The 57671-nt window shown below is 49.5% G+C and carries 55 protein-coding genes and 1 pseudogene (1 of these 56 only partly in view); 24 read left to right on the forward strand and 32 right to left on the reverse strand.

Annotated elements, in window-relative coordinates:
• The coding region (locus tag AB1656_26740) for a prepilin-type N-terminal cleavage/methylation domain-containing protein (protein ID MEW6238995.1) at nucleotides 1-104 on the reverse strand (104 nt) is incomplete at its 3' end.
• A 279-nt stretch (nucleotides 105-383) separates the two neighbouring features.
• A pseudogene (locus AB1656_26745) lies at nucleotides 384-641 on the reverse strand (BMC domain-containing protein).
• A gap of 369 nt (nucleotides 642-1010) precedes the next feature.
• Between AB1656_26745 and AB1656_26750 the strand changes: the two are divergent.
• The 4 genes from AB1656_26750 (at nucleotide 1011) to AB1656_26765 (ending at nucleotide 5062) form a co-directional block, all read left to right on the forward strand.
• Nucleotides 1011-2312, forward strand: a complete 1302-nt coding sequence (locus AB1656_26750; protein MEW6238996.1) for a Gfo/Idh/MocA family oxidoreductase — start codon at nucleotides 1011-1013, stop codon at nucleotides 2310-2312.
• Between the two features lie 200 nt (nucleotides 2313-2512).
• On the forward strand, nucleotides 2513-2704 hold the full coding sequence (locus AB1656_26755) for a type II toxin-antitoxin system HicB family antitoxin (GenBank protein ID MEW6238997.1): 192 nt from the start codon (nucleotides 2513-2515) through the stop codon (nucleotides 2702-2704).
• The gene (locus tag AB1656_26760) at nucleotides 2701-2898 is read left to right on the forward strand and encodes a type II toxin-antitoxin system HicA family toxin (GenBank protein ID MEW6238998.1); all 198 of its coding nucleotides are present in this window, start codon (nucleotides 2701-2703) and stop codon (nucleotides 2896-2898) included. The genes AB1656_26755 and AB1656_26760 overlap by 4 nt, the downstream gene beginning before the upstream one ends.
• 202 nt (nucleotides 2899-3100) lie before the next feature.
• Nucleotides 3101-5062 carry a UvrD-helicase domain-containing protein gene (locus tag AB1656_26765; protein ID MEW6238999.1) on the forward strand — a complete coding sequence of 654 codons (1962 nt, stop codon included), beginning with the start codon at nucleotides 3101-3103 and terminating at the stop codon, nucleotides 5060-5062.
• 123 nt (nucleotides 5063-5185) lie between these two features.
• Here AB1656_26765 and AB1656_26770 read toward each other — a convergent pair whose 3' ends face one another.
• From AB1656_26770 to AB1656_26790, 5 genes are all read right to left on the reverse strand, one after another.
• Nucleotides 5186-5479, reverse strand: a complete 294-nt coding sequence (locus AB1656_26770; GenBank protein ID MEW6239000.1) for a type II toxin-antitoxin system RelE/ParE family toxin — start codon at nucleotides 5477-5479, stop codon at nucleotides 5186-5188.
• Entirely contained in the window at nucleotides 5476-5703 is a 228-nt protein-coding gene (locus AB1656_26775; GenBank protein MEW6239001.1) for an addiction module protein, read from the reverse strand. Before AB1656_26775 ends, AB1656_26770 begins: the two co-directional genes overlap by 4 nt.
• A 267-nt stretch (nucleotides 5704-5970) precedes the next feature.
• Complete coding sequence (locus AB1656_26780; protein ID MEW6239002.1) at nucleotides 5971-6501, reverse strand: prepilin-type N-terminal cleavage/methylation domain-containing protein; 531 nt, start codon at nucleotides 6499-6501, stop codon at nucleotides 5971-5973.
• Between the two features lie 206 nt (nucleotides 6502-6707).
• On the reverse strand, nucleotides 6708-7814 hold the full coding sequence (locus AB1656_26785; protein MEW6239003.1) for an aminotransferase class I/II-fold pyridoxal phosphate-dependent enzyme: 1107 nt from the start codon (nucleotides 7812-7814) through the stop codon (nucleotides 6708-6710).
• A gap of 304 nt (nucleotides 7815-8118) precedes the next feature.
• Nucleotides 8119-9555, reverse strand: coding sequence for a Gfo/Idh/MocA family oxidoreductase (locus tag AB1656_26790; protein ID MEW6239004.1), 1437 nt, complete (start codon nucleotides 9553-9555; stop codon nucleotides 8119-8121).
• 280 nt (nucleotides 9556-9835) lie between these two features.
• On the opposite strand from AB1656_26790, the gene AB1656_26795 reads away from it, so the two are divergent.
• The 3 genes from AB1656_26795 to AB1656_26805 all read left to right on the forward strand — a co-directional run bounded on the left by AB1656_26795 (nucleotide 9836) and on the right by AB1656_26805 (nucleotide 10697).
• Nucleotides 9836-10102, forward strand: coding sequence for an AbrB/MazE/SpoVT family DNA-binding domain-containing protein (locus AB1656_26795; GenBank protein MEW6239005.1), 267 nt, complete (start codon nucleotides 9836-9838; stop codon nucleotides 10100-10102).
• The gene (locus tag AB1656_26800) at nucleotides 10096-10419 is read left to right on the forward strand and encodes a type II toxin-antitoxin system PemK/MazF family toxin (GenBank protein MEW6239006.1); all 324 of its coding nucleotides are present in this window, start codon (nucleotides 10096-10098) and stop codon (nucleotides 10417-10419) included. The genes AB1656_26795 and AB1656_26800 overlap by 7 nt, the downstream gene beginning before the upstream one ends.
• A gap of 98 nt (nucleotides 10420-10517) precedes the next feature.
• Nucleotides 10518-10697 (forward strand): hypothetical protein, encoded by a 180-nt coding sequence (locus tag AB1656_26805; GenBank protein MEW6239007.1) that lies wholly within the window; start codon nucleotides 10518-10520, stop codon nucleotides 10695-10697.
• 237 nt (nucleotides 10698-10934) lie between these two features.
• Here the strand turns inward: AB1656_26805 and AB1656_26810 are convergent, their stop codons facing one another.
• The 3 genes from AB1656_26810 to AB1656_26820 all read right to left on the reverse strand — a co-directional run bounded on the left by AB1656_26810 (nucleotide 10935) and on the right by AB1656_26820 (nucleotide 13609).
• Entirely contained in the window at nucleotides 10935-12224 is a 1290-nt protein-coding gene (locus AB1656_26810) for a hypothetical protein (GenBank protein MEW6239008.1), read from the reverse strand.
• Nucleotides 12225-12291: 67 nt separating this feature from the next.
• Nucleotides 12292-12684, reverse strand: a complete 393-nt coding sequence (locus tag AB1656_26815) for a hypothetical protein (protein ID MEW6239009.1) — start codon at nucleotides 12682-12684, stop codon at nucleotides 12292-12294.
• 511 nt (nucleotides 12685-13195) lie between these two features.
• On the reverse strand, nucleotides 13196-13609 hold the full coding sequence (locus AB1656_26820) for a secondary thiamine-phosphate synthase enzyme YjbQ (protein MEW6239010.1): 414 nt from the start codon (nucleotides 13607-13609) through the stop codon (nucleotides 13196-13198).
• Nucleotides 13610-14183: 574 nt separating this feature from the next.
• Here AB1656_26820 and fusA point away from each other — a divergent pair.
• Together fusA and AB1656_26830 are read left to right on the forward strand one after the other, a co-directional pair.
• On the forward strand, nucleotides 14184-16274 hold the full coding sequence (gene fusA / locus AB1656_26825; GenBank protein ID MEW6239011.1) for an elongation factor G: 2091 nt from the start codon (nucleotides 14184-14186) through the stop codon (nucleotides 16272-16274).
• Nucleotides 16275-16350: 76 nt separating this feature from the next.
• Complete coding sequence (locus tag AB1656_26830; GenBank protein MEW6239012.1) at nucleotides 16351-16557, forward strand: hypothetical protein; 207 nt, start codon at nucleotides 16351-16353, stop codon at nucleotides 16555-16557.
• A gap of 202 nt (nucleotides 16558-16759) precedes the next feature.
• Here AB1656_26830 and AB1656_26835 read toward each other — a convergent pair whose 3' ends face one another.
• The 3 genes from AB1656_26835 to AB1656_26845 all read right to left on the reverse strand — a co-directional run bounded on the left by AB1656_26835 (nucleotide 16760) and on the right by AB1656_26845 (nucleotide 24728).
• Entirely contained in the window at nucleotides 16760-20044 is a 3285-nt protein-coding gene (locus AB1656_26835) for a hypothetical protein (GenBank protein ID MEW6239013.1), read from the reverse strand.
• Nucleotides 20045-20317: 273 nt separating this feature from the next.
• Nucleotides 20318-23575 carry an Ig-like domain-containing protein gene (locus AB1656_26840; GenBank protein ID MEW6239014.1) on the reverse strand — a complete coding sequence of 1086 codons (3258 nt, stop codon included), beginning with the start codon at nucleotides 23573-23575 and terminating at the stop codon, nucleotides 20318-20320.
• Between the two features lie 283 nt (nucleotides 23576-23858).
• The gene (locus tag AB1656_26845) at nucleotides 23859-24728 is read right to left on the reverse strand and encodes a hypothetical protein (GenBank protein ID MEW6239015.1); all 870 of its coding nucleotides are present in this window, start codon (nucleotides 24726-24728) and stop codon (nucleotides 23859-23861) included.
• 46 nt (nucleotides 24729-24774) lie between these two features.
• Here AB1656_26845 and AB1656_26850 point away from each other — a divergent pair, with 46 nt between their 5' ends.
• Nucleotides 24775-25233, forward strand: a complete 459-nt coding sequence (locus AB1656_26850) for a hypothetical protein (GenBank protein ID MEW6239016.1) — start codon at nucleotides 24775-24777, stop codon at nucleotides 25231-25233.
• On the opposite strand, the gene AB1656_26855 is transcribed toward AB1656_26850, so the two are convergent.
• Nucleotides 25230-25595 (reverse strand): response regulator, encoded by a 366-nt coding sequence (locus AB1656_26855; GenBank protein ID MEW6239017.1) that lies wholly within the window; start codon nucleotides 25593-25595, stop codon nucleotides 25230-25232. The genes AB1656_26850 and AB1656_26855 overlap by 4 nt on opposite strands.
• 289 nt (nucleotides 25596-25884) lie before the next feature.
• Between AB1656_26855 and AB1656_26860 the strand changes: the two genes are divergently transcribed.
• The 7 genes from AB1656_26860 to AB1656_26890 all read left to right on the forward strand — a co-directional run bounded on the left by AB1656_26860 (nucleotide 25885) and on the right by AB1656_26890 (nucleotide 30910).
• Nucleotides 25885-27195: a Gfo/Idh/MocA family oxidoreductase gene (locus tag AB1656_26860; GenBank protein MEW6239018.1), complete on the forward strand. Its 1311-nt coding sequence runs from the start codon at nucleotides 25885-25887 to the stop codon at nucleotides 27193-27195.
• 65 nt (nucleotides 27196-27260) lie between these two features.
• Nucleotides 27261-27608, forward strand: a complete 348-nt coding sequence (locus AB1656_26865) for a DUF6883 domain-containing protein (GenBank protein ID MEW6239019.1) — start codon at nucleotides 27261-27263, stop codon at nucleotides 27606-27608.
• The gene (locus tag AB1656_26870) at nucleotides 27605-27826 is read left to right on the forward strand and encodes a DUF4926 domain-containing protein (GenBank protein ID MEW6239020.1); all 222 of its coding nucleotides are present in this window, start codon (nucleotides 27605-27607) and stop codon (nucleotides 27824-27826) included. The genes AB1656_26865 and AB1656_26870 overlap by 4 nt, the downstream gene beginning before the upstream one ends.
• A 272-nt stretch (nucleotides 27827-28098) precedes the next feature.
• A complete protein-coding gene (locus tag AB1656_26875; protein ID MEW6239021.1) occupies nucleotides 28099-28458 on the forward strand; it encodes a DUF2089 family protein in 360 nt (119 codons plus the stop codon).
• A gap of 237 nt (nucleotides 28459-28695) precedes the next feature.
• Entirely contained in the window at nucleotides 28696-29166 is a 471-nt protein-coding gene (locus tag AB1656_26880) for a hypothetical protein (protein ID MEW6239022.1), read from the forward strand.
• Nucleotides 29167-29169: 3 nt separating this feature from the next.
• Nucleotides 29170-29814 carry a hypothetical protein gene (locus tag AB1656_26885; protein MEW6239023.1) on the forward strand — a complete coding sequence of 215 codons (645 nt, stop codon included), beginning with the start codon at nucleotides 29170-29172 and terminating at the stop codon, nucleotides 29812-29814.
• 109 nt (nucleotides 29815-29923) lie between these two features.
• On the forward strand, nucleotides 29924-30910 hold the full coding sequence (locus tag AB1656_26890; protein MEW6239024.1) for a DUF4838 domain-containing protein: 987 nt from the start codon (nucleotides 29924-29926) through the stop codon (nucleotides 30908-30910).
• Nucleotides 30911-31037: 127 nt separating this feature from the next.
• Here AB1656_26890 and AB1656_26895 read toward each other — a convergent pair whose 3' ends face one another.
• Entirely contained in the window at nucleotides 31038-33011 is a 1974-nt protein-coding gene (locus AB1656_26895; protein MEW6239025.1) for a WD40 repeat domain-containing protein, read from the reverse strand.
• Between the two features lie 277 nt (nucleotides 33012-33288).
• On the opposite strand from AB1656_26895, the gene AB1656_26900 reads away from it, so the two are divergent.
• From AB1656_26900 to AB1656_26910, 3 genes are all read left to right on the forward strand, one after another.
• On the forward strand, nucleotides 33289-35589 hold the full coding sequence (locus AB1656_26900) for a S9 family peptidase (protein MEW6239026.1): 2301 nt from the start codon (nucleotides 33289-33291) through the stop codon (nucleotides 35587-35589).
• A gap of 124 nt (nucleotides 35590-35713) precedes the next feature.
• A complete protein-coding gene (locus AB1656_26905; GenBank protein ID MEW6239027.1) occupies nucleotides 35714-35941 on the forward strand; it encodes an addiction module protein in 228 nt (75 codons plus the stop codon).
• The gene (locus tag AB1656_26910; protein ID MEW6239028.1) at nucleotides 35938-36231 is read left to right on the forward strand and encodes a type II toxin-antitoxin system RelE/ParE family toxin; all 294 of its coding nucleotides are present in this window, start codon (nucleotides 35938-35940) and stop codon (nucleotides 36229-36231) included. Before AB1656_26905 ends, AB1656_26910 begins: the two co-directional genes overlap by 4 nt.
• 769 nt (nucleotides 36232-37000) lie before the next feature.
• On the opposite strand, the gene AB1656_26915 is transcribed toward AB1656_26910, so the two are convergent.
• The 14 genes from AB1656_26915 to AB1656_26980 all read right to left on the reverse strand — a co-directional run bounded on the left by AB1656_26915 (nucleotide 37001) and on the right by AB1656_26980 (nucleotide 50142).
• A complete protein-coding gene (locus AB1656_26915; GenBank protein ID MEW6239029.1) occupies nucleotides 37001-38275 on the reverse strand; it encodes a carbon-nitrogen hydrolase family protein in 1275 nt (424 codons plus the stop codon).
• 132 nt (nucleotides 38276-38407) lie between these two features.
• A complete protein-coding gene (locus AB1656_26920) occupies nucleotides 38408-38776 on the reverse strand; it encodes a hypothetical protein (protein ID MEW6239030.1) in 369 nt (122 codons plus the stop codon).
• A gap of 600 nt (nucleotides 38777-39376) precedes the next feature.
• On the reverse strand, nucleotides 39377-40126 hold the full coding sequence (locus tag AB1656_26925; GenBank protein MEW6239031.1) for a 4Fe-4S dicluster domain-containing protein: 750 nt from the start codon (nucleotides 40124-40126) through the stop codon (nucleotides 39377-39379).
• Nucleotides 40123-41265, reverse strand: a complete 1143-nt coding sequence (locus tag AB1656_26930) for a 4Fe-4S binding protein (GenBank protein MEW6239032.1) — start codon at nucleotides 41263-41265, stop codon at nucleotides 40123-40125. The genes AB1656_26925 and AB1656_26930 overlap by 4 nt, the downstream gene beginning before the upstream one ends.
• 83 nt (nucleotides 41266-41348) lie before the next feature.
• Complete coding sequence (locus tag AB1656_26935; GenBank protein ID MEW6239033.1) at nucleotides 41349-42254, reverse strand: DUF362 domain-containing protein; 906 nt, start codon at nucleotides 42252-42254, stop codon at nucleotides 41349-41351.
• Between the two features lie 262 nt (nucleotides 42255-42516).
• Entirely contained in the window at nucleotides 42517-42870 is a 354-nt protein-coding gene (locus AB1656_26940) for a DUF5615 family PIN-like protein (protein ID MEW6239034.1), read from the reverse strand.
• Nucleotides 42870-43208, reverse strand: a complete 339-nt coding sequence (locus AB1656_26945; GenBank protein ID MEW6239035.1) for a DUF433 domain-containing protein — start codon at nucleotides 43206-43208, stop codon at nucleotides 42870-42872. Before AB1656_26945 ends, AB1656_26940 begins: the two co-directional genes overlap by 1 nt.
• Before the next feature lie 58 nt (nucleotides 43209-43266).
• Nucleotides 43267-44424 carry a serine hydrolase domain-containing protein gene (locus AB1656_26950; protein MEW6239036.1) on the reverse strand — a complete coding sequence of 386 codons (1158 nt, stop codon included), beginning with the start codon at nucleotides 44422-44424 and terminating at the stop codon, nucleotides 43267-43269.
• Nucleotides 44425-44504: 80 nt separating this feature from the next.
• Nucleotides 44505-45062 carry a ribosome recycling factor gene (gene frr / locus AB1656_26955; protein ID MEW6239037.1) on the reverse strand — a complete coding sequence of 186 codons (558 nt, stop codon included), beginning with the start codon at nucleotides 45060-45062 and terminating at the stop codon, nucleotides 44505-44507.
• Entirely contained in the window at nucleotides 45062-45796 is a 735-nt protein-coding gene (gene pyrH, locus AB1656_26960; protein MEW6239038.1) for a UMP kinase, read from the reverse strand. The genes frr and pyrH overlap by 1 nt, the downstream gene beginning before the upstream one ends.
• Before the next feature lie 80 nt (nucleotides 45797-45876).
• Entirely contained in the window at nucleotides 45877-46482 is a 606-nt protein-coding gene (gene tsf / locus AB1656_26965) for a translation elongation factor Ts (GenBank protein ID MEW6239039.1), read from the reverse strand.
• Between the two features lie 29 nt (nucleotides 46483-46511).
• A complete protein-coding gene (rpsB, locus tag AB1656_26970) occupies nucleotides 46512-47357 on the reverse strand; it encodes a 30S ribosomal protein S2 (GenBank protein ID MEW6239040.1) in 846 nt (281 codons plus the stop codon).
• Nucleotides 47358-47766: 409 nt separating this feature from the next.
• The gene (gene tpiA / locus AB1656_26975) at nucleotides 47767-48531 is read right to left on the reverse strand and encodes a triose-phosphate isomerase (GenBank protein MEW6239041.1); all 765 of its coding nucleotides are present in this window, start codon (nucleotides 48529-48531) and stop codon (nucleotides 47767-47769) included.
• A gap of 174 nt (nucleotides 48532-48705) precedes the next feature.
• Entirely contained in the window at nucleotides 48706-50142 is a 1437-nt protein-coding gene (locus AB1656_26980) for a hypothetical protein (GenBank protein MEW6239042.1), read from the reverse strand.
• Between the two features lie 196 nt (nucleotides 50143-50338).
• On the opposite strand from AB1656_26980, the gene AB1656_26985 reads away from it, so the two are divergent.
• The 3 genes from AB1656_26985 (at nucleotide 50339) to AB1656_26995 (ending at nucleotide 52523) form a co-directional block, all read left to right on the forward strand.
• Nucleotides 50339-51019, forward strand: coding sequence for a DUF1080 domain-containing protein (locus AB1656_26985; protein ID MEW6239043.1), 681 nt, complete (start codon nucleotides 50339-50341; stop codon nucleotides 51017-51019).
• Nucleotides 51020-51067: 48 nt separating this feature from the next.
• Nucleotides 51068-51499, forward strand: a complete 432-nt coding sequence (locus AB1656_26990) for a hypothetical protein (GenBank protein ID MEW6239044.1) — start codon at nucleotides 51068-51070, stop codon at nucleotides 51497-51499.
• A 196-nt stretch (nucleotides 51500-51695) separates the two neighbouring features.
• Nucleotides 51696-52523 carry a histidinol-phosphatase HisJ family protein gene (locus AB1656_26995; protein ID MEW6239045.1) on the forward strand — a complete coding sequence of 276 codons (828 nt, stop codon included), beginning with the start codon at nucleotides 51696-51698 and terminating at the stop codon, nucleotides 52521-52523.
• A gap of 13 nt (nucleotides 52524-52536) precedes the next feature.
• On the opposite strand, the gene AB1656_27000 is transcribed toward AB1656_26995, so the two are convergent.
• Nucleotides 52537-53685: a uroporphyrinogen decarboxylase family protein gene (locus AB1656_27000; protein MEW6239046.1), complete on the reverse strand. Its 1149-nt coding sequence runs from the start codon at nucleotides 53683-53685 to the stop codon at nucleotides 52537-52539.
• 165 nt (nucleotides 53686-53850) lie between these two features.
• Here AB1656_27000 and AB1656_27005 point away from each other — a divergent pair, with 165 nt between their 5' ends.
• The gene (locus tag AB1656_27005; GenBank protein ID MEW6239047.1) at nucleotides 53851-54948 is read left to right on the forward strand and encodes a hypothetical protein; all 1098 of its coding nucleotides are present in this window, start codon (nucleotides 53851-53853) and stop codon (nucleotides 54946-54948) included.
• Between the two features lie 134 nt (nucleotides 54949-55082).
• On the opposite strand, the gene AB1656_27010 is transcribed toward AB1656_27005, so the two are convergent.
• Together AB1656_27010 and AB1656_27015 are read right to left on the reverse strand one after the other, a co-directional pair.
• A complete protein-coding gene (locus AB1656_27010; protein ID MEW6239048.1) occupies nucleotides 55083-55721 on the reverse strand; it encodes an HD domain-containing protein in 639 nt (212 codons plus the stop codon).
• 228 nt (nucleotides 55722-55949) lie between these two features.
• Nucleotides 55950-57671, reverse strand: partial view of a CotH kinase family protein gene (locus AB1656_27015; GenBank protein MEW6239049.1) — the 3' portion only. Its footprint extends 354 nt past the window's final position; the window shows 1722 of its 2076 coding nt (coding positions 355-2076); the start codon falls outside the window, past its right edge; it ends in the stop codon at nucleotides 55950-55952.

The raw sequence follows: 57671 nt of genomic DNA on the forward strand, positions 1-57671 counted from the left end.
GCGCGCATCTGGGCATTCAGAAAATTGGGAACGGCGATAGCGGCCAGCACTCCAATGATGGCTACAACAATGAGCAATTCAATCAGGGTAAATCCTTTCTTCATCGATTTTTCCTCCTATTGGCAATCAAACAAATAATACGCATAAGATTTCAAAACAAAATTTCAGTTAAGATGAATGAGAGAAAACAACTCGCCGGATATTTCTTTTCCTCTCGCAAATGGCGTTTCAAAGAAAGAAAAATGAAACATTAACCCTAAAAAACAACGGATAAAGAACTCTTATTTTTTTCTGGCTTTGGCGAGCGGATTGTCCTTGGGATTTTTCTTTGCCGGCGCTGGGCGCGCATCCACTCCATTCGCCGTGATTTCGGGATCGTATTGGATGATTTTTTCCACTTCCTCGTCGGGACGGGGGATGACGTGCGCGGAAACGACTTCGCCCACTCGCCGCGCGGCGCTGGCGCCCGCATCCACCGCCGCTTTTACGTCGGCGACCTCGCCGCGCAGTTTGACGGTTACGAGTCCCGGATCGACGTATTCGATCTGGGTCACTACCGCATCGGCCGCTTTGACGGCGGCGTCGGACGCTTCGATGGCGCCTACTAATCCTCTGGTTTCGATCAAACCCAACGCGCTCATAGAATGATTATCCCTTCCTTCTTATTTCAAAATAAATAATAAATGTTTCGCCGCTGAAAAGTAAGGCGGAGAAAAAGAAATCCTGCGGCATTTGACGATCTGGGCTAACGCAGCGCCTTCCCTGCGCTCCGAATGTCGTATATTTCCCAAGGTAAAACAGGCGTCTCGCCTGTTGCTGGATAGATTTGCCTTCCCTACGATCCGAAGTTCTTTTATTGTAAATTAATGGCCGTAGCTAAGCAGGCTCATGAACGGTTCTTTGCCCGCATTCGCAGATGGAAGAATCGTTCGCACAATTCTATAAAGTTATGGAACGCTGGAAAACCGCCGGTTACGCCGTTGGTTTTCCCGGTTCCCAAGGCAGGCGATATGAAAGAGAACGAAACCAAAGGAATGACGAGACGGACGAGCTTGAAAGCGCTCGGATCGGGATTGGCGCTGGGACTGACGGCGGCGAACTATCGCGCCCAGGCGGGCGAAAGCCCCAACGAAAAACTGCGCTTCGCCGCTATCGGCGTCGGCGGCATGGGAACGGGACGGCTCAACCAGTTTATGCAACTCGGCGCCGAAGCCGCCGCGATTTGCGATGTGGACGACAACCACCTGCGCAAAGCCTTGGACAATGCGGAAAAACGGCAGGGAACGCGGCCGAAAGGATTTCACGATTTCCGCGAAGTCTTGCAACTCGATGGCATCGATTTCGTGACGGTAACCACTCCCGACCACTGGCACGCTCCCATCTTCATCGCCGCTTGCAAGGCAGGCAAGGACGTCTTTGTGGAAAAGCCTCTCTGCCACAACATCGGAGACGGGCGCGCGATGGTGGAGGCGGCGGCGAAATACCAGCGCATCACTCAGATGGGCAACCATATCCATAACGACAACGACACCTACCGCCGCGCCGTGGAGATGGTGCAATCGGGCCGCTTGGGCAAGATCGACCGCATCCACTGCTGGAAAACGGCCCGCACCAACAGCCTCGGCAATCCGTCCGACGGCGAAGCGCCGAAGGAACTGGATTATAACTTCTGGCAAGGCCCCGCTCCCAAACGTCCTTACAATCCCAACCGCTCCCATTTCAACTTTCGTTATTTTTGGGATTATTCCGGCGGCATGTTGATGGACTTTTGGTGCCATATCACCGACGTCGCCTATTGGGCGATGAATCTGGAAGCGCCGTTGACTGTTAGCGCCGTGGGCGAGCTGCCCGAATTGGGCGACAACGCGGAAACGCCGGAACGCATGGAACTGGTTTACGAATATCCCGGCCTGATTTTGAACTGGACGATTCATCCGGCGGGTCTGGCGGGATTCCCCGGCGGCATCGGCTGCGTCTTCCAAGGAACCGACGCGACGATGGTGACGGATTACGATAGCAATGTAATCTACGTCAAAGGCAGAATCGACGAGAAATTCCCCCGTCCCGAACCGACTATCCCCAACTCGCCGGGCCATCTGCAGGAATTTCTCAACGCAATCAAAACCCGCGAAAAAACCACCTGCAACGTGGAATACGCCTTCAAACTAACCAAAGGCGGCTTGTTGGGAAATATTTCCTACCGCACGGGAGAAAAATTAATCTGGGACGACAAGCGCGAAAGAGTAACCAACAGTTCCAAAGCCAACCGCCTAGTAAAAAGGCGCCCGCGCAGTCCATGGAAACTGGCGTAATATAATATGTAGGGTGATATATGTAGGGTGGGCTACGTTTTTTTTAGCCCACCCTACTAAACTAATTGTTGTGGAAGAGGATTGATGGAAGCTCTGAATATCGTTATTGTTCGATTCATACATAACGATTACAATATATTCACAAAGGATGAGTCAAAAACCTGAACCATTCTGCGCTCACTTGGGTAAGGGGAATAGAAATGCAAACCGTTAAATATATCCATTGGGAAGAAGATGGCTTTTGGATCGGATATTTTCTGGACTATCCCGATTATTGGACGCAAGGAGAAACGCTTGAGGATCTCAAGGATCACTTGCTGGATTTATACCATGATTTGACAAGCGGCGATCTTCCGGGCATACGCAAAGTGGACGAATTGGTCGTATCATGAAACGGACCTTTTTGATCAAAACGATCGAAGAGTTCGGATGCGTGTTAGTCCGACATGGCGGCAAGCATGATTGGTATCGCAATCCAATTACTGGCGTTTTACAACCTATCCCTCGTCATCGAGATATTAAGGAAGGATTGTCGAAAAATATCATCAAGCTATTGAGTAATCCAACCAATAAGGTTAATTACTAATGAGCGAGCCGAATGCGCTGGTTGCCGTATCGATATAAGACCAACAAAAAAAGAAAAGGTGGGCTGCGCTTCGCTTTGAGCCCACTTTATTAAGCTGGTTAAAGAGAGAAAGAGAGCCGAAAAGCGAATGGAAATTCATGCCGAGATAATGAAGAATGTGGCATGGCTGTGAAAAAAATAATTTACCAGCAAGAATAAAACTATGAAGATACGATCTCTTATCAACGATGATGGTTCTCCCTTTAAACCTCATGAAATACAGACGTTGCGTACGGCACTAGATTCGCTTGATGATGCTAAAAGGGAAAATTACCTCAACCGAAATGCTTCTGATATCGCGCAACATAGGGCAGTAAAATTTTTGATCGTCTCTGGTCCTGGAACAGGCAAGAGCCACCTTTTTCTAAATAGGATTTTTAATTGGTATCAAAAAGACGATGGCGCTAGCGTTGTTGTTACAAGCTTTGTTGGAAAGTTAGTGGCGGATTTGCAGAATGATATCAAAGGCGACAAAAAATTAACCGACAAGCAAAAAGGTAAAATAACAGTATCCACTTTGCATAAGTTCGCTCGAAGTATTGTTGAAAAAAATCATGGGACGATCCGATGGCCGTTTAAGCCGCATTTTCGGATCATCGGGCAGTTTTGGAAAAGTATAGTTTGGGGTGATGTGCTTGCTTTTTATACCGACATAGACCAGAACGTTTATACATGGGAAAAATTCGAAAAACAGTTGTATGATAATAACTTTAACGAAGCCGAAGAATGGAAAAATCTCAAAAAAACTTACTTCAAACTATGCCGATTTTACAATGCGGCCGGATTCGCTGATTTGATTTTACGTGCCGCAAAGGTGTTGGCAGAAAACCCCGATATAAATGAAAACAACTACTTCATTATTGATGAATATCAGGATTTTAATCTTGCCGAAGAAGCCTTTATTAACCAATTAACAAAAAATCCCAATGGATTACTTATCGTTGGAGACGACGAGCAAGTCCTTTATGAGAATCTGAAATCAGCTAAACCTACGCTGATTCGAAATCTGTATAAAAAAAGCGGTTATACCAACGGGATGCTCCCTTTCTGTGGCAGGTGCAGTTACCACATCACGAAAACCGCCGATCATTTTATTCAACAGCAAAGAGAAGAAGGATGCATAGAAAAAATTTATTTACCGCTAAAAAGCAACAGTGATGTACTCAAGGTACAAGTCGTTGCATGCGCCGCTGGGTCTACTGCGGTTGATTATATCGAAAAATTCGTTGCTGATAACAAAGAAGAAATTGACGAACGCAAGCGGCAATTGGTGGCCGGAAAAGCAAAAGATGCTTTTTTACTGATTTTGACACCGGCGAAAGAGGTCAAATTTTACGGCCAAGCGAAAGAGAAGATAAAAAAAATAGCGGCGGAATATCAGACAGAGAAACGATCATTTTCAGAAGATTATTACCAATTGTTAAACTATTACTCTCTTGCCAATAATCCAAAGAACAACTTCACTTTTCGGAAAGTGCTCCACTATGAAAAGGTCTCGGAAGAAAGAATACATGAGTTGATTGCAATGGCCATGCGGGATGGTAAGAATTTCTGCAACCTAGATGAGCAAGAGATCAAGGACGCCCTGAACAAATGCAACGAAGTTAAAACTATTTTGGACAGCGAAAACACCGTTACAGAAAAATTAGAGCAATTCTCCAGCCTCATTCCGTTAGCCGACAAAGAAAAACTTCAGAATGATATGAAGCGCGAAGATATCAACCAGGAAGAAATTGCGAGATTGGAACACGAAGAGGAGGAAGAAGCGGAGCTAGAGGAAATCGAAGTAAAGCGAATGGGGGCAGTGGAGTTGATGACGATTGCCGGTTCCAAAGGGCTCTCGGCGGAGCACGTGATCATTATTGGCTTTGATGACGTAAACATGAAGCCGGTAACTAAAAATGCTTTTTACGTTGCGATGACGAGGGCGAGAAAAAGCTTACACATTCTCACGGCTCTAAAATCTGGTGGAGCAAGACAAGCCCATTATTTTTTAGATCAGTTGCCGGAAAATAACATAGATTTTTACAGTTACAAGAAAAGCGATCAGAAGAAAAATCGAATGGACGACAAGCAAGGATTCAAGGATTATCTCGATAGATTAAATTATGTGTCTTCTAGATGAAATAGGAGAACAAGATTGTCATAGACAGGAAAGCCACTAAAAAATGACCGGGTGGCAAGGGCAAGGTTTTTTCTGCTCTTGACTTAGCAAAATGTGCTTAATACGATAGGTTTATAACGGCCATCATTTCGTTCGATCTTTCCAATAAAACGGCTCCCGGCTCATATGCGCCACCGCAATCACGTAAACGCAATCCGGAAAATCGAGATAGAAAAGAGAAAAAGGAAATCGGGTCAACAGATATCTTTGAGCGGAGCCAATCTGGGGCCAACGTTGGGGATTTTGGGCAATCGTAAGAGCGGCGGAACGAATATCCTCTTCGAACTCCAACCCTAAACCAGCCTTTTGCCGCTCATAATAATCGACGGAGCGACGCCATTCTTCCTCGGCTTCGGCGCTAAAAATGACGGGTTTCAAACGTACTTTCCTCTGATTTCGCGTGAAATTTCTTCCAAGCTGCGCCCGACAGCGCCCTGGCTCTTGGCGTTGGCAACCCGTCGTTCGATCTCTTCCAGCCAGGCTGAATAAATTTCCACAGGACATTCATTTACATGTAACGTCAGCCGTTGGATCAATTCCACCTGTTCTTCTTTGGAAAGGCTGAGCGCTTCCTGCTCGATTCTCTCTAATATAGCGGACATAAAATCACCTTTACCCAGTTTGTACATAATATTATAGCGGAAATCTTCAACCTGGACAAACGAAGAACGCGCGAATTCCGGTTGCGGCGGAGCCGAATAAATAAACCTCTCGCGCTCCCGCTTCTTTCAGGACTTGAGCCGCTCTGTCGATTAGTAATTTTAATTCTTCTGGCATATAAGTTCTCAACAATTACGCAGGCATAATAAAAGGAAAAGTAAGCAACGCTTCGCTTTTAACCCACCCAACAATACTTTTTACGGAACGTCTTAAAAAGAAATGCCGCGCCAGGAGGTATGAATAACATCACCGCTGCTGACAATCCCGTTCGAAGCCTGATAGAGCAATCCTTTGAATAAGTCAGCCGTCTGGGGACCATAAGCTCCCACATTGATATCTTCGTCTGTATCGGGACCTATGCCATGCAACAACCAATCGGTTTTGCATTCGGGTCCATAAGCCGAATAATCGTAGTTTGTAGTTGTGCTGACATACCTTGCGCCCGGCCGCCGGTAAGGATCATTCGGAATTCTGGCGATATAAGAAATGGGTGTTGTCAAACGCATTAATTCCTGATATGGATTGCTGCTCATTTGCGGAAAATAACATCGGTTATCGATGCGGTACATGACCAGGGCATCGCCGATAGCCTTCATATCCGTTTCCATTTTGGCGATAGTCGCTCGCATTTGGGCATTCAAAAAGTTGGGGACGGCAATTGCCGCTAGGATGCCAATGATCGCCACGACAATGAGAAGCTCTATCAGCGTAAAACTCTTCAATTGGACCGTATGTTTCATCTTTTTGGTTCTGCCTTTCATCTGACAGGATTTGATAGGCTCTACGGCTCGCTCCTAATGATTTTACTCTATTTTAACGATTTCATGTTACGCAATCGCGTATTTTCATTATTAATTGTGTAAGGTGGGCTTAGAGCGCAGCGTAACCCACTTTAGATGGGAGGACAACTAGGACAAGTTTACTTATTCTACTTATAAGCCGCCATTCACTTACATTCCCCCGCCAGTCGCTGCAATATCTCGATCCCCCGATCGATGGTTCGATCTTCCGCCGCGTAGGAAATGCGGAAGTGGGTTTTTCGTTCGGAAAAGACGCTGCCGGGGACGATGAGCAGATTGTTCTCTATGGCTTTTTTCACAAAGGCGTCGCCGTCCTGGTTGGGCGCTTCGGGGAAGATGTAGAATGCGCCGCCGGGCTTTACCACGTTGTAATGGGATTTTAAGCCATCGTAAATGCGGTCGCGCTTCGCTTTATATTCCAGCCGCCGCGCTTCCGTATTTCCGTCCAGCGCCGCCATTCCCGCGTATTGCGCAAAACTGGGCGCGCAGACGAAGGAATACATCTGAATATTAATCATGGCGGCGATGATCTCTTTGGGACCGTAAGCGTAGCCTAAGCGCCAGCCGGTCATGGCGGCGGATTTGGAAAAGCCGTTCAGAATGAGCGTATAAGGATAGAATTGCGCTGGGGAAAGCGGCTGCGCCTCATATAAAAAGCATTCGTAGATTTCGTCCGAAATCAGCAGCAGGCCGTGCTTTTCCGCCACGGCGGCGACGCCTTTCATGACCTCTTCCGTATATACGGTTCCTGTTGGATTGCTGGGGCTGTTAACCAATATCGCCTTAGTGCGCGGCGTAATCAGGCTTTCCAGCCGCTCCGGATCGATAGTGAAATGGGGATAGGTATCCAGAAAGACCGGTTTGGCGCCGATGAAGTTGGTCAGGTGCTTATACATGACAAAAAATGGATCGGGAATGATTATCTCGTCCCCCTCGTCCAAGACTGCCATCAAGGTAAGCAAAATCCCGCCCGATACGCCCGACGTAATCAAAACGTCGCCCAAATCGAGGCCGCGCTTTAGGTAAAGTTGTTTGATCTTCTCGCGAAAATCGGGCAGTCCCGCCGTCAGAGTGTAGCTATTCTTTCCGGCGCGGATGGAATCGATGGCGGCCTCTTTCCATTCATCGGGCACGTCGAAATGGGGCTGGCCGATGGAGAGATTGACCGGGTCTTTCATATCCGCCGCCAAGGCGAAGACCTTGCGGATCCCCGAAGAGTCGATTTTCGTCGTTCGTTGTGCGAGTCGAATCATGAGTATGCCTCGATAATAGGAATTGGATTTTTCATTATACTCTTTCAAACTTTTGTTCAATAGATGTCTAGTATTCTATGACATTTGAAATTGTCCCCTCGCCCTCCGGGAGAGGGTTAGGGTGAGGGGGCTTATTCAACAATGCAACGTTCAAAATCAAATGTCTTTGAATACTAGCGTTAGGGAAAAAAGGGCGGCGCATTAGCCGCCCTTTCCACTCCGTCAAGTCAAGGGCAAAAAAAAAACTTGCCCTTGCCACCCTGTCTGTCCTATCCCAAAGTCCCCCTGTCCCAAAGTCCCAAAGTCACGCCTTATCCGGCACGATGAACGGCTTGCGATAGGTGCGCGTCAATAAAGCATTGGCTTCGGGATCGTCGATGAATTGTTCCTTCTTGGCGTTGAAAATAAGTTTCCGTCCAATGCGGTAATGCGCTTCCTTCAAATTGACGCCATTCTTCGTGAGATGCTCTTTCATGCGCTCCAGCGCATCGATAGCGGCGTCGCAGCCGGTAAACTCCTTCGGCGCCGTTTCGAAGGGGAATTCCCGCCCTACGCGGTAGGAGATATTCGCCAAGTGGCAGAGCGCGGCGGAATAGTGGCCGTTGATAATCTCGGCGTTGAGGTCGGATTTCTTGCGGCTGCGTACGGCGGCGATGAAATTGCCAAAATGGCCATGTCCTTCATCCGGTCCTAATTTAACCTCCACTTTAGGCAACTCCTCGGCGGCGCCCCCGCCGTTGGGGACGAATTTGTTATTTACGACATAGCCTTTTTCGAAGTGCATAATGTCGCCCGTGCCTTCTCCAAGGTATGGTTCCGTCTCCAGTCCCCTCACTTCGAAAATGAGTTTGGTTTCGCCGTAATCGAAAATGGCTACTTGCGTATTGGGCGTTTCGCCCTGATCGACGTAACCCAGCCGTCCGCCGACGCAGATGACGCTTTTGGGCAGTTCAGCGCCGGGAATCATCCAGCGGGCGATGTCCATTTGGTGAACGCCCTGGTTGCCGATGTCACCGTTGCCGAAATCCCAGAACCAATGCCAGTTGTAATGAACAAGATTGGTGTTATAGGGTTGTTCCGGAGCGGGGCCGAGCCAGAGGTTGTAATCTACCTCGCTTGGCGGAGCGTCGAAGGGTTGAAAGCCGATGCTTTTGCGCCGCTTGTAAACCAGGCCGCGGGAAATGAGCAATTTGCCGTAAGTCCCTTGCTTTGCGATTTCCGCCAGTCTCCACCAACTGCGGTCGCTGCGGCTTTGGGTTCCGTGCTGAACGATGCGTTTGTACTTGCGGGCGGTTTCTACGAGGATTCGCCCTTCATGAACATTATGGCTGCATGGCTTCTCCACATAAACGTCTTTGCCCGCCTGGCAGGCCCATATAGCGGTAAGCGAATGCCAATGATTGGTCGAGGCGATGCTGACGGCGTCGATGTCCTTGATATCCAGGGCGGAGCGGATGTCCTGGAACGTCTGCGGCGTCTTGCCGCCCAGGTCCACAACCTGCTTGCTGCGTCCGGCGAAGGTGCGGGCATCCGGATCGACGAGACAAACCACATTCACATTCTTCATTTGTTGGAATTCGTCGATGTGCGATCCTCCCCGTCCATGAATGCCGCTCACGGCGATGCGCACCGTATCATTGGCGCCAAGCACTTTTCCCGATGCTTGGGTTCCGCTGATCGTGAAAGCAGCCCCGGCCGCCAAGGAATTCTTCAAAAAATTTCGGCGAGTTACGCGAGACATATTGTTCTCCTTTTTATCAATGGATTCGAATTTATTGGATTATGATTCGGTTAAAATATCGCGATGATCTCAAACCTATCATAAATCTGCGCCAACTTCCAGAATAAATGATGTAATAATTTGATATGATAAAGCGTTTAGGAAAGCAAATGGAAATGGATGGTTCGAATCAAGAAGAGGAGAATTGCCTATGTTAGCCGCGAGATAATCCCGATTATCAGGCTTGACATCTCTGACCTTGGTGTATACTATGTAATTACAACCAGCCGGGAGGTCGAAGATGGGAACCAATACCAGAACGCGGATTGTAAAAATAGGTAATTCTCGGGGCATTCGCATTCCAAAGCTGCTTCTTGACCAAACTCAACTTGGAGATGAGATTGAGATCGAAGTGCAAGGAAAGCAGTTGGTGGTTCGATCTGTTCGAGGTCCCCGCCAAGGTTGGGACGAACAGTTCGCTGAAATGGCAAGCAGAGGCGATGATAAGCTGCTTGACTCGGAAGTCTTTAGCCTTAGTAGTTGGGACAATGACGATTGGGAATGGTAGTCAAGCGATTTGAAGTCTATTTGGTTAACCTGGACCCAACAATCGGGAACGAGATCAAAAAGACTCGCCCGTGCGTCATTGTTTCCCCTGATGAAATGAACCGGCATATTGGAACAGTGATCGTTGCGCCAATGACAACGAAGGGTCGTCAGTACCCCACCCGCATCGCCTGCAAATTTGAAGGCAAAGATGGCCAAATTGTGTTGGATCAAATCCGATCAGTAGATAAGACGCGCCTAGTGAGAAAGTTAGGCCGCATCAGCAAGCAGGATCAGGACGCGGTGCTTATCACGCTTGCTGAGGTATTCGCGGAATAGAATCGCGGCAACAAGTCAATACTCCCGACTGCAAGGGCGTCCACCCTTAAGCCTGATTTAGTTTCTGAAAGCGAATTTGCAGAAGAGGAAAATAATCCATGATCGATGTCGAGTATAGAGAAGATTTGGAACCCGTATGTCCCCATTGCGAAAAATCGTTGAAGAAAGTATTGGGGCATAGCATGAAATCGCTGCTAGGAAAAAGGTATATTTATTTCTGTCCCTTTTGCCATAAGGTATTGGGCATCAGTCACCGCAAAGGATTTTGGATGGGATGATAGGAATAAAATGAAATGCGGCGGCGCTTCGATAAAACGCCGCCGTCTTGAAATAAGCAATCTATCGAAATCAATAACTAATGATTTGCGTGTAATCAATTTATCAAAGAATTTGCCGACTATACAATTCCTCTCCCAAGATTGGGAGAGGTTAGGTGAGGGTTGATTTGAATAAACTTACCCCCCTCACCCTACCCCTCTCCCAAAGGGCGAGGGAATAGAAGTGCGTAACATGAATCAATAAATTTCCCACGAATGAATAGGCGTGGTTTTTACTTTAACGAATCGGGCCATGATGTTGCGGTCGGCGGGATTGCGGTTCGTCCCCGCCTCTTCCCACACGACGAGAAAAGCGCCCGTTTTGGCGTTGAGCGCCACTACCGGAAGTTTGGATTCGTCGAAATATTGTTCGCTGTTTCCTTCATCCGTCCCATTGTCGCCGCCGTCATAGATGAGGAATATATCGCTTTGCAGCGATCCGTCGCGCCCAACAATTCGCCCTAAGATGTCCGCGAAAGCGAAGTCGCCGCTCTCGTCGCCTTTCCATACGACGAGGTAAGCCCCCGCCTGAGGACTGAATTCCACATCCTGCCGCAAGGTATAGGCTGTTCCCGCTTCGATGGGGATGGGATTCCAGATTTTGCTGCCATCCGCGCCGACGAGCTGGCCGATGGTATCCGTCAGCGTTTGTGGATTGAGGTTTTCGGAAAAGCCGATGCGCTCGTCCCAAACAACCAGAAACTGATCGTCAACGGAATTGTAGGCGATGCGGGGAGATTCCTCGGCGAAATCCTGATCGCGCAAGAATATCGCGTCACCGATCGGCTCGCCCAGACTGGAGAGCAATTGGGCGCTGAGGTTTTCGTTGCCGGTATTGCGCGTTTGGCGGTCTTCATAAGCCATCAGATAAACGTTGCTCTTGCTCGACCAGGCGGCGGCGGGATTCGTTCCCTCGCCGAAGCGGGGAATAGGGAAATCGATGGAAAGATCGGGATTGACGATATATCCCCAATATTCGCCGCAAACGCCGATAAAATATTGCTTATCGGTGGAATTGTATGCGACGGTCGCGACGCGGGCGCGGGCGGCGGGATCGAAATAAGTTGGCCCGTCGCTGCGGCCGATTTCAACCGGCTCGCCAACGGGAACGCCCGTATTGGAAATGCGCTGCGCCAGAACAACATCGTCGTTGTTTCTGCGGGCGATGAGCAGAAATTCGTTCGCGTCGCCATTATAGGCGATCTCCGGCGCTTCGATGCTGTAGACGCCCATCAGAAGAACGTCGGGAGCGCCCACTGGCTTCCCCGTCTGCCCATTCAAAACAACGCCGTGGATTTCTACAATATCGTCCTCGGCGACATGCTCCCATACGGCGAGAAACGAATCGTCTCTGGAATTATAGGCGGCGTCGGGGAACTGCTGCGCGCCCGCCTCGTTGGTTATCGCGACGACTTCTCCTAGCTCCTGCGCCGACGCAAGATTAAAAGCGGCGCAAATCGCAAACGCGAAAATAAAATAGCGGTTCATCGTATTCTTTCTCCCTTCCTCATAATAATCTGTTTTCGATTAGGCATGATCTTTTTGAAGCAGAATTTTACCCATCCCCTCCCAAAAACATCTCTTTAACTTCTTTCGATATCTTATAATGAACGTCCTTCAAAAATTCCTTGCTGGATCCATATAAAGCAAATTCCTCTATTATTAAATCCTTGAATTTATCTTCCCCCAACAATTCTACCGCCATCACAATTTCGAATTTCCGGCTATTTTCATTCCACAAAACCCTCCCCCTAGGCCATCTTCTGAAATCCGAACCTCCCAACTCTGGAAATTCCTTAACTGCATCCGGCCACTTTTGACTATGACCAAAACAATAAGAGCGGAACCCATTCCACGATTCCGCCTCCCGCAACTCACATTGAAACGATTTGATTTTTACCGAACCGCTTATCTTAAAAAACCAAAAGATGCCTACCTTCGAAGCCATATCTCAACCATCCTTCAATTCCTCCATTACCTCCTCCAACGAAGACCGATTAAACAAAAACCTCAATCCATCCTTATAAAAAATTAAATACTGAATTTTTAACTCCCGTCCCCAAACCAAAAGACGCTCCTCTTCTCCACCCGCTTCCTTTAACCTCTCTTCCCCCTCCTCCGATAAACGCTTTACAACAGGAACAATCCAATATCCCTTATATTGAATCTTTTCCCCCAAACTCCCTACAATCTCCGGTCCCCTGCAACGAACCGAATCTTCTATTTCCGATTTCTTAAATAACTTTGGATTCGCTTCCATCTTATAACCCCTATTCGGCTTTTTTTATATTCTATTCGTATCCAATCCTCCATTCAATCAAAAAAAGAACTTATCTGAAACACCTCGACAAGAGCTGGTGGGCTACGTTTCGCTTTGAGCCTACCCTACGGCTGGTTTGTCAACATGAACCGGCATTAATTCGACCTTCCCAAGAATGCGCAAGAAATTCTGCGAAAGCCTATTCCCCCATCACCTTCACGATAACCCGCTTGCGCCGCTTTCCGTCGAATTCGGCGTAATAAATTTGCTGCCAGGGACCGAAATCGAGCCGTCCGTTGGTGATGGGAACAATGACCTGATGATGGATGAGCAGATTCTTGAGATGAGCGTCGCCGTTGTCTTCGCCCGTCCGGTGATGCCGGTAATTAGGGCCTTGAGGCGCCAACTTATCGAGCCATTCGTCGATATCGGCGATCAGTCCCGATTCCGCGTCGTTGACGTAAATCCCGGCGGTAATGTGCATGGCGGACACTAGCGCCATCCCTTCTTGAATTCCGCTGCGGAGAACGATTTCTTCCACTTGCGGCGTTATGTTGATGTACTCCCGGCGTTGCTTGGTTTGGAACCAAAGATATTCAGTAGCGAAATTCATTGGCATAACCCTCCTTTTTTTCTTGAATAACTCATGTTACGCGCGAAAAAAAGTAGGAGAAGTCTATTATGACGGTCATGTTGAATCGCGAAAACGCAAAATAAAAAAGAAAAACGCGAAAAAAAATAGTAAGACAGTTTGGCGCAAGGGATCGCACCGTGAAAATGTTTTATCCGCGGAATCCTAAAGAATCCGCGCTATCCGTGATTCAAAAAATTCGTGGAATTCGAGCCTTTTCGTGGTTTCGTGATTCAATAACGCAAAAAAATGAATCCCTTCCTCCTCTTTTGAGAGGTTCTTCTACTTGGCGTTGAAATACCAACGCCAAAAGCGAAAGAACATTGGCTGCGCAATGTGATTTAAATAATCTAGTAAGCATAGATTTCTCATTGTAAAATTTAAACGAGACCCTTAATAATAAGGAAGGAAAAACCGTTTTCCATCGATTCAATCTCTTGCCTGCGGCTCTAGGCTTTGCTAGCTTATGAGGCTAACATTTTCCGAACATACGGACTTCGTTTTGACGAAAATAAATGATTATTTTTCATTTTCATCCCATTAAGGAGCGATTTTCATGAAACAGGTCGAGGTTGGAAAGAAAAGAAATATTGCCGTAGTTGGCCATCACGGGGCGGGCAAAACCTCCCTGCTGGAAGCCATCCTTTATTACGCCGGCGTCGTCGACCGGTTGGGGCGCATCGACGATCGGAATACCTACGCCGACTACCTCGATGAAGAGAAAGAAAAGAAGCATACCCTGACGTCGAAAATTCTCCATTGCAGTTATAACGGCTATGAACTGAATTTCATCGATACGCCTGGCTACAGCGATTTCATCGGCGATATCAAAGGCGCGCTTCATGCGGCGGACGGCGCGCTCGTGGTCATCAACGCCCAAAACGGGGTGGAGGTGGAGACGGAAAAGATATGGGATTATCTGGAAGAATATAAAATTCCGCGTGTTGTCGTCGTCAACAAGATGGACAAGGAACGCGCCGATTTCGACGCCTGTCTTTCCTCGCTGGAAAGCGTCCTCGGCGCCAAGGTTTGCCCCGTGCGCTTGCCGTTGGGTAAGGAAAATTCCTTCAAGGGCGTCATTGACCTCGTCTTGGACAAAGTGATCTCTTTCGACGCCAAGGGCGGCGTCGAGAAACAGACTCCGATTCCCGACGATTTAAAAGACGAAGTGGCGGATTACCGCCAAAAAATGATCGAATCTTCCGTCGAAACCAATGAAGAATTGATGGAGCGTTACTTCAATGACGAGAAGATATCCGACGATGAAATCCGCAAAGGGCTGAAAGACGGCGCTTTGTCCGGCGCGGTGGTTCCCATCTTCGCCACCGACGCTTTCAACTGTATTGGAATTCAATCTCTGCTCGATGGTTTGGTCAACTACATCCCCAATCCTCTCGATCGGAAAACCTATCATGCTCTCCGTCGGGGCAAGGAGGATGTCGTCGAGATGGAGATGAAGGAAGACGGCGACAGCGTCGGCTTCGTCTACAAAAGTTTCATCGATCCCTTCGCCGGAAAAGTATCGTTCGTTCGGCTCTTCAGCGGCGTGTTCAACGGCGAAATGGAATGGGTGAACCGCAGCAAGGAAAAGCGCATCCGCGTAGGACATATCCTCTCTGTGAACGGCAAAAAATTCACGGCCATCAACCGCGCCGAGACGGGCGATATCGTCGCCCTATCGAAATTGGACGACTTCGAAACTAACGATACGGTCTCGATGTCGCAAGGGGATATTCTCGTGGTTCCTACGAAATATCCCCAGCCTCCGGTCAAAATGGCTCTCCATGCGGCGGATAAGAACGAAGAGGACAAAGTCGGCAACGTCCTCCATAAGATCGTTTCCGGCGATCCGACGATATCCGTCGAACGCGACTATGAGACGAAAGAGACCGTCATCACCGCCCAAGGATCGATGCAAGTGGAGTTGATCGCCCAACGCCTGCGCAATCAATTCAAACTGAATGTAGAATTGACCACTCCCAAGGTGGCCTATCGCGAAACCGTTACAGCTCAGAGCGAAGGCAGCTACCGCCATAAAAAGCAATCTGGCGGCCGCGGCCAATTCGGAGAGGTTCATCTCCGTCTCAAGCCCTTGGAGCGCGGCAAGCAATACGAATTCGTCAACAGCATCTTCGGCGGCTCCATTCCTACGAAATTCGTTCCCGCTGTGGAGAAAGGCATCGTCGAAGCCATGTCGCGGGGCATCCTCGCGGGCTATCCGGTAGTGGATATCAGCGTTGAAGTCTACGACGGAAAATTTCATGATGTCGATTCTTCGGAAATGGCGTTCAAAATCGCTTCTTCCATGTGTTTCCGCCAAGTAGCGAATGCCGGTTGCAAACCTATTTTGCTGGAACCGATCATGAACGTGCGCGTGACGATTCCCGAAGCCTATATGGGCGACGTAATGGGCGACCTCAACTCCCGCCGAGGCCGGGTTATGGGTATGGACGCCGCCAAAGGCAAGCAGATTATCCGCGCCCAGGTTCCTCTCGCCGAAATGTACACCTATTCCATCGATCTCCGCTCCATCACTCAAGGACGCGGCGGTTTCGAGATGGAATTCTCCCATTACGATCCGGTTCCCAAGGAGATCGAACAGAAAATCGTGGCGGAAAGCAAGATGGAAGAGATCGAGGAGGAGTAGTTTAAAGGTATTGACCTCTTTGCCGATACTTCAAAATAGATCAAGGCTATTGAGGAGCGAGGCGAAGAGTTGGATTATGTCCATTCAACGGAATAAAGACGATTCGGCGAGGTTGGAACGAACGCCGTATAACAGCAAAGCGGATTATCGCGATATCGATCTATCGTTCCGCAATCGCTTGGACGCGATGGTTCCTGCGCCGTTGGCGATGCGTATTCAAAGCCTATTGCGCAGCCAGTTGCGGAATGAGGCGGAGGAGGAAAAAGACGCGATTCCTTCCTGAATCCGCTGATAATATATTCGATGATGAAGAAGAGGGGCGGCCTGCAAGCCGCCCCTCGTTCGTTACGGCTCAATCGGCGAAATGCGCCAAACAAAAGAGCGAGGCCGTTCTCCAGCCCCGCCCATGTCCATCCATTGATATAAAATCCCGTAGGGTGGGCTCAAAGCGAAGCGTAGCCCGCCATTCATTCTCAAACGCCCGATCAGTACAACGGCCAATCCGCAACATCCACGAAAACTTCGAATTGGGATAGCGTGAAGTAATCGAACTCCGCCAAGCTGTAATTTTCGGATCCCGAAATCTTCGTAAAGAGGCCGATGCGGGTGGCTTGCCGCTTCTCTGTTACCGGAGCGCCAACCAACTGCCATGACCGGCCCGGCAACTGGGCGCTGAAGATCAACTCGTCACCCCGGCGCGTAACCGCGATAACAGCGTTGACGTCGCCCGCAGCGACGGCGTTGAGCCAATCCAATTCATCCGTGAATTGATGATAATTCAAAACGCCCAAGGAGCCTACATTCGTCAGTTCGACGCGCATATCGTCCGCATTGAAGCCGAAAAGATATTCGTCGCCGGAAACGTTGGCGTCGTTGGCGGCGTTATAGGCTGCGAAGAGACCGACGTTGAAGTCCGTCCAGGTGAAGGTTTCAGCGAGGTTGTACTTCGTTTCCATGCGCCAATCGCCGGTGGGGACGTCCGTGCGCAAGATCATCGGCGCCCGGCGGCCGTTGGACCATTCGTTGAATTTATCCGCCATGCTCATGGTATCCGCCCCGAAGGTAAGGATGCCGTTTGCCAAGGCAAGAGTTACGCCTTCTTTATAATTGGTATTCAACGAAGCGTCGCTGCCGTATTCCACAACCCAAGGCGAAGCCACGGCGCTGCCGTTGAAATCGTCCTTCTGGGATTGAGGATCCTTGCCAAAGAGCCAAACCTGGTTCACGACGCTTGAGTCGCCGTGAATAACGTCCGCTAATGGCAATCCGATATCCGCCAATCCGTTAAATAGGATAAATTTCAACCCTTCGGGCGAGGTTATCGTATAGGTGACGGTCTTCGACGCCGTGATGGCGCTGATATCCCAGAGGATGGAGTTATCCAACAACTGTCCGCCGTCGCTGATATTGGTTACGATCAAGCCGGGAGGCAGAAACTCCTCCATGAATGGTTTATAGGAGCCGTAAATCACATCGGTTTTTAAGGAAACGGTAAACGCCTGGCTTGGTTTGAAAAATCCATCCTGCGTCAATTGCCGAGAAACCCTGCCGACGCCGCTTACCCGCACTACTTCTAAGCGCTCGAATCCAGCGCAATCGTGATAACCAGCTGGCAAGTCGGGGAAAGCCACGACAATCGAATGGACTCCCCCGGAAACCGGGAACGGTCCAACGCTGTAGATCTTGAACAGGTCGAAACCACGGGTATCGGGCGCGTAAATTTCTCCTTTAAACTTGTTGTCGACGTAGATATCGACCAGGGAAGGTCCGGTATAATCCCAGCCGGTATTGATGGACAAATTCAAATACAACACTTGGTCTCCCGCTCCCAGATCGAAGGTATATCGCCACCAATCGCCGGCGGAGATTCCACGCCCGATGCTGGTAGCGTCGCCCCGATGTTCGAGCGCGACGGTGTCGTTATCCCGGTAATCGTCCAGATCGTAAGAGCCGCCCCGCGTTCCCGTTAAATTCGTTTCGTGAAAATCGGCGTTAGCGGGAAAAGCGAATTCCGAGTCGAACGCTGGAGTCGAGTTATCAGCGGTAGAACGCTTATAAAGAACCGAGCTGGGAACGCCTACCATCCCTTTGGCGTAATGCGCGCCGAGTTCGCCTTCCGTCGGATAATTCTTGCTGTTGACCGGACTGCCGCTGAAATCGTAATCGACGGCTTCCCGATAAATATACGGCAGAAGAATGCTGATGGAGGAATCTCCCCCAATCCGATCCTGATCCTCTCCAAAAACGCCGGAGAAGTTTTCCACTCGGCTTTGAATCAAGCGGGGCGGCGTGATCGTGTAAGTCAACGTCAGCGATTGGCTGAGATTGCTCAAATCCCAAACGATGGTTCCGTCGTTAGCGGCGCCGCCGTTGGAAATATCCGTTACTTTCCATATTTTGGGATATCCTTCCACCACATTCAAAGAGGCGATCGTCCCGCTGACAGTAACAGGCAGTTTAACCAGGATAGGCTTATTGGCTTCAAAATTGTCCACCGTAATGTCGCGGTTGATGGTGGCGCGATTGGCGGCCAGCCCGCGAATCGATAAATTATCCACATAAATTAATCCCGGCGGAGCGCTGTCCAAATTGTACCCGAATTGCACGTAGCGCGGTCCATCGCCAAAGGCCGGGAAATCGCGCTGATCGACAAGAATCCATCCGCCTTCGCCAAGATTCTTGTACATCAGCAAAATATGGTCTCCGCTGACTTCAGCGCGAATACGATGCGGCTTGGAACCTAACGGCAGCGTCAAATCGCATGGTCCTTCGCTGGGAACGGTGTTCGATCCGTTAAAATAATGGGTGGTTTGGCGCAGGAAATAATTGTGGCGGGTGAAAATCCCATTGCCCGTCGAGGCGTCGGCGCCCACGAGAGGCCAAAACGAGAAACGGCCTACGATATCGTTCTGATAGAAGAAATCGAATTCCACGACGTAATCGTTGGGCAATTGCTTGTCTAAACGCAGCCAATGGTTACTGCCGCCCGTCCATTCGATCCGGCCATTCTGCGCGTAAACTGGACCGCCTGTGGACATATCCACTAGTTCCGGCCATGCCGTAGAAGGAGCAATGTTGGAAGGATTGTCAAAAGTATTGCTGTAACTGAAGGTGGAAACTTCTTTGTAACTGACGGCCAGGTTATCCACATAAATCAATCCAGCCGGAGCGCTGTCCAAGTTGTATCCCAGTTGAATGTAGCGCGGCCCGTCGCCAAACGGCGGAAAATCGCGCTGATCGATCAGTATCCAGCCGCCTTCGCCGAGTTTCTTGTACATCAGCAGGATATGGTCGCCGCTGACTTCGGCGCGAATCCGGTGCGGATTGGAACCCAATGGCAGCGTCAAGTCGCACGGCCCTTCGCTGGGGACGGTATTCGATCCGTTGAAATAATGGGTGGTTTGGCGCAGGAAATAATTATGGCGAGTGAAAATCCCATTGCCCGTCGAAGCGTCGGCGCCCACCAACGGCCAAAACGAAAAGCGGCCCACGACGTCGTTTTGATAGAAGAAATCGAATTCCACCGTATATTCGAGCGGCAGTTCTTTGTCCAATCGCAGCCAGTGATTGCTCCCTCCCGTCCATTCCAGACGGCCATTCTGCGCAGCAACCGGGCCGCCTGTGGACATATCCACCCATTCCGGCCAGGCGGTGTTAACAACAGGGCTGCTGGGATTGTCGAAATTATTGCTGTATTGAACGGCCGCCATACCCGGCGCAGCCGCCAAAACCATAAGCGCTAATCCTAAAATTATACTTTTTCCGCTCATAAAAATGTACCTCCTGTTCGATTGGCTTTTCGTTCGATTTCAAATTGGCTTTAGCGATTCAATCGTTTTTCATTTCTCCGTTATCATCTATCCTCCTTACTAAAAGATTTTTGTTTCGCTGGGAAAAAAATATCGACTTTTTTGCTATTGAATATTCCAATGAATTTGTCAATGGGGCGGAGCCGTTGCAGCTCCGCCCCTCCGATGACAATTCATTGAAAAAAAAAAACCGTAGGGTGGGCTTAAAGCGAAGCGTAGCCCACCAACGCCCGATCAATACAATGCCCAATCCGCTACGTCCACGAAAACCTCAAATTGAGATAGCGTGAAGTAATCGAAATCGGCCAAACTGTAGTTCTCGGATCCCGAAATCTTGGTGAAGAGGCCGATGCGGGTGGCTTGCCGCTTCTCCGTAACCGGTGCTCCGACCAGCTGCCATGACCGTCCAGGCGTTTGAGCGCTGAAGATCAACTCGTTGCCTCGGCGCGTAACCGCGAAGGCGGCGTTGACGTCGCCTCCCATGACGGCGTCGAGCCAATCCAACTCGTCTGTGAATTGATGATACTGCAGAACGCCAAAGGCGCCTTTATTGGTCAGTTCGACGCGGATATCCCCCGAATTGAAGCCGAAGAGATACTCGTCGCCGGAGACGTTCGTATCATTGGCGGCGTTATAGGCTACGACGAGACCGACGTTGAAGTTCGTCCAGGTGAAGGTGTCTGTGAAAGTGCATTTCGTCTCGATGCGCCAATCGCCGGCGGGGACGTCCGTGCGCAGAATCATCGGCGCGCGGCGGCCATTGGACCATTCGTTGAATTTGTCCGCCGTTCCGATGGTGTCCGCTCCCAAAGTAAGGATGCCTCCGTCCAAAGTAAGGGTTACGCCTTCTTTATAATTCGTATTCAAAGAAGCGTCGTTGCCATATTCCACAAGCCAGGGCGAAGCCACGGCGCTGCCGTTGAAATCGTCCTTCTGAGATTGAGGATCCTTGCCGAAGAGCCAAACCTGATTCACGACGCTCGCATCGCCGAAAGTAACTTCCGCCAGCGGCAAGCCGGTATCGTAGAGTCCATTGAAAAGTAGGAACTTGGCGCCTGCGGGGGGTTGTATCGTATAAGTGATGCTCTTGCTGGCTGTTATATCGGGCAATGTCCAAACGATATTCGCGCCGTCGACGGCGCCGCCGTCGCTGACGTTTGTAACGGTTGAACCCGGAGGAACATTCTCTACGACGACCGGGGAATAGGTTCCGTAGGTCTTTTGCGCATTAAGCGTAACCTTCAGCGGATTGGCGGGATCGAAGAATCCGTCCGCCGTCAATTGCCGCGAAACGTTGCCTATGCCCTTTAATCGAACCACTTCCATGCGGCCAATGCCGTCGGGAACCACTGCTCCAGGAAGAGCGACCACGATAGCATGTTCGCCGCCGCTGACTTCGAACGGGCCTACAGTAAAGAAATAATAGGCGTTAAAAGCCGTATTGGGCGCCAGCATTGCGCCTTTGAACTTATTGTCCACATAAATGTCTACGGGACATTCGCCTTGGCCCCAGGTATTGATGCTGAGATTGATCAGCAGAACCTGATTGCCTTCTCCGAGATCGAAGGTATAGCGGAACCAGTCGCCCGCTGTCATCGTTTCGCTGCCTACTCCCGCGTTGGTGTCGCTGGCGCCATGTTCCAAAACGATTTCGCCTAGATCCCGATAATCCTCGAACGTGTAGCTGCCGCCGCGGCCTCCCGTCATGATCGCCGATCGGAAGTCGGCGTTGGCCGGGAAAGTGAAGACCGTGTCGACCGCGGGGACGCTTCCGTCGCCGGGCCGTTGATAGGCGACGTCAGACGGAATGCCGTCCATGCCTTGCGCATAGCGGACGCCGTAATCGGCTCCCGCGGGATATTTCTTTCCGTTCACCGGACTGCCGCTGAAGTCGTAGTCGATCGTCTCGCGATAGAGATAAGGCAATTTGATCGCAATCGCCGTATCGCCGGAAATGCGTTCTTCCCCTTCGCCCGAATCGACGCTGCCGGAAAATCCCGCTACCCGGCTTCGAATCAATCGCGGAGGAACGGCATTATAGGTCAACGTCAACGACTGGCTGACATTAGCAAGCGTCCAGATAATATTTCCGTCGGATACGACGCCATTGTTGGAAATATTGGATACCGACCAGCCTTCGGGAATGCCTTCTGAAATGGAAATAGAGGGCAGAGTTCCCGTCACAGTCACCTTCAAACTGACGGGTACGGGCGTATTGGCGGTGAAATTCGCCGCGCCCACTGCGCGATCCACTGTGGCCCGGTTGGCAGCCAATTCGTTGACGACGATATTATCGACGTAAATCAAGCCCGCCGTTCCGCCATCGTGATTGTAGCCAAGTTGGATATAACGCGGATTATCGACATGGGGAAAATCGCGCTCGTCTACCAATATCCAGCCGCCTGCGCCGCGATCTTTGAAGAGGAAAGCGACATGATCGCCGGTGATTTCGAAGCGAAGACGATGCGGATTGGCGCCGATGGGCAGCGTCAAATCCCTCGGCCCCTCGCTGGGAACCGTATCCGCTCCGTTGAAGAAGTGGGTGTTTTTGCGAACGAAGTAATTATATCGCTCGAAAATGCTGTCGCCCGGTATGCAGAAAGGCCATACGGAGAAGCGGCCATTGGTGTTTTCCTGGTAGAAGAAATCGAATTCGTACACGTATTGATTCGGCATCTCCTTGTCCAGACGAATCCAGTCGTTGTTGCCGCCAGTAGCGTCCCATTGGAGACGGTTGTTGACGGCTTGCAGAGTCCCCCCAGTGAAGATGATCCATTCCGGCCAGGCGGTTTGGACGTTGGCGCTGCTGGGATTGTCAAAGTTATTGCTGTAACTGAACAGATTCTGCGACCGGTAGCTCAAAACAATATTGTCAACATAGACCAAGCCCGCCGCTCCGCTGTCGTGGTTGAATCCCAGTTGTATATAGCGAGGATTATCGATATGAGGGAAATCCCGCTCGTCAACTAATATCCATCCGCCTTCGCCGCGATCCTTGAAGAGAAAAGCGACATGATCGCCCGTAATTTCGAATCGAAGACGATGAGGCTTTTCTCCAAGAGGAAGCGTCAAGTCTCTCGGCCCTTCGCTGGGCACTGTATCCGCTCCGTTGAAGAAATGAGTATTTTTTCGGATGAAATAATTGTAACGATCGAAGATGCTGTCGCCTTCTTTACAGAAAGGCCATACGGAGAATCTCCCATTGACTCCCGCTTGGTGGAAATAATCGAACTCGAATACATACTCGTTCGGAACTTCTTGGTTTAGACGGATCCAGTCGTTGTTGCCGCCGGAATTGTCCCATTCGATTCGTCCATTGACAGCCTGCATGGTTCCGTTGGCGAAGATAATCCACTCCGGCCAGGCGGTTTGGACATTCGGGCTGCTGGGATTCTCGAAATCGTTGCTGTATTGAACCCCGGCGAAGCCCGGCGCCGCCGCCAAAACCAGTAAAGCCAATCCTAATCCTAATGAAATCCGTTTACTGCTCATAACATTGTACCTCCCGTTCGATTGGAATAGTTTTCATCGTTATTTTATGGCTGGAAATGTTGTTTTCGTTTGCTTCGTCTATCACCACCCCCTTTGCTTTAAGAGTATGGGAAATATGAATTCGAAAACGAATATACAATCGAATACCGGATTCTATTTGTCAATGGGAAATGGAATTTTTTGGCAGGAAATTGAATTAATTAGATTCTTCTGGTTATTTTTTAAGATAACTATTATCAAATAAAATCAACTTTAGTCATCACGAATACTAATTTTTGGCGCATCAATTCACTACGCCGGCTTCCGGTGCGGGGGCGCCCAGAATTACGCGGTTGAATTCGTCCACATTTTTTTGCTCGCTCAACAAAATTCCCTCGATGCCATTCAATTGGATTCGATCGCCGGCGTTTTGGCCGAATAGCAAGCACTCGACATTCGACTTGAGGTACCATTCCAGCCGTTTTCTCTGGTAATCGGGCATGGTTGGAATCTGGATGCGGACGATTTCGGGGATGCGGTCGACTTTATAAAACATTATTACCAGCATTCGGAAAGACGACGCCTGGGGATTTTCCAAGGGAATCGGTTTGCCATATCCCGCCAAATCGGCGCTCTCTAAGCGTTCGATCATTGGATAGACGTTTAATCCCGCCCATTCCGTCGCCCGTACGAGCATGATCGCGCCCGCGTCCCAGGATTCGGCGGGAATTTTCAACATGGACTGGTAAAGCGCCTCCTGTTCATCGAGAGTCCAATGGCTGGAAGAGATGAATTCCGTCAACTCATTTTGGAACAATTCGCCGATCCAACCGCTGCTTCCGCCAGGATTATGCAGCGATACCTGACGAAACGTCTCCAAGGCTTTGGCGTAATCGCCGAGGCTGCGCCATCCCTGCGCCATTCTCAATACAGCGGGGAACACTAAGGCGTCGGCTTGAACCCACCATTTGGGATTTTTCGTATGATAATCGCAGTATAGACGCAGCGTCTCGTCGAATTTCAAAGCCGCTTGCGCCGCGTCTTTCTTTTCTAAAGCCGTCAATCCTTGCAAGACGCCATCCAATATGACTCCCCGATGTCTTTTGTCGGACATAAGAAGCAAGAGGTACGCTGCCGCCGCCACAGCGATAATAGTTAAAATGCAAAGGTTCATGATTCTATTCCGCATGATTTTTCGCTGTATGAGGCGGTAATAAACTTTGGAAATCGTAGCGGTTGATACGGGTAGGCGCTTACGTTCCGGTTTTACGGCGGCGGATTTATCGGAGACAACAGATTTCTCGGGCGTCTTGGTCGGAATCTCTGTGGGAGACGGCGCTTTTTTTACAATGATCTTTGGCGCCGATTTTTTCACAGGGATTTTAGGCGCGGTTTGGGGCGCCGTTTTAGGTGACGGGATTTTGGGAATTCCAGGTTGGATTTTCGGCGCGGGTGAAGGGGGAGTTGACGCCGCCGTCTTTGTTTTTGGAGGAGGGGGAGTTGGCGGAACGGTTTTTTTGGCGACGGTTTTTTGGGGGACTTTCGGCTTCGCAGATTCGGCGGTTTTAGGAACGGCTGTCTTCGCCGTTTTTTCGCCTGCGGCGGAAACGGTTTTTTTCGGATCGATGGGATTTTCGTTTCGTGAGATATCCGCCGTCATGATAATGGAAGAGGTTTAGGGAAGAATTTTTTCGATTTGCAGTAAAACCTCTTTGGGTTTTACAGGTTTGGCGATATAGGATATGCAACCCGCCTCTAAGGCTTTCTGTTCGTCTTCCGGCTTGGCGTGGGCAGTGAGCGCAATGATGGGGATATGGCGGGAAGATTCCCTTTGCCGCAGCGAATGAACGACATCCAGCCCGCTTTTTCCCGGCAGAGATAAATCGAGGATGATCAAGTCGGGAGTTTCTTCCATCGCTATGCGTTCTCCGTTCTCCCCGTCTCCCGCCTCTAGGACCGTATAGCCGGAAAATTCCAACTGATCCACTAAGATTTCTCTGCTGTCGATATGGTCTTCCACAATAAGAATTTTTTTGGGCATGACGCCTTCCTCAATACATAACATGATGAATCGCATTCGAATACGTGGACGAATTGCCGCCGATACAAGCATTGTAACATATTCCGTTTAAAGGTATACGGAAATAACGAAAGGAAAGAAAAAAGTTAACTGCGATTCTTGCCCTTTTTAACCGGCGGCTGGAACGGTTGTCCTGGACGTAGAGTAATTGATTGCGCGCCAATTCTGTTTTAAGATGAAGAAGGATCGTCCTATTGATTAGGCCCGATTCGCTCCTAGGGGAGTAACCTATCTATTTCAGGGTATCGCTATGAACGACAAAAACCGTAGAAATTTTTTGAAGACGGCGGCGGGAACAACCGTCGGAATGAGCGCCATGATTCGAAGCAGCGCCTGGGCGAGCGCCAATGAGACCATTCGTATGTGCGTCGTGGGACTGAATGGACGCGGCAAAGACCATATATCCGGTTTCGACGCTTTGGAAAACGTGGAAGTGGCCGCGATGTGCGATGTGGACGAAAGCATCTTGAACGCGAGAGCGGATCAATTCAAGGCGAAAATGGGACGCGAAGTCAAGAAATTTACCGACGTCAGAGATGCGCTCGCCGATTCCAACATTGACGCCATCTCCGTCGCTACGCCCAACCATTGGCATTCTCTCATCGGCATCTGGGCCTGTCAGGCGGGCAAGGACGCCTATATCGAAAAACCCCTCTCGCACAACATCTACGAAGGCCGGAAACTAGTGGAAGCGGCCCGCAAATACAACCGCATCGTCCAACACGGAACCCAAATCCGCAGCAGCGCCGCCGTGCAGGAAGCGATTCAGATGCTGCATGACGGCTATATCGGCGAAGTCTACTACGCCAAGGGAACCTGCTATAAATGGCGCAACACCATCGAGCGTAGGCCGGAAGAACCGGTTCCTAATGGCGTGCATTACAACGAATGGCTAGGACCTGCGCCGGATCGCCCCTTTTCCCGCAACCGCTTCCATTACAACTGGCATTGGCATTGGGATTACGGCAACGGCGATTACGGCAACCAGGGAGTGCATCAGGTGGACATAGCCCGCTGGGGTTTGGGCGTGGGAATGCCCGATTTGGCTTCGGCGATCGGCGGACATTTCATGTTCGACGACGACCAGGAAACGCCCAATACGATGGTCTGCTCTTATAAATATAAAGCGGCCAATAAAATGCTGGTCTTCGAAGTGCGCCATTGGATGTCCAACGACGAACTGGAAGATCGCAAACCTGGCGATAACATCGTCGGCAACCTCTTTCTGGGATCGAAAGGCATCATGATTATCCCCAATTATTCCTCCTATAAAATATTTATGGGGAAAAATCATACGCCGGACAAAGCGAGAGAAGAAGGCGGCAACCATTGGGCCAACTTCATCAATGCCGTGCGCAGCCGCAACTACAAAGACCTGAACGCCGACGTGGAAGAGGGACACCTCTCCGCTGCGCTTTGCCATCTCGCCAACGCTTCCTGCCGCGTAGAACGCACGCTGAAAATCGATCCGATTTCGGAACGCGCCATCGACGACGACGAAGCCAACGCCCTGCTCACCCGCAACTATCGTTCGCCGTTCGTCGTGCCGGAGAAGGTATAATGGTTTTTCTTGTCTGAATTAATCTGAATATGTATGATGTTCATCATGGACTGCTATAATTGCGTATGAAAGTTCCTAATTGCGAAAATGCCTTGATCCATCCAAAGAAAATTACGGAGTATTTGCTCTCGTTTAAACATCGGAGGGGAAAAGGAAAAGCGAAATTTTTCTACCTTATTGGATTCACTCTTCAAGAATGGGAGAAATTGGATCAAGCATTACGAAAGCATGTAACCGATAATTTAGTTGTAAAAGTCGAAAATACGCCTTATGGATTTCGATATGTAGTTGAAGGAAGATTTTTAAATCCCATGAATAAAAATGTATTAATACGGACGGTTTGGTTTATCGAGCAAGGAAAAGATATTCCGCGTTTTGTAACGGCTTATCCTCTTGAAAGGAGCAAATTATGATTCAAGAACTTGATACCGTTGCTCTTACCGTCGATCTTCCCGAATATGGATTGACCCGTGGAGACATTGGATATGTGGTTTTAGTGCATCAAGAAGGGAAAGCGTATGAAGTCGAATTTATGACCCTGGAAGGGAATACGATTGCCGTAACCACGCTCCTCGAAAGCCAAGTACGAGCCGTTCAACCGCGAGAGATTGCCCATGCTCGAGCGATATAGAGAGGCCATTCATCTTTAAAGAAGCATCCGATAAATTACTTTCGAATTTGAACGAAATACACTACGCCACTAACAGGGCGGGGAAGATAAAGCGAGATTTCTTCCCCGCCTCGTTTTTTTAGACCGGGCGCCAAGGGCAAGGTTGTTTCTGCCCTTGAATGCCTCCGCATTTTAATTCCTCTTTCAAAAATTAAAAAAAATTGATTTTTACTATTGACAGATTGAATAATTTAATATAAAAATTAAATAATTCAATTTTCAGTAGTGAGAATATGAAAAAAAAGATCGTTTCCCAGTGTCCTGTTTGCGAGGGGAAGAATATCGAGATCGTCGCCGCCGTATGCCGCGATTGCCAGACGCGCATCGATGCGGAGATTCCGATTCCGCCGTTTTTTCAACTGCCGGAAGACTTGCAAGAGTTCGTTATTGTTTTTTTGAGCAAGCGGGGAAATATCCGGGAAATGGAGAAAGAGTTGGGCATCTCCTATCCCACAGTCTGCAAGAAACTCGACCGCATCAACGAAATCCTGGGCGTGGAAATCGCGCCCGGCCCGCGCACGGAAATCCTCGAACGGCTGGAGCGGGGAGAAATCACAGCCAAAGAGGCGGCGAAATTGTTAAAGGAGAAATGAAATATGGGAACTACGACGACTTTGCCATTTTATGGTATGGGGCCGGATACGGTGAATATTTTTCTCACCTTTTTTGCGATTGGAATTTTTGTACTAACGCCGTTATACCGGCGTTATTTGGATGTTTCAATTAGAAACGCTTTTCTGGTCTATTTGCTTTGTATTGCATTTTACGTTGCCGATTTTTTTAGAGTCTTGCCGAATCCATTCGGAGATAATTCAGTTGATCCAAATATCATGAGGAAAAATTTCCCATTCATTCGTGGAATTATTTTCTTCTTCGCTATTCCTCTCGCCATCAAATTGTATGACAAATGGATTAACGCTCGTCTGACGCCGGATGAAAAACTGCCCGGAATCGACGGCGTGCGGGCGTGGCTGACGCCGGGAAATCTTATTTGCTGCCTGGGTACGGCCTATTGTTCCTGGCAGGGTTATCAAACCAATTTTTGGGGCGTGCTGGTTCCGCTGTTGTGCGCGCTGATCGCTTATCCCGCGTTGAATATTTATTCCCAAAAATCTGTTTCCAAACCCTCCCCCACAGAAGACCTTTCCCAGGCGCGGGAGAAGATTTTTCAACTTTTGGAAAACGGAAAAATCACAGCGCAGGAGAGCGTGGAGCTGCTCAAAGCTTTAATTGAATCCGGTAAAACATCATCTTCAGGAACGGCGGCGAACGAAAATCAATCCCCGAAAAAGGAGGCATAAATCATGAAAGTAACTTGGCTTGCATCCGTGACGCCTATTTTATTGTTGATTCTGATCGCAATGGTACCGCTTTACAAACGGTATCTGAATTGTTCTATAAGCCGGGCGGCATTCATCGCTATTCTCAGCGATATTGCCTTTTTTGCTTCTATGCTGATTCCCATTTTGATTGCCGAATCCGCTAGCAAATCCTCTACGATTACGGGAACCATCGTTTTGACGCAGTTTCTCCCGCGCGGCCTTCTCTATTTCTTCGCCATTCCTTTTGCGGTCAATCTTTACGACAAATGGATCAAGAACCAGTTGACGGCGGAAGAAAAACGGCCCGGCATGGACAGCATTCGGGCGTGGTTGGGAGCGGGCAACCTGATCTGCTGCTTCGGAACGGCTTTTTGCGCCTGGAGAGGATACGATTCGCCTTTTTGGGCCGTCTTAATCGCCATGTTGGGGGCGACGCTGGCGTATCCCGTTTTGAATATGCTATCTTATAAAGGGCCATCCGGCCAAGCCGATCTGTCCAAGGCCAGAGAGAAAATCCTGCAAATGCTCGAAGCGGGAAAAATCACGGCGGAAGAGAGCGCGGAGTTGCTCAAGGCGCTTCATGAATCCAGCGAATCCGACTCTGCCGATTCAGCGGATAAATCTTGAATCGCATTTTTTGAAAAAGGAGCATAGGATGGATAGACAACTTGTTTCTAATATCTCCCGGCGTGTTTTTTCTAAAAATATGGCATTAGGTTTCCTGGCTTTAAATTCAATGCCGATTCAAGCTGCGGAAAATCCGCAAGATAAAAAGCCCTTTTTCTTAACGCGCGGCATCGTATTGACTCCCGAAGATTTTACCTGGCGGGAGTGGCCGCAGGCGGCCAAAAAAGCGAATTTGACGACGATCGGAATTCACCATCAAAATTCGCCGGCGAAGATTATTCAATTCATTCGATCGGAATTGGGACGAGAAATTTTGGAACAATGCCAGCAGCTCTCGCTTGAAGTCGAATACGAACTCCACGCCATGAAAGAACTGCTGCCCCGTGATCTGTTCGGCGCGAATCCTGAATGGTTCCGCATGGATGAAAAAGGAAATCGCAATCCCGATTCCAATCTCTGCGTCTCCTCGAAAGCGGCGCTCGGCATAGCGGCGGAAAACGCCGCGAAAATCGGAGCAATCCTGCGGCCAACTACGCATCGTTATTTCTATTGGGGCGATGACGGACAGCCGTGGTGCCATTGCCCCCAATGCCGGGAATTCAGCGATAGCGATCAGGCGTTGATCTTAGAAAACCATATCCTAAAAGCACTGCGATCCAACGATCCGAAGGCCAAACTCGCTCATCTGGCCTATGCCAATTCCTTAATCCCTCCCAAAAAAGTCAAACCGGAACCGGGCGTTTTTTTGGAATACGCTCCTATTAACCGCCGTTACGATATCCCCTTCGAGTCACCCGGCGATAAAGTCCAAAAAGAAAACCTGGATGCGCTGGACGCCAATCTGGAATTTTTCGGAGCGGAGAATGCGCAGGCATTGGAATACTGGCTGGATGTCTCTCTCTTTTCCAAGTGGAAGCGTCCGGCGGTAAAATTACCCTTTCATCCAGAGGTTTTTGAATCCGATATCAAGACCTATTACAAGCGCGGAATCCGCAACGTTGCATCGTTTGCCGTTTATATCGACTCGGAGTACGTAAGCAAGCACGGCATTCCGCCGTTAGATGAATATGGAAAACGCTTATTGCTCTCGGATTGAACTTGTAATAGAACTATAAAAGAGAACGACGAAAAAACGAAAACGAATGTATGTAAACAACTCCCGGCGCGCTACGAAATCGGCGGATGCCGGGAGCCGAATGATATCCTCGTTGTAGGTTTATTCGTTAGTTCATCTGAATACAGTCTTTGATCTTGTTGGGCTGGAAATCTTTGATATCCCAAATTCCTTCTCGAGTAAGTAACCTTTGATCGTCTGGAGAAAAATCGACAAAGAAACATGTTCCCATGTGAGGTAATTTTTTAATCTCTTTCTTGGTAGAGAGATTGATAAGATGGGCGCTGCTATCGCCGCTGCCTGTTGCAATAAGTAAATTGTTGTGAGAGAATTTTACGCCAAAAACGCCGCCGCTTTGATAATTAAGAATATCCAGCGTTGCGCCAGTTTCGCGGGATAGAAGAAACGCATTTGTTCCAGGAGCGCCGTAAAGAATATAATAACTATCTTGAGATAGGGCGATACTCATGATCTGGCTGTTACATGCAATTGTATTTATTTTTTCTCCATTCTTTGCATTCCATAAAATGGCTAATGAGTCGTTTCCTCCGCTAACAATAAAATTGCCATCCATCGAATAATCGAGACAATTCACCTTGTTTTGATGTCCTGATAATTTAAAAACGATATCTCCAGAATTGACGTTCCATACTATGACGGTTTTATCATCATGCGCAGAGGCAAGAAAACGCGAATCGGGCGAGAAGGCGACATCGTTGGCATTTCCTAAATTGGCTGCCAAGGTTTGGAGAACTTCTCCAGTTTCTACCAACCAGATTTTCACCGTTTGATCTTTGCTTGCCGTGGCAATCATTTGGCCATCGGATGAGTAATCGACAGCGACAACAGCATCGGTATGGCTGCGATAAACAGCCAAAGGCAAACCCGTTTTGCAATCCCACAAACGGACTGTTGGATCGTTACTGAATACTCCTCCGGTGCATGTTGCCGCCATCTTCCCGTCAGGACTGAAAACGCCATCCTCAAAGACGGAGCAATATCCTGGAATCTCAAAAAGAGCAGTATCTTTCTCCACGCTCCACATCTTCGCGGATCCAGTTGAAGATAGGGTTAAAAAATGCTGACTATCGGGCGAAAAAACAATTTTGTCAATATAAAGACTATCCGAAAAAGTCAACACTTCATTACCGGTTTCTAAATCCCATAATGTTAAAGGAGTCGATGGCATGTTTGTCATTACGCTGCCTTTGCTTCCCATTAGGGCGAATCGATTATTTGGAGCTATGGCTGTAATCATTTGTCCTTTATAATCTTGAGTAAACGATAATGATAATAGGGTATCTTGAGAATTCATATCGATAAACTCGAATTGACTTTTAGTTTGATTTGCGGCGAGCGCATAATTTTTATCGAGTGAAATAGATAGAGAAGAATAATAATCATTGAAAGAAAAACTTTTAACAATTTCTCCCGATTCAGTATCAATATATTGAATATTTGAACCGGTACTTACAATTAATTGCTTGCTATCGCTAGTAAAATCGACCGAATTGAATATCCGCATTATCTTATCAACAGATGTAGATATCATATTTGTCTCATGATTCAGAAATACAATTTTCGATTTTAAGTTGTCATAAAGAGCTGTTTTTTTTCCATTTGCAGAAAATGCAAGAAAATTATAGTAGGGATTGCCATTATAGATAACATTTTCTTGTTGTTTGTTCTTGGCGTTCCATTGAATAATTTGAGAGTAAAAATCAACAGAATTCAGAAAAGCCCCATCTGAAGAATATTGGACATTCATAAAAAGTGATTTCTCGTTTATATTGGGATTGGCGTAAATGAGGATGGGAATGCCTTTTTCTATTCTCCAAAAGACGATGCTGTTATAGCTAGAGATGACAAATTCGTTCCCATCAGGGGAAAAAGCCGCGTCGGTTGGACCTCCAAAACCAAGTAAAGATTGCCCCATTGCGCCAACAAGAGGGAATTTCTGGTTCGTATCCAGAGTAATAATTGAATTTTGGGCGTAGCAAAATATAGAGATAGAGAGCATAAAGGAAAAATAAATAAGCATAAAAACGATTCGAAATAGTGATTTTGATTTGGATTGATTCATGATTTTTTACCTCATTTCGTATTTGATCTTTAATTGAAAGTAGTATGAAAAAAGGAAAATGTCAGGCAAGTAACAAAAATAAATAAGATTGGGCTGCTTTAAATCCCCCTTTAAAGGGGCAAACGACAATAGACCGCCGTTTCAACAGCGGGTTAATTGTAATTGAGCGATTCCGATCGCTTGAACCTTGATCTTCCGGGATAATTTGAGTAATCCTGTTCATGAGTTGGCGCTGAAAGCGCGTTCGATAGACTATCGTTGGCGAAAGGGAAGACGAGTGAAAAGCATACTGCGCAAACTAGCCGCAATCGCGCTGCTGGTTATTATCAGCCTCCCAGCGCGGGCATTGGATTCAATTGAAGAGAACGAACAGAAGGATATTTCTTTCGAATGGATATACAAGAAAAAGGAACTGGGCATCAAGCCGTTCAATCCCGATTTGCCCCGCAGTCTGAAATGGTCCGAACAAGGGCATTTACTCGGCTATCTTATATCTTCCGTAACGGAAGCCCCGCATCTTGCTATATACGATCCCGCCAAGGACGCAACGGCTTTTTTGATAACGCCCTTCGCTTTGTATAACGCCTTGGAGGAATTGAAAAACAAGTCGGACGGCGCATCCATCGCGCCGTCCGCCGCCTTCCAACGCATACCAGAAGACGCCACCGCCATCGCGAAAATAGACGGTTTCGATTGGTTGAAGGATCGTTCCGCCGTCCGGTTGAACGTGGATGGGAAGCGGTACGAATGGGAGTTGAAGAAGAATCTGCTGCGCAAAGAAGACGCCAAAAAAGAGTTGCCCGCAGGCGAGAAGAACGATGTGGAATATTCCCCCAACCAACGTTACGCCGCCTATACCCGCGCCAACGATATTTACGTTTACGACGCGCAGCAGGGAAAAGAAATCCGTTTGACGCAGGATGGAAGCGATTCGATTCTCAACGGGCGCATGACCTGGGTTTATTGGGAAGAACTGCATTACCGCCGCAGCTGGCGGGCGTTTTACTGGTCTCCCAATAACGATTGCCTCGCCTATTTGCAGTTCGACGAAAAGGGCGTTACGAATTATCCCGTCGTCGATTTCGGCCCCGCCGCGCCCGCCGTGCGCAATATGTTTTATCCCAAAGCGGGGACGAAAAATCCTGACGTGCGGCTGGGCGTTGTTTCACTATCCACCCGCGAAACGCGCTGGATCGATTTGGGCGAACCTTACGAGTATATTTCCGACGTCGCCTGGCATCCCAGCGGCGATTGGATCGCCGTGCAAGTTCTCAATCGCGCCCAAAACCAACTACGGCTGCTTTCCGCCGATCCCTTGACGGCAACCAGCCGCAAGATTTTGGAAGAAAACGACGACGCTTGGGTGGACGTTCAAGGCGGGCCTTTTTTCCTGGAGAAGAAAGACGAATTTCTTTGGCTTTCCGAACGCAGCGGCTTCCGCCATCTCTATCTCTATTCCAACGACGGACGCAAAGTAAAGCAACTCACGCATGGTGATTGGGAAGTCAATCCCAGCTTATGGAAGGTATCTTTCGACATCGACGAAAAAGAAAACCGCATCTATTTCAACGCCAACCAAGCCTCGCCTCTCGAAAAGCAGTATTATTCCGTCTCCCTGTCCGGCGGGCCGATTCGACGCTTGACCCGCGAGGAGGGGACGCACAACATCGATTTTTCCGCCGATAGAAAATACGCCGTAGATCGCTGGAACAACATTTCCGTCCCCGACCGCATCCAAGTCATCAACGATGGGGGGAGAATAGTGCGAATGCTGGGAGAAACTACGGCGGAGGATTACGCTCCCTATCGCATGAAAAGTAAAGAATTGCTGACGCTGGACGGACCGGACGGCTTGACGTTCTATGCCAGTTTCCTAAAGCCGTTCGATTTCGATCCGCAGAAAAAATATCCCGTCATCCTTTACGTTTACGGCGGACCCGCCGGGCAGGTGGTCGGTAATAGCTTCACCAGCGCCCAGGATATGGCGATGGTCAATCGCGGATTTTTGCTCTTCTCCTTCGACACGCGGGGAACGCCGGGACGCGGGCGGGCATGGGTCAACGCCATCCGCAAAAACAAATGCGATATTCCTTTGAAGGATTTGTCCTTCGCCGCCGAATATCTGAAATCCTTGCCTTACGTGAAGCCGGACGGCATCGGCGTTTGGGGCTGGAGCAATGGCGGGTATATGACCTGCTGCGCCATGCTGAAAACGCCGGGAGCCTTCCAGGCAGGCGCGGCAGTGGCCCCGCTGCTGGATTGGAAACTCTACGATACCGTCTATGCGGAAAGATACATGGGACTCCCTAGCGAAAATCCTGACGGTTATAAGGAAAGCGCCCCCGTCAACTTCGCCAAAGGTCTTAAGGGACAATTATTGCTAGCGCATGGCGTCAGCGACGACAACGTTCATATCCAAAATATCTATCACCTTGTCGACGCGTTGATTGAAGCGGAGAAGGATTACGAGCTCTACATCTATCCCCAGCGCGATCACGGCATCGGCGGCGACGACCGGCGCTATCACTTATTCTCGCGGATCATGGAATTTTTTGAGAAAAATCTTAAAGTGGAATAAGGAAATATGGCGAGCAGCGTTTCGCTTTGAGCCTACTCTACATCAGTATGTGCGTGTTCTCCGTTTGTCATGGTTGAAGATTATCATTATAATATATATGTACAAAACGGGAAAAGGTGATTTTATGTCCGCTAGATTGGAGAGAATCGAGCAGGAAGCGCTAAGCCTATCCAAAGAAGAACAGGTGGAATTGATCCAACGGCTGACGTTGCGTGTACATGAATGGCCGGTGGAAATAGATTCCGCCTGGTTGGAAGAGATCGAAAGACGGGTTGCCAACGCCAAGAACCAGGGCGCCGTCGGGCGCAGCCTGGAAGAAATTTCGCGCGAAATCAGAGGAAAGTACTCTTGAAACCCGTCATTTTCAGCGCCGAAGCCGAGGAAGAATGGCATCGCTCCGTCGATTATTATGAGCGGCAAAAGACTGGTCTTGGATTGGAGTTCGAAGAGGCTGTTCGTTTCGCCGCTCTTACGATTGCCCAAAATCCCCAACGTTGGCCCAATATCGGCTCAGCTCAAAGATATCTGTTGACTCGATTTCCTTTTTCTCTTTTCTATCTCGATTTTCCGAATTGCGTTTTTGTGATTGCGGTGGCGCACATGAGCAGGGAGCCGTTTTATTGGAAAAACCGAACGAAATAATGGCCGTTATAAGCTTATCGTATTAAGATACGTCGGGTGGGTTCAAAGTTGTGTAGGGTGGGCTCAAAGCGAAGCGTAGCCCACCAGCTCATCATTCATCACTCATCATTGCTGTTATCGCCCCCATTTTGCATCCCGCTCCATAATAAGTGAGGGACTTTCTCGCGGCGCGCGCCGATAGTCCCAACCGCACTCGCCGTTAAATAGCGAAGTCGAAGATGGTGGCATCGTCGATAACCTTGCGCAGCCTTTTAGGATGCGCATCGGTGAATGAGTAGCGGGGGTGGAACTCACGGTCGTTTTGCTATGTTGGGATTGGATTGGCGAAACGATCGCCTGGGAACCGGCCTGCCTATAAGGCAGAGAAGCCCCCTGGCGAAATCGGCAATCGAGAAAACGTTGAATAGAACCGCAAGGCGGCAAGGAAATTTTATCGTACGTTCCATCGATCTTTTTCGGCGGATTTTAGAATAAGAGAGATGGAAAAGAAAAATAAAATGCCGTATCTTTGCCGCCCCGGTTTTCCCATTCAAAAAAAGTTAACTTTCCAAGGGGATAACTAAATGACGTTATCTCTGGCGCATTCCCTTTTTATCTTTCCGGTTTCTAATTCGCATTCGCCTCATCGCGATTCGATATATCCCCTATTTTCCCATCCTGATTCCTACAATGAGTTTTCTCTGTGAAATCCAAAAAAATCCGCGCTATCCGTGATTCGAATATTTCGTGAAATTCAAGTCATTTCGCGTTTTCGCGATTCAATCATGTATTATTTTATTTCGCCCTTGACCACCGGCGATTCCCGAGGGATGCGGGCGCGATAATCGCCTAGCCATTCCCAAAGCGTTTGCTCGTTCAAATCCGCTTCGTAAAGGGCGACGCTTCCGTTTTCCTTGGCTTCCGCCGCCATCTCGCCGCGGCGGTTCCAGATTCCCGTACGCGCATCGAAACTGGACGTAATCAGGTAAATTTGATTCTCAATAGCCCGCGATTTGATGAGGTCTTCGTTGCCACCCCAAATCGGCAGCAGAATGATTTCCGCGCCTTGCGACGCCAAAGCGCGCGCCGGTTCGGGGAAGAATACGTCCCAGCAGATCATCATGCCGATCTTGCCAAAATCGGTTTGGAAAACGGGGAATTCGCCGCCGGGAGTAACGCCGTCTTCAATCTCCTCGCGAGGCAGCGAGGTTTTGCGGTAAGTTCCGGCAAGTTGGCCTTGCCGGTCGATTAATACGGACGTGTTGTAAACGATTTCGCCCGTTTGTTCGTAGATGCCTGCGACGATATACATAGAAAATTCTTTCGCCGTCTCGCCTAAGAATTTCGTACTGGGGCCGGGGATGGTTTCGGCGGCGTCGATGATGCTCAACGGCGTTCCAACGATGGTTATTCCTTCCGGCAAGCAGACGATATCCGCGCCCTTTTCTCCCGCTTGACGCAAGAAGCGGCGGTAGGCTTCCCGGTTTTCTTGCGAGCCTTTGGAATTGCGAGGGCGATAATTCACCGTCGCGAGAACCACTTTACGCGGCGCAAGAGGCGCGGATTCGGCGAAAGCGGGATTTTTCCAGCGAACTTTTCCCTGCGCGTCCCAACGGAAGATGAGATCGACGACGGCCAATTCGGCGCCTGGAGACGGGGAAAAGACTCCGGCGATCGTCATCCATCCCTCAGCGTCTGCGCCAATGTTCGGCGGATAGTCAGGTTGTCCTACGCGCTTGCCGTTTTTATCCTTCCAATCGATTTGCGCCAGGATGGAGCGCCGGGGCAGGGAAACGTCTTTTGATTGGAATTGGACGGAAAAACGATAGGATTGATTTTCCTTGATGGGAAAGGTTTTTCTCCATGCGCCATTGCATGAAAATCCGCCGGAAGCGGAGGAAATTAAAATTCCGGCTTCGTCCATTTCCATCTGCGGCATCAATGCGCTTCTTTGGGCATAGGGCCGCCAATCCTTAACAACGGCGGGAGATTCGCCGCCTGAAGATGGATAAGCCATGAATCCAAGAGCAAGAGTTAACAATAGTCGGGAGAATAATGAATTCATCTTGAATCGTTCCTCCTAGCGTAGAATGCGCAATTCGATTTGGAGATCGAACGATTTCAGGATAGCATATGGGATATAGAAATCCTAACGATGCGAGGGATTTTGCAAGGGAAAAAGCGTTAAAGAGGGGATTTAGTCGTCTTCGGTTTCGTCTTGCGATTCCTTGTTTCTCTCGATGTCCATATTTTCTTGGATTTCATTCACGATCTCTTCGAGAGAGGTTCGAATCGTATCCAAACCGGTCCGGATGTGGGAGATGGCTTCTTTTAACGGGTATTGAATTTCCTCGATGCTAAATTCCCCGCCTTTCGTACGATCGAGCACTTCCTCCATCCGTTCCAGAGCGACTTTGGAAGTTTTGTACATGATAGAGAGCGTATCCATATTCAAAGCCCTGGTCTGACTTTGAATGATCGCGTCCGAATAGCTTTGAATTTCCTTCACCAATTCCTCGAATTGGTTGTCGCGCAAAAATCTTTTATATTGTACGGGAGTTTCCATATTTTTTACCGTCAAGCCATAGCGGTATAAGGGACAGCCATTATAGTATTCTTTTTCCCAATATTACAATAGGATTATTCAATTGCAAATCTTCGTAATAAAATATTATCTTTCCTTGATGAAATCATAAAGAAAAATAAAAGATAAGTTGAGGGGAATGTTAGGATTTTGTTAAAATATTTATCGAATAGGTATTAGCGGGATGGATTAATTCTTTCCCCACTCCCAGAGGGCGTTGAACTTTTCTTATAAGTTAGATGAATTATTCATGAACTGAATAAAATATTATTTATCGCGCCTTTATTGAATCGCGAAATAACGCGAATTTCACAAAATTTTTGAATCGCGGATTATACGGATAATATTGGATTTCACGAAGAAAACCTAATCAGCCGGTAAGCCTAGCGCAATCCAAATTTTTTTCGCCTTTTTTCGCGCCCTTCTTTTTCCTTCGCGCTTTCGTGATTCAATCCAAGAAGCGCCATTGCGCTATCCTGGTCATCCTTTCATCCTGAGCATCCAGATTCAGACATTCAAAACCTCAAGGAAAATATCAACCTGTGGGTGAAAAAAAGGATCGGATAATTCCGCCATTTCGACTCAATTTCCGTAAACGTCGTCTCCTCCTGCGCTGTTCGTCAGCAACATTTGATTTTCGGGGTGGCGCGTTTCGCAGACGCTGGTGACGTAGATGCCCGGTTGGTCTTTAATGGGGCATACAAAGGAGCATATTCCGCATCCCACGCACAAATCCGGATTGACATGCGGCTGTTTGACGATTTCCTTAACGCCTTTTTCCCGCATAACCTCCACTTCTTCGAACCAGATGGCTTTTTCCGGCGTGGGGCAATGTTCTTCGCAAACCATGCACGAACGCCCGAAAGCGAAGGGAAGGCAGCGATTCTTGTCGAAGAAGGCCATGCCGATTTTAGTTTGCTTTTGTTTCTCTTCCAACTCGAGTTTGCGAATAGCGCCGGTGGGACAGACCAGACCGCAAAGGTTGCATCCATACTCGCAATAGCCGTAGTTCATTTTTAGAATAGGCGACCATACGCCTTCCAGCCCCGCTTCCAAAAAAGTGGGTTGCAGCGCGTTCGTCGGGCAGACTTTCATGCACTCGCCGCATTTGACGCATGTCGCCAGAAATTCCTTTTCGGGCAGCGATCCCGGCGGGCGGATGAGAGCGGGATTGTATGTATGCTGGGCGCCTTGCGATACGGCGCGAAAAAACGTCGCTCCGGCAAGTCCGCCCAAGCCGCCGAACACAATGGCGCGGCGGCTAACGCCGATTCGTTCTTCTTTTGGCGGATGGATGAAATTCGCCAGCCATTTCAAAGGAGAATAACTCATGATCTCCTCCCTTTGGATTTCTTTTTCGAGGCTTGTTTTCGCCGAGAGGTTCCCCCGGTTTTCGGAACTGTTGTCTTGGGAGATTTGACGATAGGCGCGGACGCTTCATGCGTTTCGATCTCCTCCATTTCTTCTTCGATCCATTCTTCGCTGGACGCCGCCAGGGTGACGGCCGGTTCGGCTTTCCCAATTTGGATCGGCGTTTCGAAAAAGAAGGAGATGGCGTTGGAAGGGCAGGATGGTTTGCAATTCCAGCAATAGAAGCATTCCGATGGCTTCCAGCCTCCCATTTTATGCGGTTCGGCGCCGCCTTGGCAATCGGCGACGCAGATGTTGCAGCCGTTGCACAATTCTTCGTCTTTCTTCAACCGGAAGGCGGGATTCTTGCCGGCGACGCCCAGCAGTGCGCCCAACGGACAGATATAACGGCACCAGAAGCGGGCGCGATATAGGTTAAGCAAGACGACGATGATAAACAAAACGCCGATCAACATACTACCCCAAAAATAAGGTTGGACGTCCGTGACGAGACCGGTTCGATTGCGCAGTAAATCGTAAATCGGCTCGGAGATTACGGTCGCCCTAATGGGGCCGACGCCTGGATCCGCTTGGTACAGCCAAGCGAACAATCCCGCTGCCAGCCAATTGAGCGCCGGATAAATCGAGGTCGCTATCGAACGGTAAAGAAAGGAGAATGGATCCACCCATCCCACGGCGTTCCAACCCAGCATGGCGCCCGCCAGAAAAACCGTGAGAACGTAATACTTAATTCGCTGGCTGGTAGAATACGACGCCGATTCCATCCGCTTTTTCAATTTTCTTTGCCGGAGACTGGTGAAGAAATTATGAATGGCGCCGAAAGGGCATATCCATCCGCAAAACCAACGTCCGAAGACGATCGTCGCGGCCAGGGTAATCAATGAAAACAATAAAGCGATCGGTATGGCATGGGACGCCATCCACGTTCCAATCATTACCAGCGGATCGATTTGGAAGAAAAACTTCACCGGGTAATCCATCGCGTAATTGGGATGAAAGATCGTTTGGAAGAAGAGATAAAAGAAGAAAATCAGGAAGGCGGTTTGGCAGGCGCGGCGCAGCCATACGATCAGGCTGGTTCTGCGTTTCTTTCGGCTCATAATGATGACTCGCAACGATTTCCAATCCTTCGCCCATGCCTTCTTTGAAGGCGAGAAGGCATGGACGAAGACCATGTGAGCGATTAAATCGCGATTTCTTGGGGATTGAGGGATTTGTAATCCATCACGCCTAGTTTGCGGTTGGCGGCTTCCACAATATGGCCGATCTGTTCCGGTTTTTTGTTCAGAAGCGTCGTGCCGAAAGCGTCCAACGCTACGGGATCGGTTCCCGCTGCGATGATGTCGCGGCGCTCCACATCCGCAAGATTGCCGCCGCGCGGACCATTGGCCATAAGAACGCGGATGGCGTCAATGACGATCAAGTCGGGCTTGATGAAAGCCGATAGATCGGGAAGGGTGTTCGTAATATCCTGGTGAAAACGGTTGCGGGCGCCGCCGATCACTCCCATGAGGTTTTTCATGCTCATGGTCACTTCGCTGAGTCCGTGATGTTTGGCGATGGGAACGTTGATGACCTTATCTACTTCCACGGCGTCGGCGTAGATTTCCCATTCTTTCAACGCTTTGCCGTTGATCGCCATCTTCTTGTATTTCCGTTGATCGAGGAAAAAGACTCTGGCCCCCGCTTTTTCGGCGGCGGCTTGAATGCCGCTGTTGGCGAAGCAGAGATGCTCCTTGTTGCAAGTGTTGTCGCTGACGATAACCTCTTTCGCCCCCGCTTCGTCGCACAATTTAATCAGCGTCGCCACGACGGCGGGATTAGTGTTGGCGGCGTATTCCGGTTTGCGGTCCCAACCCATATTGGGTTTCAACCAGACCACATCGCCTTTGGAAACGAATCGAGACATGCCGCCGAGCGCTTTGATCGCTTCGCGCACCAGCCGATCCGCTTCTTCGGCGACGCCCTCTTCTTCCTTCGGCGAGTTTTTATATTTCACAATGCTCATGACGGGAGCATCCGCCGCCAAAACGGATAGGGATGGCCAGACGGCTTGCATTCCTGCGCCCGCCATCGCGCATGTTCTCATGAATTGTCTTCGATCGCAAAAAGCCATTGTTCTTTACCTCGTAATTTTGTGGATATGGTTTTGTCGTTATTATTGTGCAAATAGGTTCGGAAGCAAGTGAATGATCCGGCGATTTCCTGCTCTAGGCATTTCTTTTTCATTTGACGAATAGGTTTTTATAATGACGCATGGAAAGGTTTCACTGGATTATGTTTTTCGACCCATCGAAATTAAATAGACAAAATGAGTGATGGAGAAAACGGCTTTCTCTTTCCTAACTTAATTAACGTAAAGGGAGATATCGTACTTGTCCAATCCATTCGCCGGGAACGCTGCAATCGTTTAAAAGCAATATATCTTCAATAGTAATTTGAATTGGGACGCTGCGATTTGATTCGAATACTCCCGGCATAGGCTTTCCTGTTCGTATTCGTTCGTAAGCATAGCGCGTAATCGTACTTACATCATAAGTCAACAAAATGCGATCTTCTTTAGCTGCCCATTCCAATACCGATTCATCGTCGGCTCCCGATAATCCCGCATCTTGGATGCGAACTATATCCAGATTGGGATTACGCCGCAATAAACCGCGGATGATATCATTGTTAAAATTTTCATCAGCCGCAAAGCGAAGCATTAGCGGATTTCTCGATTCGAACGTCGAGCCAATAGCCGGTTGCGTATTCCGGCAGGATCGAACCGCGATTCGTTTTCCTGGCGGATGGCCTCAATATCTTTCTTTCTTTTTTCCAAATAGGCGGCGATTTCATCGGATCGCCGAAGACAATAACCAATTACGTTATACACGTCGGCTAGTTGAAGACTTGGGTACTGTTGGACGATCTCTTCGGCGGTGGCTCCCTCTTGGAATGCTTCCATCACGACGTCAAGGGTAACGCGGGTTTTTCCAATCCGCACTACTTCATCGGCGTCTACTTCAAGCGGCAATATTTCGGGAGAAAACGTAAGTGGCATCGAATCGTACTCCTCGTATTATTTTAACCGCTGAATGGCAATTTCCAATGTTGACTCTTTATCCTTTTACGCCGTCTTTCAGCCGCGAGAAGAAATTCTCCCATGCGCTTTCTCGCACGTTTCCTATTTGAACGTGGCCGTCGAGCGCGGGAGCCAAACGAACGATGACCATATTCCATTCGGGAATTACGAAAATAAAATTGCGTCCGGTGCCATGCGCGGCGTAGGTTTTCGGCGGCGCCGAAGGCCAGGGCCGCTTTCCGTCCTTCTGGACTCCATTCGTCCACCAGAAAAAGCCATACCGGCCCGTTAAGTCTAAATACTTCGTTGGGATATCCGCGCCGACTTGCGTCGAAACAGCCCTTTCGACGAAAGACGATGCGAGCAACGGCTTGCCGTTCCAATTCCCTTGATTCAAAAACAACAGCCCGTAACGCGACAAATCTAGCGCATTCGAAGAGACTCCTCCTTGAATCTCTCCCGGCGTCCCCGCAGGATTGTTGAACAAAATCCCATCCCTATAACCATAGTTGGACCAGGAAAATTGTTTCATTTCAATGGGGTTGGCGATTCGCTCTTTAAATAGTTGTTCCAGCGGTTTGCCTGCCGCTTTGGTCAATATGCGGCCTAAAAGATGCACTGGGGGATCGTGGTATTTAAAGGAGGTTCCCGCCGTAAATATAGGGGGACCGGGAACGGCGTATTCAAGGACGCATTCGAGATGGCGAGAAGGATCGGTTTCGTAAAATTTCCAGCCATCGCCCTTGGCCCCGTCGTAGCCGGAGGTCATCGATGCCAAATGGCTGAGTTTGATTTGGGCGTATTCCGGATATTTGCTGCTTAACGAAGGTATATATTTTACGGCGAAATCGTCTATGCCGACGACGCCGTCCGCCGCTAAGAGTCCGAGGATGGCGCTGGTAAACGTTTTGGTGCAGGAGTATAGTACGCGGACTTTATCGGCGCCGGAGCCTTGCCATATCAGATAGCCGTTTCTGACAATCGCCATCTCGTCGATCCCCGCGCCGCCCGATTGAGATTTAAAGTCATCAAGGGCTTTTTGGAGGTTATCATGCGCAACGCCTTGGCTTTCGGGCGTGCTGGTTTGCCATTCGCCGGCGGGAAAAACCATGCCTTCCTTCGCGGCGGCGGGAATCCCCATGCTTAAGCCGATTAAAATGATAGAGAAAAGCCGGTTGCAACTCGTCAGGACCATATCGATCTCCATTTTTATCGTTGTCGGCGCGTTATGGCGACAGGCAAAATGATAAAAACGATTTGCGATTCGATTTTTTTTTAAAAATTCATGATTTCGTGTTCTTTGTCTTTGAGGATATCGTCGATGGCCGTGGTGAACTTGTCGGTCAATTTCTGCACTTCGGCCTGAAGATTTTTGGAGTCGTCTTCGGGGAGGGAGCCTTCTTTTTCCGCCTTCTTTAGGGACTCGATGCTTTCGCGGCGCACCTGGCGTACGCGCACTTTGCCTTCTTCGCCTACTTTTTTGGCGATTTTGACCAAGTCGCGGCGGCGTTCTTCCGTCAAAGGCGGGATGGAGAGGCGGATCAATTTGCCGTCGCTGTTGGGATTGATGCCTAGATCGGATTTTTGGATGGCTTTTTCGATTTCGCCAATGATGGATTTATCCCAAGGCTGGATAACGAGAAGACGAGCTTCGGGGACGCTGATATTAGCCAGTTGCCGGATGGGCGTTTTGGCGCCGTAGGCTTCCACTTGAACGGAATCGAGAAGCGCGGGCGTAGCGCGTCCAGTGCGCAACTGGGCCAGTTCGCGTTTGGTATGTTCTATGGACTCTTCCATTTCCATCTGGCATTCTTCGATAAATTCGTTCGATATCATGATTCCACCCTTATCTTTTCTTCTCCGCGCACGATGGTTCCGACGGATTCCCCCATTAAGGCGCGGCGGATGGCTCCCGGCTTCGTCATGTCGAAGACGATGATAGGGAGGTTGTTTTCCATGCAAAGGGAAACGGCGGTGGAATCCATCACGCGGAGTCCTTTGTGCAGAACTTCCTTGTACGTCAACGATTCGTAACGGATGGCGTTATGGTCTTTTTTAGGATCGCTGGAATAGACGCCATCCACTTTGGTGGCTTTATAAACGACTTCGGCTTCGATTTCGATGGCGCGGAGAGCGGCGGCCGTATCGGTGGTGAAATAGGGGTTTCCGGTTCCGCCTCCGAAAATGACGACGCGCCCTTTTTCGATATGGCGAATCGCGCGGCGCCGGATATAAGGCTCGGCCAATTCCTCCATGTGAATTGCTGTCTGCACTCGCGTATCGACGCCCGCTTGTTCCAAGGCGCCTTGGAAAGCTAAAACGTTGATGACGGTAGCCAACATGCCCATGTAATGGGCGGTGGGTTCGTCGATAAAGGAGGAGATCGATTCGCTTCCGCGCCAGATATTTCCGCCTCCAAGCACAATGGCGAGTTGCACGCCGCATTGGCGGGCGTCGGCGATTTGACGGGAGACTTGTTCGAGGGTGGGGAAATGGATGCCGTGCCCTTGCTCGCCCGCGAGGGCTTCCCCGCTGATCTTAAGTAGGACCCGACGAGGCTTGGGCATTGTAATATTCTTCCCTTGGCGGGTGGAATGACGGCGGAACCGGTTCGAACGCCGGTTCCGCCGTAGTTAGTCATGTAATTTTATTGTAGTTCTTCTCCCAATTGGAAGCGAACGAAGCGGCGAATTTGAATATTTTCGCCCAGTTTGCCCATCGTTTCTTTGGCGTAATCTTCCACGGTGATGTTCATATCCTTAATGAAAGGTTGCTCGAGAAGGCAAATCTGGGAATAAAACTTATCGATTCGCCCATCGACGATCTTATCGATGACATTGGCGGGTTTGCCCGATTCTCTGGCCTGGTTGGCGAGAATCTCCCTTTCGTTGGCCAGCGCCGATTCCGGCACTTGATCCCGTTGGAGATAGAGAGGAGAAGACGCCGCTACATGCATGGCAATGTCCTTGGCGAAGTCCTGGAAGGCGGGGGTGCGGGCCACGAAATCGGTTTCGCAATTGATTTCCACCAGAACGCCAATGCGATTGCCGGGGTGAATGTAAGAAAAGACGACGCCCTCTTTGGTTGTGCGTCCGCTGCGTTTCGCCGCATCCGCCATTCCTTTTTCCCGCAGATATTTAGTCGCTTTATCGAAATCCCCATCGCATTCCGTCAGGGCTTTTTTGCAATCCATCATGCCTGCGCCGGTTTTTTCGCGAAGATCTTTCACTTGAGTTGCAGAAATTGTTACCATCGGCTCAATCCTTTTCTTCTCTTTCGTCGTTATTCTACGGGATTCGATTCCGCCGATGAGGCCGCCAATTTGTTGGATTCGGCGGAAGCGTTATGGCTTGCGTCTTCCTTTTCGGCCTCATCCGCTTCATTTGCCGTTTCGTCATCCGCGATTTCGCCTTCGCTGTCGAGCGCCGCGCCTTCGGAAGCGGCCATGCGGCCTTCAATGACCGATTCGGCGATGCGGGAAGCGATCAGGCGCACCGCCCGGATGGCGTCGTCGTTGCCAGGAATGACGTAATCGATGTCGTCGGGATCGCAGTTCGTATCGACAATGGCTACAACGGGTATTCCCAGCCGCCTGGCTTCCAGGACGGAGATTCTTTCTTTGCGGGTATCCGTTACGAAAAGAACGGAAGGAATTTCGTTCATGTCCTTGATGCCTGCGAGGTTCTTTTGCAATTTATCCCTCAGTTTGAGCATCTCTTGCCGCTCTTTCTTGGTTCGGCGAAGACCGGTTCCGCTTTCGTCGCTCAGTTGGACGTCCAATTCCTTCAATTTGTTGATGCTTTTACGAATGGTGTCGTAGTTCGTCAACATGCCGCCCAGCCATCGTTGATTGACGTAATATTGTCCGCAACGTTTGGCTTCTTCTTTGACGGTGTCCTGAGCTTGTTTCTTGGTGCCGACAAAGAGGACGGTTCCGCCTTCCGCCGCGATGTCGCGTACGAAGCGGCAGGCTTCTTTCAGTAAACGCACGGTCTTTTTCAAGTCGATGATATAGATGCCGTTGCGCTGGCCGAAGATGTACTTGGCCATTTTCGGATTCCATCGGCGCGTCTGATGCCCGAAATGGACTCCGGATTCTAGGAGTTGTTTCATGCTTACGTTGGACAAAGGAACACTCCTTTGATACCGCCTAGGCGGTAAGATGCTCTTGGCGTTGGACTTATTGAATGGATATCACTTACGCGAAGAGATTATAATTATGGCTGGAAGCAGCGATTTATTCAAGGAGGATAGAAGGATTGGGAATAGGTTGTCTCATTCGATTCAATGATAAGAGAACCAATACTATAAATAACATTTATGGGATTCATTCGATAGTTTTAACGCGCTTTTTCAACTCGTTGAAATCCCCAGTGAGATTGATTCCGGTTTGTCTTATTGATAACGAAAATCCCTAATCACAGAGAAACGGAAGGAATGCGGAACCTTGCGGCCCCGCATTCTTTTTATTTACATGGAATATTGTAATAATCCAGACGTGGGCTGACGCTGAATCGGAAATATTCGCCGCGAGCGATTACAGAGCGCCGCTATTTTCGATGATGCCGGCGAAATCGTCCACTTTCAAACTGGCGCCGCCGACGAGTGCGCCGTCGATGTCGGGTTGGGTCAGCAGTTCCTTGGCGTTGCTGGCTTTGACGCTGCCGCCGTATTGGATGCGCACCGTTTGCGCCGTAGCGTCGTCATACAACTTGGCGATGAGTCCGCGGGCGAAAGCGTGGACGGATTGGGCGTCTTCCGGCGTGGCGGTTTTGCCCGTGCCGATAGCCCAGACGGGTTCGTAGGCGACGATCATCGATTTGACCTGCTCGGCGCTTAGTCCGGCGAGTCCGCCGCGAAGGTGATCTTCCACGACATCTTGCGTCTTGCCTTGTTCGCGTTCCTGCTCCGTTTCGCCGATGCACATGATGGGGATCAAGTTGTTGGCGAAGGCGCATTTTACCTTTTCATTGATGAATTCATTGGATTCCTTGAAGTAAGTCCGGCGTTCGGAATGGCCGAGGATGACGTATCGGCATCCGCAATCGAGCAGGAAGAGGGGCGAGATTTCGCCAGTGTAGGCGCCGTCGGCTTTCGGGTAGAGGTTCTGGCCGCCGAGCGCGATTTTCGTTCCCTTAATGACGGCGCCGGTTTCCTTCAACGAGGTGAAGGGGGGGCAAAAGACGATATCGACGGCGCTCGTCTGACCATGCTTGGCGGCGATGCCTTTGGCGAGACTTTCCGCCGCCGCCGCTGTTCCCGCGTTCATTTTCCAATTTCCCGCTATGATGAGTTTGCGCATCAAGCTGTTCTCCTTTATCAATTGTTAGGGTTTATTATGGTTCATCCACGATGGATTCTATCGAACGGATAGTATCTGCAAGCCTGCGAATGGCGCTATTATACCACCGGCTCACTCCATTACACAGGCCGTTAAAAAACGAATGGCGAAACGTCTCTATCCCAGTTCGGACAATCATGTATAAACAAAATAAACCGTCGCTTTGCAATCCGCGCTTACCTTGACGCGCACCCAATGAGCGCTGAAGCCTTCGGGAAATTCGTAATGAGAATATCCCTGCGGCGGAACGGTTATCTTCTCATATGTTTTCCAGGTTCCATTACCCAGAAAATCGACTTCGATAGTGAACTGAACCTGTTGATCCGAATCATGGCTGAGGTGGATGCCTTTTTTGTCGAAACCGGTCATGAGGAAGGGATCGGAGACGGCGCCCGCTTTCACCGGCTCTTCCCGCCAGGGTCCGCCCCAGCCTTGGGATTTGCCGTATTGCCAAAGGTCGTCGATGTTCCCGAACCAAAGGCCGGATTGGGGCTGGCCCGACGCCAAATCGGTTTGATTGCCCGCCATGACGAACAATCCTCGCCAATAACAGAAATCGGGAACCATGCGCAAATGGTAACAAATCGGCTTGATGCTCCATACTTTTCCTTCGTAAACCTGCACCGGCATTTCGTAGAATATCCCGTGGGCGTCCATCAGGAAGCGTTCCGTCTGCGCTTCACGGATGCGGAACCATTCCGTATTCCAGGCGTGATCGAACGAGTGGCTGCCCTTGGGCAGGCGGTAGGTTTTCCATTCTCCAGCTGCAAACAATTTCAGTATGACGGAAGCATTATCCCAACCCAGGGCGAAGATGGGGCTGCCGTATTCGCCCGCTCGGGGACCTTTGCCAGCGACTTCGACGAAGGGTTTCTTTTCCAGGATCGTCCATTTTTCGCCGTCCCATTCCGCCAGACGCCCCCCTTCCCGTTTTCCCAAGTATTCCTGCTCATGATACGTATTGTTGGCGACGACCAGGCGGCCGCTGCCGGTATAGGCTCCTTTGAAATGAGGATTGACGCCATGAGGCAGTTCGAGTTCCTGCACCAGGTTGAAGAGTTGTTTGGCTTCCAGCGTATAGACGTTCGCTTCGAAAAGCAGCCCTTCCATCGTAAGGAAATAGACCTTGTTTTGAGGATCGAAGAGATGCTCCACCGTTGCCGTCAGGCGATGGCTTTTGAGCGCGTCGAACGTGCGCACTTCGCCCGTGGCGCTGATGATGTGAGGGCCGATGATTCCCTGGTTGGAGGGATAATGGATCATGCGGTTGGCGTATGTTCCCACGACGCTTTCCGGGCGTTTAATCATTTGCATCTCTTCGCCGATTTCAAAAAGACCGGTTCCGGTTCCTTTGATATGAGAAACGTAGGAAACGGCCCATAGGCGATCCGACCAAGGCAGCAGCGCTCCAAATCCCGCTTCCGAGATATTCTTGTCGCGCCCGGCGATGGTGGTCATGGAGGGAAATACGCCGTTGATTTGGATCGGTTGGTTTTGCCCCTCGGCCTCCGCAAGAAGCAGGCCGCCCAGGCAAAACGGAATAAAGAATAGAACTCGGTATTTTTTCATCATTTCCTAATCTCCCGAATATAAATTCATCCCTGCTCCTTTTTTACTTATAGCGAAAAAGGAAAGCAAGGAGTGGACGAGGAAAATAATTTTACTCGCCGGCGGATTTATTCGATGAAGAGAATATGGTATGAATGAATCGTGGAATTCATAAAGGAAAACCAAATTCGACTCTTATTAGGTTTGGAAGGAGAATAACATGAAGCGCGGAATATTCATAATGGCGGCGGTTTTGTTGGCGGGAATCTTAAGCGCGGGAGCGGCGGAAAGAGCGCAGAGAAACGAATGGATTCCGCTGTTCAACGGCAAGAACCTTGACGGCTGGGAGCCAATCAACGGAACGGCGAAATACGAAGTGAAAGACGGCGCCATCGTGGGAACGACGGCGGAAGGCAGCCCCAATTCGTTCCTCTGCACCAAAAAGCATTTCGGCGATTTCGTGCTGCAATTCGAGGTGAAAGTCGACGACCGCCTCAACTCCGGCGTCCAAGTCCGCAGCAACAGTTTTAAGGATTACCAGAACGGCCGCGTCCACGGCTACCAGGTGGAGATCGCGGCGGGCGGCTTTTCGGGCTTCATCTACGACGAGGCGCGACGGGGGAAGTGGCTGAGCGAAGACCGTTGCGACAAGGCGGCGTCGGAGAAGGCGTTCCGGAAAGGCGAATGGAACAAATACCGCGTCCGCTGCGTAGGCGATTCCATCAAAACATGGATCAACGGCGTTCCCATCGCCGACGTGATCGATGATATGACCGAGTCGGGATTCATCGGCCTGCAAGTCCACGTCTTCCAAGGCGATTCTCCGGCGTCGGTAATGTGGCGCAAAATCCGCATCCGAGAAGTGAAAATCCAGGAGAGGGAAAAGACGGAAGCGAAATAGCATGTTAGTCGTTTATAAAAAGTAAAAGCGAGTGAATAGGAGGTTTTGATGAATAGACTTGCTAATGCTAACTTGCTTGTTGTATTGATATTAGTAGGCGCAATGTGCATGGATTGCTCGTGGAAGAGCCAGGAAGATCGAGAAAAAGAAGAAACGATAAAATTAAAGACTGACAATGTTAAAGACGAACTGACCAAAATAAAACTTAGCGTTGGCAATCATATCAATAGCGCAAGTTATACAATCCCAGCCGATCCATTTGCTATCGATGGCGTCAGTTTTCGTTATTATTATTTTGAACGACAAGGAGCATATATAATATCGAGCAACGGTCCCGATCAGGATGACGATTTGAAAAACGTTATCGATCCGGAGACGATGAAAAGCAATCAAGATATTTACGGTTTGGTAAAACCCAAGATGTACGACGCTTCGAATGGCGTCAAAAGCGATGGCGATATAATTGTAGTTGGACCATAAGAAATGACAGAAACGTTGGAATGAATGCGTCTCCCGGCGTTCAGCTTAATCGGCGGACGCCGGGAGCCGGATTTTAGTAAATACTAAGAAATACCAACTTCTCATTCTTCTCATTATTTCAATGAGTTTGCCCCCGTCTTGATTCCACTCTCTTCATGGTATCATTGATCGATAACGCATATTGGAGCCATCATCCATGAATCGAATTCTATACGACAGCCATATTCATACGCATCTCTGCAAACACGCCATTGGGGCGCCGGGCGAATACGCCGCGGCGGCGGAACGGCGGGGATTGCGGGGGATAATTTTTACTTGCCACAATCCCGTTCCCGGCGATTGGTCTCCAGAATACCGCATGGAATTGGACGAATTCGACGAATATGTCGCGCTGGTCGCACGAACGCGGGAAGAGTGGCTGGGGCGCGTCGATGTGCGGCTGGGGATGGAATTCGATTATATCCCCGGCATGAAGAATTGGATCGAAACGCTCATGGAACGGGCGCAGTTTCAATACCGCCTTGGCTCCGTCCATGCTCCAATTACCGATTATATGGAACGTTTTTTTTATGGCGATATTTTGAGATTTCAGAGAATCTATTTCGATCACATCGCCCAAGCGGCGGAAACGGGGCTGTTTCACGCCATCGCCCACCCCGATGTCGTCAAGCACGCCATACCCAGCCGTTGGCGCGTCGAAGAGGTTATGGACGAGTTGAAACGCAGCCTGGATTGCATCGCGGCGGCGGGGACGGCGCTGGAATTCAACACCTCCGGCGCCAATAAGATTCCCTCCGAAATGAATCCCGGCAGGGAAATGCTGCGGGAAATGAAAGCGCGGGATATTCCCGTCGTCATCGGCTCCGACTCCCATACGCCGGACCGCGTAGGCGACCGTTTCGAGGAGGCCTTCGACGCATTGCTGGAAGCGGGATATCGATCCGTCTGCTATTTCATCGACGGCGAGAAGCGGGAGATTTCCATCGAGGAAGCGAAGGCTTCGCTATTGGTTCATGCAGTATAATTTAAGCGCATATTCAATACCGTCCATATTCCTCCGCCGCCTCGCAGAGAATCTCCAGATTATCCGGCGGGACGTGGGGAGCGACGGAGCAGGCGGTGGATAGGATGTAACCGCCGCCGGGCTTGGCGATTTCTATGCGCTGGCGCGCGTCTTCCTTGACTTCTTCCGCCGTCTTGCCCAACAGAACGTTAACGGAATCGATATTTCCTTTGATAAAGACTTTTCCCTGCGTGATCCGCTTGGCGTCCGCCAGTTCCACATTGCCCAGAGGCGGCGGATCGAGGCATTCCACGCCGTTGGTATTCGATTCCATCACCAGGTCGAGGCGGTCGCCCAGTTTGCCGCAGGTGTGCGTACAGCAGAAAACGCCCGCCTGACGGATGGCGTTGTTAATCTTACGCTCGTAGGGAAGGATGAACTCCTGGTATTGCTTGCGGGAAAGAAATCCGCCGCCCGCCCAGGGCGACGACAGCGTCAGCGCGTCCACGCCCGCGCCAATCTGCTCCAATGCCCAGCGGATGCAGAGCTCGCAGTACCCTTCCAGAATGGCGTGCACCTTGCCGGGATCGTCCATGACGGCCATGATGGCTCGTTCGACGCCGAACGTGGCGAGATGATAATCCCACGGGCTGAAAACTTCGCCGTGCAGGCTTACATCGCCGCCGGTTAGAGACTGCACCCAATGAATCGAATCCAAACGCGAGTCGGGATGAACTGGGTATTTCATGCCCTGTGAAACCGGCAGCCATTCCAGGAAATCCGGCAAGTCTTTTTCGGGATCGAAGGCATCGAAGTCGGCGAACGGCTCTCCATCGGGCCAGATATTTCGGGGCAAATCGTCCAGCGGGAAGATCGTGTGCGTATAATCGAACGCGCCTGGATCCCAGCGGATGATGTACTCGCGGTCGTATTCTTCGACGCGGGCGATAGATTCCAACGCATCGTGAGGCGGTCCGCAAAGATTCATTAGAATCCCGTCGAAACGGTAGCGGCGCTGCATCTCCACCCAGGCGAGGGCGCAGCCCTCGGCGGTATACCATAGATCGATAGGAGAAATATCCGTATTCAGCAGCAGGTGGCCGATGGAAAGTTGGCACATGACGGGTACTCGGTCCGGCTCCTGCAAACTCATGGCGGCGAGCATTCGTTCTTTGTTATTCATCGGTTTATCGCAAACATGTTCCTTATTGGGATAACCTATTATGACATAATCCTTCCGAATTATTATGGGCGTGGTTTATTTTTTTCGAGAAGAGATATAATGGTTATTCAAAAATATGATTTATATAATTCTATACTAATCTATCGATTTAATGAAAAGGACGCTATGCCTTATCCCCGCTTGGAACTCGACCAAATTCGCGTATATCCCCTAAAAGAACGTTATAGTATGACGCAGATCGAAGAGATCGTAGTTGATCCCGATTCTCCGCCGCCGCCTCCCGGCGATGTGGGAGAGATTATCAAGCAAACCGCCGTCCTCATTCGTTCCGCCCGCGAACGCGGCGCATCGGTGATGTTGACCTACGGCGCGCATCTCTTGCGCAATGGAATGGGGCCGACATTGATTCGGATGATGGAAGAGGGCTGGATCACCCACCTGGCGACCAATGGCGCGGGAATCATCCACGATTGGGAATATAGTTTTCTGGGACGCTCCACGGAAAGCGTGCGCGAAAATACGCCGAAAGGCCAATTTGGAACCTGGGATGAGACGGGGAAGAATATCAACCTGGCGGCCGCGATCGGCGCAGCGGACGACTTGGGTTTTGGAGAATCCATCGGGCGCTTTATTTGGAAAGATGGCGCCACGCTGCCCCTGTCGGAAGAGCTGGCTCATGCCATCCGCAATAATCCTTGGCGCAAACGCACTCCCGCCCTCGCCGATTTGTTGCAACTCATGATCCGCTTCGATCTTCCCGGCGGACCGTATACTATCCAACATCCTTGGAAAAAATATTCCGTTCCCGGCAACGCCTATCGGTTGAAAGTTCCGTTTACCGTCCATCCCGGCATTGGATACGATATTATTTCCAACCATCCTTATTTCAGCCCGGCGGCGATTGGGCGGGGAGGGGGAATCGATTTTCAAACGTTCGCCGCTTCCGTAACGAATCTATCCAGCGGCGTCTATATTTCCGTCGGATCGGCCATTATGTCGCCGCAAGTATTCGAGAAGGCGATGAGTTGCGCCAATAATGTCCTATTGCAAAAGGGCAAGAGCGTTCGGGATCATGCGATACTGATCGTGGATATTCAAGACGGCGGGGGATGGGATTGGACGCAGGGCGAGCCGCCCAAAACCAATCCGGCTTATTTCCTGCGCTTTTGTAAAAGCTTCTACCGCATGGGCGGACATCTCGACTACGCCTGCGCCGACAATCGGCTGGTAGTGCATAATCTCTACGCCGCGTTGAAAGCGTGAAATGGCTTTAATGTCTAGGACGCTTTGCTATGAATCCAGCTGAAGCCCTTGAAAACGTAAAAGGCGGGAGAGAGTATATGAATCCCCGTCCCGCCTTAACGATTGGTTTTCAATATTGTTTGTACTTGGATGAACTAAAGATTGGCTTGCGCCGTTTCTGGTTCCGGGGCGGCGAGCGAAAGCGGCTCGATCTCTTTTTTCGTTTCGTCTACGATTTGGAAATCTATCCCGAATACGTCCATAAAGAGGTTTTTCCTTTTTATCACGCTCGCTTTTTCTTCCAAGCAATCACCCATTGCTTCAATCAGGCAACAGCATTCGTTTTTTTGGATAACGCAGCGAAAATCCGCAATTTTATGGCTGCGCGAGCGATCGAGGGCGTCGGCAATGCGTAAAAGAGCGCTCATTCTTTTTACGATCGTTTGGTCGCGCTGCGACAACGATAAAAATTCCGGATGTTTGAGTTTCGGCGTCGATTTACGATGATAGCGGGCGATTAGAGCGACGATCTGCTTTTCCTTAGCGGTTAAAGAGGGAAAATGGGCGTCTAAGATAATGCGATAGGAGTGCAAATGGTGCTTTCGATAACTGACTGCGCAACCGATATCGTGCAATAAAGCGGCGCATTGAAGATATTGCCTTTCCATCTCTCCACAAAGGTGCAGGTCTTTCAATTGATCGAAGAAATTTAAAGAGAGTTTTTCTACATGAACTGCATGTTCAGGATCTTTGGTGAATTTTTGCATTAATTGTTGCGCAAATTCTAGGTTCATTTTGAATCCTCGACATGTCTTCAGTTACTCTTATCTCGTTACTCTTATTATCTCATGTTTCGCATTCCTGTTCCCTCGCCCTCTGGGAGAGGGTTAGGGTGAGGGGATAATAAGTCTAATAATATCAACCCTCACCTAACCTCTCCCAATCTTGGGAGAGGGATTGGGAAAACAGCAAATTCAAAAGAAAATGGTATTCGTGCGAAACATGAGTTATTATTTCGTATATCAGAATCCTGGAGGTCCGTCCATGAAATCCTGTGGAGGACGAATCATTCCATTCAAACCATTCGCAATTTCCTTCTCGTCCAAATCGCCGCTTTTATCGGCGTCCCAATTCGCGAACCATTCGTTACCCAATTGCTGAAAAATCGTTTTCGATATTTTCCCCTCGTCGTCCGCTTTTTCCATGAATGCGGGAATCAAGAAGAAGGTGGGAGAGAATTCGCCTGGAGGTCCCATCGGCGGAAAACCATCTGGCAGTTTAAAAATAGGAGATAAACCCTCGGCGAGTTCTTTATCGTTCAAACTATCATTTTTGTCTTTGTCCCATCCTGCAGCCCATTGATTCCATTTTTCGATGAAAATCGATTTTTTGATCTTCTTATCTTGATCCTGGCCGATGGCTGCGGATAATTGCGGTCCTAAGAACATACCCGGCCCGAATCCTTCCGGAGGACCGAATCCGCCGGGGCCGCCGGGACCAAATCCGCCTGGCCCAGGTCCGCCGGGTCCGCCAGGTCCAAATCCACCGGGTCCGCCTGGGCCGCCTGGACGTCCCGGTCCTGATAATTTTTCGCCTTCCGATTTTCCATCCAATTGCAATTGGATGGATTCATTGCGTTTTGCAATCCAACCCGAGATCGAGAACAATTTAAACATAGGGCCTCGGCGCAATCCTCTATCTCTTTCAGACGAAGGCGAGGGATTTTCCGAAATGTTATCCTCGCTTTTCGACACTGCGTTATAAGAGACGCATTTGACGAATTCGTCGAAGGGGACTTTAGTATCTTCTTTAACCGCATCTTGAATGGCGGCGCGGATGGTTTCGACTTTCTTTTGAATTCGTTCCGGCTGTAAAATCTTATGCGTGAATTCCCGAATGAATGCTAAGTATTTTTCTTTCCATTCGGGAATTGCCAGTAGGCGATCAATGAGCGGATGGGGGGCGGGATTCGGTTCCCGGATGCTAGCCCGCGCTTGGATATCGGGAGAACCGCTCATCATGAATTTTCCGAACGACAAATCCATGTCCCATGGAATCCAATAGTATTTATCCGTTTTGGTTTCATGGTAGATATAGTAATTTTGTCCCATGCCCAAAATGCTGTCGTAATTGGCGATAGCGACATTGACGGCTAAAAAGCGCAGAAACGCTTCAACGTCAATGTATTCTCCAATCTTCTTTTGAAAATCCACGCCGGTCGCTTCGTTGACGAACTTGGCGAATTCCATAAAATGCTTGGCTTCCTTCCAAGTAACGTCATCCGTTTTGCAGTCGTATGGTTGTTCGTAATCGTCCCAATTGTCGCCAAAATAAGGGAGGCCGCGGATCATTCGAGGTTTCAACAGCAATCCTTCTTTAATACCGTAATTACGTTGTAAAAAGTTTTCGTTGACTTGCTCGGCGATAGTATATAAACCCAGATATTCCTTGCCGTATTGACCTTCGACTGTGATATAGACCTTGGCGAAGGCTGTTCGCGGGGCGGGAAGGTCAAAATCTCGGAATGTTTCATACGAGAGGACTTCCACCATGTGCGAAGGATCGAAGAAGTTATTGTTGAGATTGATTTTGGTTTGACCCATGAATTCCTGATTTTTCACATAACGGTTGAAATCAATCTTGATGGGTTTTTTCAAGGAATTTCCACCCATCCGTAGAGTAGCATTTCCCTTATAACGAATTCCGACGTTTTCAAACTTTTTGCCATCAACTTCAACGATTGC

The organism is Candidatus Omnitrophota bacterium, assembly GCA_040755155.1.
Classification (GTDB): Bacteria; Hinthialibacterota; Hinthialibacteria; order Hinthialibacterales; family Hinthialibacteraceae; genus JBFMBP01.

What these genes read in the sequence shown, in the direction of transcription:
- AB1656_26750 (MEW6238996.1), top strand. Translation starts at nt 1,011, where the DNA reads ATGAAAGAGAACGAAACCAAAGGAATGACGAGACGGACGAGCTTGAAA.
- AB1656_26755 (MEW6238997.1), top strand. Translation starts at nt 2,513, where the DNA reads ATGCAAACCGTTAAATATATCCATTGGGAAGAAGATGGCTTTTGGATC.
- AB1656_26760 (MEW6238998.1), top strand. Translation starts at nt 2,701, where the DNA reads ATGAAACGGACCTTTTTGATCAAAACGATCGAAGAGTTCGGATGCGTG.
- AB1656_26765 (MEW6238999.1), top strand. Translation starts at nt 3,101, where the DNA reads ATGAAGATACGATCTCTTATCAACGATGATGGTTCTCCCTTTAAACCT.
- AB1656_26775 (MEW6239001.1), bottom strand. Translation starts at nt 5,703, where the DNA reads ATGTCCGCTATATTAGAGAGAATCGAGCAGGAAGCGCTCAGCCTTTCC.
- AB1656_26780 (MEW6239002.1), bottom strand. Translation starts at nt 6,501, where the DNA reads ATGAAACATACGGTCCAATTGAAGAGTTTTACGCTGATAGAGCTTCTC.
- AB1656_26785 (MEW6239003.1), bottom strand. Translation starts at nt 7,814, where the DNA reads ATGATTCGACTCGCACAACGAACGACGAAAATCGACTCTTCGGGGATC.
- AB1656_26790 (MEW6239004.1), bottom strand. Translation starts at nt 9,555, where the DNA reads ATGTCTCGCGTAACTCGCCGAAATTTTTTGAAGAATTCCTTGGCGGCC.
- AB1656_26795 (MEW6239005.1), top strand. Translation starts at nt 9,836, where the DNA reads ATGGGAACCAATACCAGAACGCGGATTGTAAAAATAGGTAATTCTCGG.
- AB1656_26800 (MEW6239006.1), top strand. Translation starts at nt 10,096, where the DNA reads ATGGTAGTCAAGCGATTTGAAGTCTATTTGGTTAACCTGGACCCAACA.
- AB1656_26805 (MEW6239007.1), top strand. Translation starts at nt 10,518, where the DNA reads ATGATCGATGTCGAGTATAGAGAAGATTTGGAACCCGTATGTCCCCAT.
- AB1656_26810 (MEW6239008.1), bottom strand. Translation starts at nt 12,224, where the DNA reads ATGAACCGCTATTTTATTTTCGCGTTTGCGATTTGCGCCGCTTTTAAT.
- AB1656_26815 (MEW6239009.1), bottom strand. Translation starts at nt 12,684, where the DNA reads ATGGCTTCGAAGGTAGGCATCTTTTGGTTTTTTAAGATAAGCGGTTCG.
- AB1656_26820 (MEW6239010.1), bottom strand. Translation starts at nt 13,609, where the DNA reads ATGAATTTCGCTACTGAATATCTTTGGTTCCAAACCAAGCAACGCCGG.
- fusA (MEW6239011.1), top strand. Translation starts at nt 14,184, where the DNA reads ATGAAACAGGTCGAGGTTGGAAAGAAAAGAAATATTGCCGTAGTTGGC.
- AB1656_26830 (MEW6239012.1), top strand. Translation starts at nt 16,351, where the DNA reads ATGTCCATTCAACGGAATAAAGACGATTCGGCGAGGTTGGAACGAACG.
- AB1656_26835 (MEW6239013.1), bottom strand. Translation starts at nt 20,044, where the DNA reads ATGAGCGGAAAAAGTATAATTTTAGGATTAGCGCTTATGGTTTTGGCG.
- AB1656_26840 (MEW6239014.1), bottom strand. Translation starts at nt 23,575, where the DNA reads ATGAGCAGTAAACGGATTTCATTAGGATTAGGATTGGCTTTACTGGTT.
- AB1656_26845 (MEW6239015.1), bottom strand. Translation starts at nt 24,728, where the DNA reads ATGAACCTTTGCATTTTAACTATTATCGCTGTGGCGGCGGCAGCGTAC.
- AB1656_26855 (MEW6239017.1), bottom strand. Translation starts at nt 25,595, where the DNA reads ATGCCCAAAAAAATTCTTATTGTGGAAGACCATATCGACAGCAGAGAA.
- AB1656_26860 (MEW6239018.1), top strand. Translation starts at nt 25,885, where the DNA reads ATGAACGACAAAAACCGTAGAAATTTTTTGAAGACGGCGGCGGGAACA.
- AB1656_26865 (MEW6239019.1), top strand. Translation starts at nt 27,261, where the DNA reads ATGAAAGTTCCTAATTGCGAAAATGCCTTGATCCATCCAAAGAAAATT.
- AB1656_26870 (MEW6239020.1), top strand. Translation starts at nt 27,605, where the DNA reads ATGATTCAAGAACTTGATACCGTTGCTCTTACCGTCGATCTTCCCGAA.
- AB1656_26875 (MEW6239021.1), top strand. Translation starts at nt 28,099, where the DNA reads ATGAAAAAAAAGATCGTTTCCCAGTGTCCTGTTTGCGAGGGGAAGAAT.
- AB1656_26880 (MEW6239022.1), top strand. Translation starts at nt 28,696, where the DNA reads ATGAGGAAAAATTTCCCATTCATTCGTGGAATTATTTTCTTCTTCGCT.
- AB1656_26885 (MEW6239023.1), top strand. Translation starts at nt 29,170, where the DNA reads ATGAAAGTAACTTGGCTTGCATCCGTGACGCCTATTTTATTGTTGATT.
- AB1656_26890 (MEW6239024.1), top strand. Translation starts at nt 29,924, where the DNA reads ATGCCGATTCAAGCTGCGGAAAATCCGCAAGATAAAAAGCCCTTTTTC.
- AB1656_26895 (MEW6239025.1), bottom strand. Translation starts at nt 33,011, where the DNA reads ATGAATCAATCCAAATCAAAATCACTATTTCGAATCGTTTTTATGCTT.
- AB1656_26905 (MEW6239027.1), top strand. Translation starts at nt 35,714, where the DNA reads ATGTCCGCTAGATTGGAGAGAATCGAGCAGGAAGCGCTAAGCCTATCC.
- AB1656_26915 (MEW6239029.1), bottom strand. Translation starts at nt 38,275, where the DNA reads ATGAATTCATTATTCTCCCGACTATTGTTAACTCTTGCTCTTGGATTC.
- AB1656_26920 (MEW6239030.1), bottom strand. Translation starts at nt 38,776, where the DNA reads ATGGAAACTCCCGTACAATATAAAAGATTTTTGCGCGACAACCAATTC.
- AB1656_26925 (MEW6239031.1), bottom strand. Translation starts at nt 40,126, where the DNA reads ATGAGTTATTCTCCTTTGAAATGGCTGGCGAATTTCATCCATCCGCCA.
- AB1656_26930 (MEW6239032.1), bottom strand. Translation starts at nt 41,265, where the DNA reads ATGAGCCGAAAGAAACGCAGAACCAGCCTGATCGTATGGCTGCGCCGC.
- AB1656_26935 (MEW6239033.1), bottom strand. Translation starts at nt 42,254, where the DNA reads ATGAGAACATGCGCGATGGCGGGCGCAGGAATGCAAGCCGTCTGGCCA.
- AB1656_26940 (MEW6239034.1), bottom strand. Translation starts at nt 42,870, where the DNA reads ATGCTTCGCTTTGCGGCTGATGAAAATTTTAACAATGATATCATCCGC.
- AB1656_26945 (MEW6239035.1), bottom strand. Translation starts at nt 43,208, where the DNA reads ATGCCACTTACGTTTTCTCCCGAAATATTGCCGCTTGAAGTAGACGCC.
- AB1656_26950 (MEW6239036.1), bottom strand. Translation starts at nt 44,424, where the DNA reads ATGGTCCTGACGAGTTGCAACCGGCTTTTCTCTATCATTTTAATCGGC.
- pyrH (MEW6239038.1), bottom strand. Translation starts at nt 45,796, where the DNA reads ATGCCCAAGCCTCGTCGGGTCCTACTTAAGATCAGCGGGGAAGCCCTC.
- tsf (MEW6239039.1), bottom strand. Translation starts at nt 46,482, where the DNA reads ATGGTAACAATTTCTGCAACTCAAGTGAAAGATCTTCGCGAAAAAACC.
- tpiA (MEW6239041.1), bottom strand. Translation starts at nt 48,531, where the DNA reads ATGCGCAAACTCATCATAGCGGGAAATTGGAAAATGAACGCGGGAACA.
- AB1656_26980 (MEW6239042.1), bottom strand. Translation starts at nt 50,142, where the DNA reads ATGATGAAAAAATACCGAGTTCTATTCTTTATTCCGTTTTGCCTGGGC.
- AB1656_26985 (MEW6239043.1), top strand. Translation starts at nt 50,339, where the DNA reads ATGAAGCGCGGAATATTCATAATGGCGGCGGTTTTGTTGGCGGGAATC.
- AB1656_26990 (MEW6239044.1), top strand. Translation starts at nt 51,068, where the DNA reads ATGAATAGACTTGCTAATGCTAACTTGCTTGTTGTATTGATATTAGTA.
- AB1656_26995 (MEW6239045.1), top strand. Translation starts at nt 51,696, where the DNA reads ATGAATCGAATTCTATACGACAGCCATATTCATACGCATCTCTGCAAA.
- AB1656_27000 (MEW6239046.1), bottom strand. Translation starts at nt 53,685, where the DNA reads ATGAATAACAAAGAACGAATGCTCGCCGCCATGAGTTTGCAGGAGCCG.
- AB1656_27005 (MEW6239047.1), top strand. Translation starts at nt 53,851, where the DNA reads ATGCCTTATCCCCGCTTGGAACTCGACCAAATTCGCGTATATCCCCTA.
- AB1656_27010 (MEW6239048.1), bottom strand. Translation starts at nt 55,721, where the DNA reads ATGAACCTAGAATTTGCGCAACAATTAATGCAAAAATTCACCAAAGAT.